The organism is Prevotella sp. P2-180 (assembly GCF_002251435.1).
In the GTDB taxonomy this organism is placed as follows: Bacteria; Bacteroidota; Bacteroidia; order Bacteroidales; family Bacteroidaceae; genus Prevotella.
In genome coordinates, this window is sequence record NZ_NPJI01000099.1 from 1 (window position 1) to 57342 (window position 57342).

The 57342-nt window shown below is 46.8% G+C and carries 45 protein-coding genes, 1 tRNA gene and 1 pseudogene; 25 read left to right on the forward strand and 22 right to left on the reverse strand.

Annotated elements, in window-relative coordinates:
* Nucleotides 1–90: 90 nt before the first annotated feature.
* Together CIK98_RS14040 and CIK98_RS14045 are read left to right on the forward strand one after the other, a co-directional pair.
* Nucleotides 91–420, forward strand: a complete 330-nt coding sequence (locus CIK98_RS14040) for a hypothetical protein (protein WP_094385301.1) — start codon at nucleotides 91–93, stop codon at nucleotides 418–420.
* Nucleotides 421–648: 228 nt separating this feature from the next.
* Nucleotides 649–1575 carry a hypothetical protein gene (locus CIK98_RS14045; protein WP_094385303.1) on the forward strand — a complete coding sequence of 309 codons (927 nt, stop codon included), beginning with the start codon at nucleotides 649–651 and terminating at the stop codon, nucleotides 1573–1575.
* A 170-nt stretch (nucleotides 1576–1745) separates the two neighbouring features.
* Here the strand turns inward: CIK98_RS14045 and CIK98_RS14050 are convergent.
* Nucleotides 1746–1830 (reverse strand) — tRNA-Ser (locus CIK98_RS14050).
* 184 nt (nucleotides 1831–2014) lie between these two features.
* On the opposite strand from CIK98_RS14050, the gene CIK98_RS14055 reads away from it, so the two are divergent.
* From CIK98_RS14055 to CIK98_RS14080, 6 genes are all read left to right on the forward strand, one after another.
* Nucleotides 2015–4570 carry an endonuclease MutS2 gene (locus CIK98_RS14055; RefSeq protein ID WP_094385305.1) on the forward strand — a complete coding sequence of 852 codons (2556 nt, stop codon included), beginning with the start codon at nucleotides 2015–2017 and terminating at the stop codon, nucleotides 4568–4570.
* 103 nt (nucleotides 4571–4673) lie between these two features.
* Nucleotides 4674–5765 carry a TlpA disulfide reductase family protein gene (locus CIK98_RS14060; RefSeq protein ID WP_094385307.1) on the forward strand — a complete coding sequence of 364 codons (1092 nt, stop codon included), beginning with the start codon at nucleotides 4674–4676 and terminating at the stop codon, nucleotides 5763–5765.
* 164 nt (nucleotides 5766–5929) lie between these two features.
* Entirely contained in the window at nucleotides 5930–7927 is a 1998-nt protein-coding gene (locus CIK98_RS14065; RefSeq protein ID WP_141210557.1) for a hypothetical protein, read from the forward strand.
* A 31-nt stretch (nucleotides 7928–7958) separates the two neighbouring features.
* The gene (locus tag CIK98_RS14070) at nucleotides 7959–9095 is read left to right on the forward strand and encodes a hypothetical protein (protein WP_094385310.1); all 1137 of its coding nucleotides are present in this window, start codon (nucleotides 7959–7961) and stop codon (nucleotides 9093–9095) included.
* Between the two features lie 137 nt (nucleotides 9096–9232).
* Nucleotides 9233–11215 carry a hypothetical protein gene (locus CIK98_RS14075; RefSeq protein ID WP_094385312.1) on the forward strand — a complete coding sequence of 661 codons (1983 nt, stop codon included), beginning with the start codon at nucleotides 9233–9235 and terminating at the stop codon, nucleotides 11213–11215.
* Nucleotides 11216–11226: 11 nt separating this feature from the next.
* Nucleotides 11227–13188, forward strand: a complete 1962-nt coding sequence (locus CIK98_RS14080) for a hypothetical protein (RefSeq protein ID WP_141210558.1) — start codon at nucleotides 11227–11229, stop codon at nucleotides 13186–13188.
* A 121-nt stretch (nucleotides 13189–13309) separates the two neighbouring features.
* On the opposite strand, the gene tilS is transcribed toward CIK98_RS14080, so the two are convergent.
* Genes tilS through CIK98_RS14095 form a run of 3 tightly spaced genes read right to left on the reverse strand, consistent with a single transcriptional unit; the run spans nucleotide 13310 to nucleotide 16440 of the window.
* Nucleotides 13310–14617 carry a tRNA lysidine(34) synthetase TilS gene (gene tilS, locus CIK98_RS14085; protein ID WP_094385316.1) on the reverse strand — a complete coding sequence of 436 codons (1308 nt, stop codon included), beginning with the start codon at nucleotides 14615–14617 and terminating at the stop codon, nucleotides 13310–13312.
* A 22-nt stretch (nucleotides 14618–14639) separates the two neighbouring features.
* The gene (locus CIK98_RS14090) at nucleotides 14640–15821 is read right to left on the reverse strand and encodes a class I SAM-dependent rRNA methyltransferase (RefSeq protein WP_094385318.1); all 1182 of its coding nucleotides are present in this window, start codon (nucleotides 15819–15821) and stop codon (nucleotides 14640–14642) included.
* Nucleotides 15790–16440, reverse strand: a complete 651-nt coding sequence (locus CIK98_RS14095; RefSeq protein WP_094385382.1) for a 3'-5' exonuclease — start codon at nucleotides 16438–16440, stop codon at nucleotides 15790–15792. Before CIK98_RS14095 ends, CIK98_RS14090 begins: the two co-directional genes overlap by 32 nt.
* Nucleotides 16441–16548: 108 nt before the next feature.
* Between CIK98_RS14095 and CIK98_RS14100 the strand changes: the two genes are divergently transcribed.
* From CIK98_RS14100 to rlmH, 5 genes are read left to right on the forward strand one after another with little or no spacing between them, the layout of a single operon-like run.
* Nucleotides 16549–18999 (forward strand): DNA translocase FtsK, encoded by a 2451-nt coding sequence (locus CIK98_RS14100; protein WP_094385320.1) that lies wholly within the window; start codon nucleotides 16549–16551, stop codon nucleotides 18997–18999.
* A gap of 9 nt (nucleotides 19000–19008) precedes the next feature.
* Nucleotides 19009–19596 carry a LolA-like putative outer membrane lipoprotein chaperone gene (locus tag CIK98_RS14105; protein WP_094385322.1) on the forward strand — a complete coding sequence of 196 codons (588 nt, stop codon included), beginning with the start codon at nucleotides 19009–19011 and terminating at the stop codon, nucleotides 19594–19596.
* Complete coding sequence (locus CIK98_RS14110) at nucleotides 19593–21074, forward strand: DUF5687 family protein (RefSeq protein WP_094385324.1); 1482 nt, start codon at nucleotides 19593–19595, stop codon at nucleotides 21072–21074. The genes CIK98_RS14105 and CIK98_RS14110 overlap by 4 nt, the downstream gene beginning before the upstream one ends.
* 52 nt (nucleotides 21075–21126) lie before the next feature.
* Nucleotides 21127–21426, forward strand: a complete 300-nt coding sequence (locus tag CIK98_RS14115; protein ID WP_094385326.1) for a DUF4491 family protein — start codon at nucleotides 21127–21129, stop codon at nucleotides 21424–21426.
* Nucleotides 21423–21893 (forward strand): 23S rRNA (pseudouridine(1915)-N(3))-methyltransferase RlmH, encoded by a 471-nt coding sequence (rlmH, locus tag CIK98_RS14120; RefSeq protein WP_094385328.1) that lies wholly within the window; start codon nucleotides 21423–21425, stop codon nucleotides 21891–21893. Before CIK98_RS14115 ends, rlmH begins: the two co-directional genes overlap by 4 nt.
* A gap of 6 nt (nucleotides 21894–21899) precedes the next feature.
* Here the strand turns inward: rlmH and CIK98_RS14125 are convergent.
* Nucleotides 21900–23531 (reverse strand): annotated as a pseudogene (locus CIK98_RS14125) (C69 family dipeptidase).
* Between the two features lie 329 nt (nucleotides 23532–23860).
* Here CIK98_RS14125 and CIK98_RS14130 point away from each other — a divergent pair.
* Nucleotides 23861–24040: an entericidin gene (locus CIK98_RS14130; RefSeq protein WP_094385330.1), complete on the forward strand. Its 180-nt coding sequence runs from the start codon at nucleotides 23861–23863 to the stop codon at nucleotides 24038–24040.
* Between the two features lie 61 nt (nucleotides 24041–24101).
* Here CIK98_RS14130 and ald read toward each other — a convergent pair whose 3' ends face one another.
* The 5 genes from ald to CIK98_RS14155 form a co-directional block, all read right to left on the reverse strand.
* Complete coding sequence (ald, locus tag CIK98_RS14135) at nucleotides 24102–25187, reverse strand: alanine dehydrogenase (RefSeq protein ID WP_094385332.1); 1086 nt, start codon at nucleotides 25185–25187, stop codon at nucleotides 24102–24104.
* A gap of 233 nt (nucleotides 25188–25420) precedes the next feature.
* A complete protein-coding gene (locus CIK98_RS14140) occupies nucleotides 25421–26119 on the reverse strand; it encodes an ATP-binding cassette domain-containing protein (protein WP_094385334.1) in 699 nt (232 codons plus the stop codon).
* Between the two features lie 12 nt (nucleotides 26120–26131).
* Complete coding sequence (gene secA / locus CIK98_RS14145; protein ID WP_094385336.1) at nucleotides 26132–29479, reverse strand: preprotein translocase subunit SecA; 3348 nt, start codon at nucleotides 29477–29479, stop codon at nucleotides 26132–26134.
* A gap of 103 nt (nucleotides 29480–29582) precedes the next feature.
* On the reverse strand, nucleotides 29583–31163 hold the full coding sequence (locus CIK98_RS14150) for an alkaline phosphatase family protein (protein WP_094385338.1): 1581 nt from the start codon (nucleotides 31161–31163) through the stop codon (nucleotides 29583–29585).
* Nucleotides 31164–31172: 9 nt separating this feature from the next.
* Nucleotides 31173–32339, reverse strand: coding sequence for a DUF4105 domain-containing protein (locus CIK98_RS14155; RefSeq protein ID WP_172409967.1), 1167 nt, complete (start codon nucleotides 32337–32339; stop codon nucleotides 31173–31175).
* Nucleotides 32340–32482: 143 nt separating this feature from the next.
* Here CIK98_RS14155 and CIK98_RS14160 point away from each other — a divergent pair, with 143 nt between their 5' ends.
* From CIK98_RS14160 to CIK98_RS14180, 5 genes are all read left to right on the forward strand, one after another.
* Nucleotides 32483–33223 carry a type III pantothenate kinase gene (locus CIK98_RS14160; RefSeq protein ID WP_172409968.1) on the forward strand — a complete coding sequence of 247 codons (741 nt, stop codon included), beginning with the start codon at nucleotides 32483–32485 and terminating at the stop codon, nucleotides 33221–33223.
* Nucleotides 33220–34506, forward strand: coding sequence for a hypothetical protein (locus CIK98_RS14165; protein ID WP_094385344.1), 1287 nt, complete (start codon nucleotides 33220–33222; stop codon nucleotides 34504–34506). The genes CIK98_RS14160 and CIK98_RS14165 overlap by 4 nt, the downstream gene beginning before the upstream one ends.
* 110 nt (nucleotides 34507–34616) lie before the next feature.
* On the forward strand, nucleotides 34617–35261 hold the full coding sequence (lptC, locus tag CIK98_RS14170; RefSeq protein ID WP_172409970.1) for an LPS export ABC transporter periplasmic protein LptC: 645 nt from the start codon (nucleotides 34617–34619) through the stop codon (nucleotides 35259–35261).
* The gene (locus CIK98_RS14175) at nucleotides 35258–36517 is read left to right on the forward strand and encodes a hemolysin family protein (RefSeq protein WP_253249753.1); all 1260 of its coding nucleotides are present in this window, start codon (nucleotides 35258–35260) and stop codon (nucleotides 36515–36517) included. The genes lptC and CIK98_RS14175 overlap by 4 nt, the downstream gene beginning before the upstream one ends.
* A gap of 111 nt (nucleotides 36518–36628) precedes the next feature.
* On the forward strand, nucleotides 36629–38761 hold the full coding sequence (locus CIK98_RS14180; RefSeq protein ID WP_094385350.1) for a peptidylprolyl isomerase: 2133 nt from the start codon (nucleotides 36629–36631) through the stop codon (nucleotides 38759–38761).
* 76 nt (nucleotides 38762–38837) lie between these two features.
* On the opposite strand, the gene CIK98_RS14185 is transcribed toward CIK98_RS14180, so the two are convergent.
* The 4 genes from CIK98_RS14185 to CIK98_RS14200 all read right to left on the reverse strand — a co-directional run bounded on the left by CIK98_RS14185 (nucleotide 38838) and on the right by CIK98_RS14200 (nucleotide 44844).
* Nucleotides 38838–40499 (reverse strand): AMP-binding protein, encoded by a 1662-nt coding sequence (locus CIK98_RS14185; RefSeq protein ID WP_094385352.1) that lies wholly within the window; start codon nucleotides 40497–40499, stop codon nucleotides 38838–38840.
* A 48-nt stretch (nucleotides 40500–40547) separates the two neighbouring features.
* On the reverse strand, nucleotides 40548–42215 hold the full coding sequence (locus CIK98_RS14190) for an AMP-binding protein (protein ID WP_094385354.1): 1668 nt from the start codon (nucleotides 42213–42215) through the stop codon (nucleotides 40548–40550).
* A 161-nt stretch (nucleotides 42216–42376) separates the two neighbouring features.
* Nucleotides 42377–43624, reverse strand: coding sequence for an ABC transporter permease (locus CIK98_RS14195; RefSeq protein ID WP_094385384.1), 1248 nt, complete (start codon nucleotides 43622–43624; stop codon nucleotides 42377–42379).
* A 20-nt stretch (nucleotides 43625–43644) separates the two neighbouring features.
* A complete protein-coding gene (locus CIK98_RS14200) occupies nucleotides 43645–44844 on the reverse strand; it encodes a pyridoxal phosphate-dependent aminotransferase (RefSeq protein WP_094385356.1) in 1200 nt (399 codons plus the stop codon).
* Nucleotides 44845–45046: 202 nt separating this feature from the next.
* Here CIK98_RS14200 and CIK98_RS14205 point away from each other — a divergent pair, with 202 nt between their 5' ends.
* From CIK98_RS14205 to CIK98_RS14215, 3 genes are all read left to right on the forward strand, one after another.
* The gene (locus CIK98_RS14205; protein WP_094385357.1) at nucleotides 45047–46279 is read left to right on the forward strand and encodes a protein kinase; all 1233 of its coding nucleotides are present in this window, start codon (nucleotides 45047–45049) and stop codon (nucleotides 46277–46279) included.
* A gap of 66 nt (nucleotides 46280–46345) precedes the next feature.
* Nucleotides 46346–46828, forward strand: coding sequence for a DUF4494 domain-containing protein (locus CIK98_RS14210; RefSeq protein WP_094385359.1), 483 nt, complete (start codon nucleotides 46346–46348; stop codon nucleotides 46826–46828).
* A 28-nt stretch (nucleotides 46829–46856) separates the two neighbouring features.
* Entirely contained in the window at nucleotides 46857–47534 is a 678-nt protein-coding gene (locus tag CIK98_RS14215; RefSeq protein WP_094385361.1) for a YggS family pyridoxal phosphate-dependent enzyme, read from the forward strand.
* 57 nt (nucleotides 47535–47591) lie between these two features.
* On the opposite strand, the gene CIK98_RS14220 is transcribed toward CIK98_RS14215, so the two are convergent.
* The 3 genes from CIK98_RS14220 to CIK98_RS14230 are packed head-to-tail and all read right to left on the reverse strand — an operon-like array spanning nucleotide 47592 to nucleotide 50696.
* On the reverse strand, nucleotides 47592–49427 hold the full coding sequence (locus tag CIK98_RS14220; RefSeq protein WP_094385363.1) for a M6 family metalloprotease domain-containing protein: 1836 nt from the start codon (nucleotides 49425–49427) through the stop codon (nucleotides 47592–47594).
* A gap of 18 nt (nucleotides 49428–49445) precedes the next feature.
* Nucleotides 49446–50237, reverse strand: coding sequence for an EFR1 family ferrodoxin (locus CIK98_RS14225; RefSeq protein WP_094385365.1), 792 nt, complete (start codon nucleotides 50235–50237; stop codon nucleotides 49446–49448).
* A gap of 3 nt (nucleotides 50238–50240) precedes the next feature.
* Nucleotides 50241–50696, reverse strand: a complete 456-nt coding sequence (locus CIK98_RS14230) for a LexA family transcriptional regulator (protein WP_094385367.1) — start codon at nucleotides 50694–50696, stop codon at nucleotides 50241–50243.
* A gap of 286 nt (nucleotides 50697–50982) precedes the next feature.
* On the opposite strand from CIK98_RS14230, the gene CIK98_RS14235 reads away from it, so the two are divergent.
* The 3 genes from CIK98_RS14235 (at nucleotide 50983) to CIK98_RS14245 (ending at nucleotide 52714) form a co-directional block, all read left to right on the forward strand.
* Nucleotides 50983–51360, forward strand: a complete 378-nt coding sequence (locus CIK98_RS14235; RefSeq protein WP_094385369.1) for a CidA/LrgA family protein — start codon at nucleotides 50983–50985, stop codon at nucleotides 51358–51360.
* A gap of 6 nt (nucleotides 51361–51366) precedes the next feature.
* Nucleotides 51367–52065 carry an LrgB family protein gene (locus tag CIK98_RS14240; RefSeq protein ID WP_094385371.1) on the forward strand — a complete coding sequence of 233 codons (699 nt, stop codon included), beginning with the start codon at nucleotides 51367–51369 and terminating at the stop codon, nucleotides 52063–52065.
* Nucleotides 52066–52297: 232 nt separating this feature from the next.
* On the forward strand, nucleotides 52298–52714 hold the full coding sequence (locus CIK98_RS14245) for an Hsp20/alpha crystallin family protein (protein WP_253249754.1): 417 nt from the start codon (nucleotides 52298–52300) through the stop codon (nucleotides 52712–52714).
* Between the two features lie 100 nt (nucleotides 52715–52814).
* On the opposite strand, the gene CIK98_RS14250 is transcribed toward CIK98_RS14245, so the two are convergent.
* The 5 genes from CIK98_RS14250 to CIK98_RS14270 all read right to left on the reverse strand — a co-directional run bounded on the left by CIK98_RS14250 (nucleotide 52815) and on the right by CIK98_RS14270 (nucleotide 57159).
* Nucleotides 52815–53201 carry a nucleotidyltransferase domain-containing protein gene (locus CIK98_RS14250; RefSeq protein WP_253249755.1) on the reverse strand — a complete coding sequence of 129 codons (387 nt, stop codon included), beginning with the start codon at nucleotides 53199–53201 and terminating at the stop codon, nucleotides 52815–52817.
* Nucleotides 53194–53625 carry a nucleotidyltransferase substrate binding protein gene (locus tag CIK98_RS14255; RefSeq protein ID WP_094385375.1) on the reverse strand — a complete coding sequence of 144 codons (432 nt, stop codon included), beginning with the start codon at nucleotides 53623–53625 and terminating at the stop codon, nucleotides 53194–53196. Before CIK98_RS14255 ends, CIK98_RS14250 begins: the two co-directional genes overlap by 8 nt.
* 450 nt (nucleotides 53626–54075) lie before the next feature.
* Nucleotides 54076–55020: a CHC2 zinc finger domain-containing protein gene (locus CIK98_RS14260; protein WP_094385377.1), complete on the reverse strand. Its 945-nt coding sequence runs from the start codon at nucleotides 55018–55020 to the stop codon at nucleotides 54076–54078.
* A gap of 64 nt (nucleotides 55021–55084) precedes the next feature.
* Complete coding sequence (locus tag CIK98_RS14265; protein WP_094385379.1) at nucleotides 55085–56833, reverse strand: hypothetical protein; 1749 nt, start codon at nucleotides 56831–56833, stop codon at nucleotides 55085–55087.
* Between the two features lie 5 nt (nucleotides 56834–56838).
* Entirely contained in the window at nucleotides 56839–57159 is a 321-nt protein-coding gene (locus CIK98_RS14270) for a hypothetical protein (protein ID WP_094385381.1), read from the reverse strand.
* Nucleotides 57160–57342 lie beyond the last annotated feature (183 nt).

Sequence of the window (57342 nt, forward strand, 5' to 3'; positions counted from 1 at the left end):
TTTCAAGGAGGTTTCAAATTATAAGTATAATATATATAATAATAAATAATATATTTATATATATTTATTATTAACTACGAAAACATATACATGCAAAATGAATTTGCTCAATTTGCTTTTGCTCAATTTGCTCACTTTTGCTCGTTTTTACAAGGCAAAAATATTATAACTACCTATGTCTCAATACCTTACAAGACACACCCTTGTTTTGCGAGCAAATTGAGCAAAAGCAAATTGAGCAAAATTGAGCAAATTGAGCAAAAAAGCGTGTTTGTTCCGGGTGAAAATGAGGTGACGGAAATGGGTAAACGGCTTGTTTACTGCAAGGCAGTGAATCCGATGCAGGCGGCATATCCGGATGCTGTTGTAGCGAAGTCACTGCGTGCCTGTTGCGGAAGAAGAACGGAGAAAAAGCAGTAACAGGACGAAGGAATGGCAGACGGAAATGTTAACGCCGAGCGGAGAGAATGTTAAATCTTTAATTTGAGACGAAAATAATTGAGAAAATATTTGGAATAACGAAAAATATTTCGTAACTTTGCATCGTCAAAACAAATCAAGGTATAGCGCAATAAACCATGGATACCAAGAGGAAATATGACAAGGAGAGAAGTAAAATAAATTATCAACCCTAAATCACTATTTTTTATGGCAATTTTGAATGGAATACTAAAGAAACTGAACGGTTCGGCTGGTAGCCTCACGTTCAAGCAAGTGAACGGACAGACGGTTGTTTCAGAGAAGCCGTCGACTGTAAGGAACTCTCGAACGCCAAGTCAGCAGCGACAGCGCACAAAGTGGGGAAACGTGGTGCAGATGTACAAGGGCATCTGTCCGCTCATCAACTACGGATTCGAGTCGAAACCCGTGGGATGCAGCGACTACAACATGTTCATGAAGACGAACATGAAGCTCACCGACATCTATCTCACCCGCGAAGAGGTGGCAGGAGGCGGATGCATAGCGGCTCCATACCAGCTCACCCAGGGCTCGCTCCCGGCCATCGTGGTGACCGGCTCGGCAGACAACGCCCGCACCGACATCAAGCTCGGCAGCCTCAAAATCGACGCAAGCACCACCGTGAAGGACTTCTCGGCGGCTGTGGTGACCAACAACCCTGACTACGACTATGGCGACCAAATCTCGTTCTTTGACGTGCTGCAACGTGTGAATGCGGTGACGCAGATACCTTACTGCCAGTTCCTCGCCACCAACGTGGTGCTCGACAAGACGAGCGAGGTGAAGCTGCTCGACCTCGTGAGCAAGTACGGCTTCGCCACCGTGGACGGCTATCTCGGTCATATCGAGGGTGAGGGCAACGGAGTGTATGCGTGGGTTCACAGCCGCAAGGACAGCGGAAAGACTCTTGTGAGCACGCAGATGTTTGTGGACAACAACGCGGAGATGATAGCCGAGTACAGCGGCGACCAGGCTTACAAGCGCTCTGTGAAGACCTACGGCGGCGAGAGCTCTTCATTCCTCACCCCGGGCACTGCCACCACAACCGCCAACAACGGCTCTGCAGGAGAGACTGAAACTCCACCAAGCTCGAGCGATAGCGACCTTGGGAGCTAACGAAATATCTACATTTTCGGAATTAAAGATGTATCTTTGCAAAGGTTTTTTAGACAAAACCAATTTGGAAGAAACTTTAAACAACATGATACCCTATTTATTCAAAAAAAAAGGGTGGTGTACAACGCTTTGTACCCTACCCTTTTTAATAAATTAATAAGACTATGGAGCGGAGAGAGAGGGATTCGAACCCCCGGTGCCTCTCAGCACGACGGTTTTCAAGACCGTTGTAATCGACCACTCTACCATCTCTCCTTTGAGGGAGCAACAGTGTTGCGTCTCAATTGCGGGTGCAAAGGTACACACTTTTTTCTTATTCTCCAAATTTTTTGGACGTTTTTTTTATATTTACCTTAAATTTTTCTGTTTTTACCCCATTTTTGACCCTATTTCACTCCTTAATCTTGGTTTTTTCATACTTTATATGTAATTTTGCACCATGATTTATCCAAAGAATTTTGAAAGCAAAATAGGCTTCGACGAGGTTCGGGCCATAATGAAATCACATTGTCTTAGCACAATGGGAAAGGAGACGGTGGACAACATGACACCGTCGGACCAAGCAATGGAAGTGAACGAACGACTCACGCAAACAAGGGAATTCAGACTGCTCATGGAACAGCACGACGACTTCCCCATGAACTTCTTCTTCGACGTGAGGGAGGCCGTGGCAAGAATAAGACTCGAGGGAACACACCTTGAAACGGAGGAACTCTTCGACCTCAGACGATCGCTGGAAACCATACACAGAATGACGTCTTTCCTCAGAAGAAGTGACAATGCGGACAACTCTTCTGAGGAGGAATCCACATTCGCCTACCCCGCCTTAGCACGCATGACCGACGAGGTGAAGACCTTTCCCGACATCATACGCCAGACAGACAGAATTCTCGACAAGTTCGGACGCATAAAAGACAACGCCTCCGACCACCTCTTTACTATCAGACAGGAATTGGCTCGTACTGAGGGTAGCATATCAAAAACCCTCAACAGCATACTCAGAGCGGCACAAAGCGACGGACTGGTTGAAAAGGACGTGGCTCCCACCATGCGCGACGGACGTCTCGTGATACCTATAGCTCCGGCTATGAAAAAAAAGATAAAGGGCATCGTGCACGACGAGTCGGCTACGGGAAAGACCGTGTTTGTGGAACCGGCGGAAGTGGTAGAGGCAAACAACAAAGTGAGGGAACTCGAAGCCGAAGAGCGGAGGGAGATAATAAGGATTCTGACTGACATCACTGCCATCGTCAGGCCTCACGTGAAAGAAATACTACGCTCTTACGTGTTTATGGGACAAATAGATAATGTACACGCACGAGCGGAAATGGCAAAACAGATGAAAGCCATTGAACCTGCGGTTGACAACAAGCCTCTGATAGACTGGATAGAGGCCCGACACCCGCTGCTGCAGAGTTCACTCGAAAAACAGGGAAAAAAAATAGTGCCGTTGGAAATCACGCTCACAGCAGACAAGCGCATACTTATTATCTCAGGACCTAACGCCGGTGGAAAATCGGTGTGCCTTAAGACCGTGGGACTAATGCAGTATATGCTGCAATGCGGCCTGTCGATACCCGTGAGCGAAAGGTCGAAGACGGGCGTGTTCCAAAATATCATGATAGACATTGGCGACGAACAAAGCATTGCCGACGATCTCAGCACCTACTCAAGCCACCTGCTGAACATGAAAAACATGATGCGACACGCCAACAACGCCACACTGCTGCTCATCGATGAGTTCGGTGGAGGAACGGAACCCACCATCGGTGGAGCCATAGCCGAAAGTGTACTGAAACAGTTCTGTAAGAAAAAGGCTTACGGAGTGATAACCACACACTACCAGAACCTCAAGCACTTTGCCGACAGCCACGAAGGCGTGGTGAACGGTGCCATGCTCTACGACCGCCACGAGATGCGCGCCCTCTTCCAACTTGCCATCGGACAGCCAGGCTCTTCATTTGCCATAGAGATTGCTAGAAAGACGGGAATACCCGAGGAGGTGATTGCCGACGCGTCGGAAATAGTGGGCAGCGACTACATCCAAAGCGACAAATACCTACAGGACATTGTGCGCGACAAACGATACTGGGAAGCAAAAAGACAGACCATACACCAGCACGAGAAATCTCTCGAACAGAAAATCGCCAACTACGAGAAGGAGCTGCAGGAACTGGAACGCAGCCGAAAGGAGATAATCCGAAAGGCTAAGGAACAGGCGGAGGAAATATACCGCGAAGGCAATAAACGCATAGAAAACGCCATTCGGGAGATAAAGGAGAAACAGGCGGAAAAAGAGGCAACAAAACGCATAAGGGAAGAACTCAAGGCCTTTGAGGAGGGCATGATGGAGGCTGGAGGAAAGAACGAGACCGACGAGATGATAGAGCGCAAGATGAAGCAGATACAGCAGAGGCGGGAGAGAAAGGCTAAACGAAAGGAGGAAAAGATGAAAAACCAGCCCGCCGCCAACACTGAGACACCTGCACAGCAACCTGCCAAGGACCAGACAGAGATAGTGAAGGGCGACACCGTAAGGATAAAAGGACTTACAACGGTGGGACGCGTGGAACTAATAGACGGAAAGATGGCTACCGTGGTGTTTGGAGACATGAAGACGAAAATGAGGGTAGAAAGGCTCGAACACGCAAAGCCTGTGGTGACATCCACAAAAACCGACGACCGCAAGCAGTTGCTCGGCTACGACGTGAGCCAGCAGACCCGCTCGGCCATCGACTCCCGCAAGCTGAACTTCAAGCAAGACATAGACATACGTGGCATGAGGGCCGATGAGGCTCTCAACGCCGTAATGTATTTCATCGACGACGCCATACTCGTGGGCATGAGCCGCATACGCATTCTTCACGGTACCGGTACTGGAGCCCTGCGGCAGGCCGTAAGGCAGTATCTGAACACGGTGCCCAACGTCAAGGCATTCCGCGACGAACATGTGCAATTTGGCGGAGCGGGTATCACGGTGGTGGACATAGACTGAGGACTTACAGTTAAATTGTCATAAAATTATTGGAAAGTTCACGCCGTGTTGGAATATTTTTATAACTTTGCCGCATTATTAACCAAAATAAATAAGAGAAGAAATGAAAAAGACTATCCTTATGAACCTTCTGATGGCTACTGCCATCACCGCCACGGCTCAAGACGTGACATTCAAGGTTAAGGGCACAGTGCCTGACACGGTAAAGACCGTTGTGGTGTTTGTTAACGGCAACCAAAGAAACCCCATAGCCACCGCCAGCGTCTCCGGAGGAAAATTCACCATTGAGGGACAGGCTCCAAAGGACGCCATCCTCGGCATCGGATACCCGCAACAGCGAGGCATAAGAAACATGCCGGCCGTGAACGACGGGGAACCTATTGAAATAATGCTCACCGACGAGTCGTGGGTGAAGGGCTCAAAACTAAACAATGAGTTCAGCAACATGAACAACCAGAGCAACATCATGATATTGGCTGCCTCACAAATCAAGGAATGGCAGGAACTGAGAAACGACAAGACGGCTGAGGGAAAAGCCAAGTTAGAGAAAATAACAAAGGAAATAACAGCCATGGAAGAGAAGTGTGACAGCATAAAGATTGAATATGTAAAGGCTCACAGCAACGACGTCACACCGGCTTATTTAATGAGTCAGATGTACTACCAGTTTGACTACAAGGAACTCACAGACTTCATCAACTCAGGTGCAGTATGGGTTAACCATCCGATGTGCGCCCCAATGAAAAAACAGGTGCAGGCACTTGCCAAGAGACAGCCGGGAGTGATGTTCACCGACCTGGAGATGAACGACATCGACGGAAAGCCGGCAAAACTCAGCGACTGGGTGGGCAAGGGCAACTATGTGCTCGTGGACTTCTGGGCAAGCTGGTGCGGACCGTGCCGTCGCGAGATGCCACACGTGGTAGAGGCTTACAACACTTACAAGGAAAAGGGTTTCGACGTGGTTGGAGTGAGCTTCGACAGCAAGGCCGACGCATGGAAGGGTGCCGTAAAGTCTCTCGGACTAAACTGGCACAACATATCCGACCTGAAATACTGGCAGTGCGCAGCTGCTGAAGCCTACGGCATCAACAGCATTCCATCGAACATACTCGTTGGCCCCGACGGCAAGATAGTAGCTTCCGACCTGCGCGGACAAGCCCTGCTCGACAAGCTGGCGGAGATTTATAAGTGAGGAGAGAGGAGTGAGGAATGTTTTAGAAGGTAGAGGGTAGAGATATGAACTGAGCCGCCCTTCTGCATGGCCGAAAATCCAGGCTTGGACATATCTATACCCTCTTCCCTCCAAAACTCTCCTCGCTAACCACACTTATTGTTTAAAATAAAAAACATAGCATTATGCATAAGATTCTTCTACCAATAATGATGATCGCCATGCTGCTCACCACGGCATGCACAGTGAGCGACAACCCAAGCAGCGGCGACAACAACACCGGAGCCGGTGACCACAACGTGAGACGTTACAGCCCCATAACAGCCAATACCGAGAGTAATAATTGGATAAACTGCGGATGCTATGCCGCTGATGCCGAAAACATTTTCTTCTCAAACGTGGAGAACAACATACAGAGGCTATACTGCAGAAACATAAAAAGCGGGAAACTTACCATTGTAGACGAAGAAAGTATTAATGACTTAGGAGACAAGTTCAAATACGCTTTCATAGAAGACGGATACCTATATTACTCCCAATACATTGACGGCGTAAACATATACAACAGGGTAAAGACAGACCTCAGCCAAAAACCCGAAAGGAGATATCGGGAAAACAAGGAAATGCTTTATGCCTACGCATTCGCCCGGGTTGGGAAAAAAGTATATTTCAACACCGACGACAATATGGAAAACATGGCATACTGCATCAAAACATGGGACCTGGACACAAATGAAACTGAGACTGTGAACATTGCAGGGGACATTGACCAATACTACGGATTCAAAGTACAGGACAACAAACTCTTCGCCTCCATGCCGATAAATAAAGGAAACAGCCATGGAGCAAACATTGTATGCTTCGACCTCACGACAGGCAAGAAAACAGAACTTGTCGATTTTTGCCGTGCCAACAACAGGGCAACCATCATGGACGGGAGACTCTACTACTATGACAACAAGCTTTGCAGCGTGGACCTTGAAGGCAAAAACCCACAAACACACATAACTCTTGAGAACATAATATCCACCAACTCGCACGACGGTCTGATATATATCATGACCCGCAACAGTACTACTTCTACAAAATCTGTCTACACCTACAAACCCGGCGAGGGCGAGGCGAGACTGTTGGCCGACAACATTTCCACCGGCTACGCCATACCCCAAGTCAATGCCTACGGCGACATAATTTTCGGACAATCACACAAAACCGACTTAAACAACTTGTCGGAAACTTACTACAGGATTGAGAAAGGAAATGGAGCCTTTGAGCCTCTCATCACACCGGGCGAGGCCGCCGAACGTCTTGACAGAGGCATTTACCTGCAAGGCAATACTGCTGACGCATATGCAAAACTGCTCAATATGATTACGCTGAACTGTATTCTCGAGGACAACGCAACAGACGTGACCGTGACATGGAACATCGAAGGCAAAACCATACAAGGCAAATACGACTACAACGGAAAAACCTCTTTGGCATACTCTTTTGGCCAACAGGGAACAAAAGACATAAGCTGCAGTGTGGACTACTTCGTAAACGGAGACAAGAGACATCTGGAAAAGTCATTCAAAATCGCGGTTTTCAAGCCATACAACAAAGAAGGAGTGACACCTCGCACCACCATTGAAGAACTTCATTCCATTTACCCGAACATTGAACAATACGACAAGGATGAAGTCATTGCATTAAGGACAAAGGAGGATAATGTCACAAACAAGATATTTGTATTCAACAAAAACAGCAACATCATCTACTTCTACTCTTCAACGTACAAGACAACAGAGGCCAACCCGCTCGCCAATCTCGAAAAAAACATCAACGACGGGTTCCCGGAGACGGAAGGAGAATATCAAAGGGGAATATTCCTCACAAGTGAAGACAGTGGTTCTCTTTACGAGCCATCTGACCTCGAAGGCATTGAAGGTATCACAGCGGAGGACATAGCCTTGATAAAGAAATGGCAAAACAACGAGGCTACAGAAACCGACCACCCACTGCTACTCGAAGCGGCAAAACGTCTTCGAATAATGCTTTATGCGGATTATGAGACCATGGTGACCATAGCAGCACTGCCATTCAACAACCTTTCCAGGTCTTACTCCATCACATACTCTGAAACACACAACACTTTTGTTGTAAAGGAAGTAGGTTCATTCTTGAAGGTATCGCAAGAATAGATTTTTCAAGAAATAATAAACGCAGTCAATTATGAAAAAGACTACATTACTGATAATGGCACTCGCCACACTGCTCACCACGGCATGCACAGTGAGCGACAACCCAAGCTTCGGCGGCGACAACAACACCGGAGCCGGTGACCACAACGTGAGGAGGTACATGCCTATTACAGCCAACACCGAGAGCAACAACTGGTGGGCGGCCGGATGTATGGCAGGCGACGCCAACAACCTTTTCTTCATGAACATTGAAGACGGGACAAGGCGTCTCTACTGCCGAAATGAAGCCACGGGCAAGCTGACCATATTGCTTGAGGAGGAAAACCCTGAAAACGTATTCTGGTCAAGATACGCTTTCATTGAAGACGGATACTTCTACTATTGCCAACTGTACAATGACAGCGTGACATTCAACAGGGTGAAAACCGACCTCAGCCAACTTCCGGAAAAAGACTACAGGAAGGAAAAGGGCATAAGACTATTAAGCGCATTTGCACGTCAAGGAAAAACAATTTACTTTAACTCCTATGACAACGCCCATGAGAGGTGTATCAAAACATGGAATCTTCACACCGGAGAAATAAAAATAATTGACATGCCGGAGGATATAAAAAATCATGTCGCATTAGCCATTGAAGGCCGCAACCTGATTGCATACAAGTTTATAGTGGTTGACAATACGATAAAATACAGGATTGCAAAATTCGACATGACTACAGGCAACAAAACAATCCTCGTGGAAGAATGTAACAAAAACAACAAGGGCACAATCATGGGAGGAAGGCTGTACTACTTCGACAACAACTCGCTTTACAGCATCGACCTCGATGGAAACAATCTTAAAACTCATCTCACCGACATAAATATCATCTTGATAAACTCTCATGACGGACTCATCTACATTTACGCCAAAGACCCGGACACAAACCAAAAAAGCCTTTATACATACAAGCCGGGGGACATCTCACCGCAAATGGTTGCAAATGACAGCAACACAATGAAACTGGAAATTTCGCCATACGGGGACGTGGCTTTCTTCAGGTCTTTTGGGAATTACTACAATTCCATATACTACCGAGGGGAAAAGACAAGCGGAACCATTGAACAACTCGTACCTCCCGGAAGTACTCCCCAAAGACTTGAAACCACTATAACAGACAGAGAGTAACACGTCAAAATGACATGATGACAGACTGATTTTCTCACCTTTCGCAGCAGGAAAACGCATTGACAACATGATGTGGAATGCTCAATAAAATTTGGAATTATATAGTATAAACAATTAAAAGCACCAACAATTTGATTATGAAAAAAACAACAACATTACTGACCTTTACGCTCGCTATCGCCATGCTGCTCACCACGGCATGCACAGTGAGCGACAACCCAAGCGGCGGCGGCGACAACACCGGAGCCGGCGACCACAACGTAAGGAGATACAAGCAAATATCTCCAAGCACGGAAAGCGTGAACTGGAAAAACTACGGCTGCACCGCAAGTGACACGGAAAACACCTTCTTCGCCAACATAGAGGACGACATACAACGACTGTACCACAGAAACCTGACAACAGGGAAACTTACCATAGTACAAGAAATCGACCTCTCGGAATGGGACAACAGGTTCAAGTATGTGTTTATTGAGGACGGATACTTCTACTACTTCAACAAACAGGAAGACCACTACATATACAACAGGGTGAAGACCGACCTCAGCCAGCTGCCAGAGACCGGATACAGGGAATACAACGAGCCGGACTTTTCCAACATCTTTGCGAGGACAGGAAAGACACTGTACCTCAACACATACGCTAACGAGAAATACGCCATAAAGACATGGAACCTGGACAACGGGGAAGTGAAAGACGTGGCATTGGCTGAATACAACGGGAAGTATACAGGCACAATGGTGGTGGACAACAAACTGTACGCCTACAAATACAAGGTGGTGGACAAAAGGACAAAGGCTGAGATTGTATGCTTCGACATCAACACCGGAGAGAAAAAATTGATTGTAGAACAATGCAACATCAACAGTAATCTGGGAGCTGTAATGGACGGAAGACTCTTCTACTTCCAGGACTCTGAGCTTTGCAGCGTAGACCTCAACGGCAACGACCCGCAGACACACCTAACCGACATATACATCAAAAAGATAAACTCACACGACGGACTCCTGTACCTGTACGCCGACAACGCAGAAGACAACAGGTACGACATTTACACCTACAAGCCTGGCGAGGCGGCACCTACGCCACTTAACTCCATTGAAAAAAACACTTACTTCGAAATAAACCCATGGGGCGACTTGTTGTTTACGCAAAATGACCAAAGCTACACCCACGAGAGCTATTACTGCATAAAAAAGACAAGCCGAAACATAGAGCCACTGCTCTATCCCAACGAGGAAGCCGAAAGACTGCAAGCTGGATTGATAGTGAAAAGCCAGGATGCGGACACATACGTCAACATCCCGAAAACCATCACCGCATATACATTCCTCGAGAATGACGCAACAGACGTGACTGTGACATGGAACATAGAAGGCACAACAGTAAGCGGGACATACAACCACGAAGGCAAGGCATGCGCCACTGCAACATTCAACTCCACAGGCTTGAAAAACCTCTCCTGCACCATAGATTACATTTCGGCCGGAAAGAAGAAATGCATTACCACTGATTGCCAAATAATTGTGCTCTACCCGTACAACGACAAGGGAGTGACACCGCGCACCACCAAGAAGGAATTAGAGCAGATGTATCCCACGATTGAAGTAACCGACGAATGGTATGACATGGCGCGATATGTATTGAAAAACCCCGTCGACACACTCTACTATGAGTCATTCAGCTATGTAAACGGAAGGATTACCAACGTGACAAAAAACGAAAGGGCAGACGAAGAAGACCCAATGAAGTCGCTTAATGAGTTTATCGAAAACGGTGACTTGTCGGAATCGCCAAAGGACATGCGAAAACTCTTCAAATATGCCGACGGAGAGATTACAGTCGTATATGACAGCCCCGACAAACTGGAAGACGCTACGGATGAAGACAAGGCCTTGCTCAACAAATGGCTCGGAGGCAAGGAAACCGAAGCCGACCACAAGCAACTGATCGAGACTGCGAAGCGTCTCAACGTGGGATTCTATGCCGGAAGATTCTTCTCCATAGGACTCAGCGGACTTCCGTTTTCCGCATACATGAAATCATTCATGCTGAGACATTCGGAGAAAGACGGAACGTTCATAAAACAGGAAATCAAGATGTACGACAACATTTTTTAAAATACACAGCAATGAGAAAATTTTCTATACTGACAACACTCGCGCTCGCCATGCTGCTAACCGCGGCATGCACAGTGAGCGACAACCCAAGCGGCGGCGACAACACCGGAGCAGGAGACCACAACGTGAGACGGTACACACAAATATCACCAAGCACGGAAAGCGTGAACTGGGACAACTGCGGTTTCACTGCCAGTGACGCCGACCACACCTTCTTCATGGAAATTGAGGACAATATACAGCGGCTGTATGCCAAAAACATGAAGACGGGAAAACTCACCATCATACATGAGATGGAAGAAGAAAATTTCGTGTCAAGATTCATGTTCCCATTTGTGGAGGACGGTTACCTGTACTACTATCAGGAAACAGGCAACCCCACATACCACAGGGTGAAGACCGACCTCAGCAAAATGCCTGAAACAAACTACTGCACCATGGAAACAAATGTGTCGCAGGTGTTGTTTGCAAGACAAGGAAAGAAAATATACCTCTACGCCTACGAGGGCGGATATTTAGTGACAAAGGTTTGGGACATTGGAAACAACACCGTTGAGCCGCTCGCAATAAGCCCACTGCTCGAGGAATACACCCCTTCACTAGTGACGGGCGAGAAACTTATAGCATACAAGCTAAAACGCGTCAACAAACGGACAAGGGAGGAAATAGCCTGCTTCGACATGAACACAGGGGAAAAAACCACGCTCGTGGACTCATGCAACTACGACACAAAAAAGGGGGCAATACTTGACGGAAGGCTATACTACGCGACCGACAACGAACTGTGCAGCGTTGAACTCAACGGCAACAACCGCCAGACACACCTCTCAAACATAGAAATCGGGAGCATCAACTCACATGACGGACTCATATACTTCTATACCAGATATGACGAGGGAAATCCCGACCTTTACACCTACAAGCCAGGCGACGACAAGCCGCAGCTGCTGAAAAATGATTTCGACGTGACATTCTTCGAAATGGAAATATCACCCTACGGCGACGTGATGTACAGAAAGGACAACGAGTCTGGCGACATCAAATACTACTGCGTGGAAAAGGCGACGGGAAAGACAGAGCCACTCATCGCGCCGGGCGAGACTGCCGAACGCATCACCACTTCAATCATACTAACTCCAGGACAGGGAGACGCATACACCAACCACCCGAAGACCCTCGAAGCCCAGTGCCTTTTGGAAAATAATGCAACTGACTTAAAGGTGACATGGACCGTGGACGGGAAAAAGACCGAAGGAACACTCGACACTGACGGAAAGACAAGAGTAACCACCACATTCACCACCTCAGGACTGAAGGACGCAAGCCTCAGGATAGACTACTCTTGCAACGGGGTAGTCAAGAGTGCGGAGAGGAAATTCCAGCTTATAGTGCTCTTCCCTTACTCTTTCGACGAAAGGCTGACGCCACACTCCACACTGGAAGACCTGAAAGAGATTTATCCAGACATCAAGAGGAACAACAGCCAGACATACATACTGCAAGACCCCGAGGACACGCTGCACTACACTCAGTTTAACGTCAACAACACTATCCTCGTCGTAATGGAGAACGCGGTGGCAAAGGAAAAAGACCCGCTGACAAACCTTAACAAGTTTATTGACAATGTCCCTGACGACCTCAAAAAGCGATCCGTCCGTTACGCCATAGGCCACATTATCGGAAACGACATGTTTGAAGTAATCTCATCACCCAAGGACATTGAGGGAATAACAACAGAAGAAATCCTGGCGCTGAAGAAATGGAAAGACGGGAAGGCCACCGAGGAAGACCACCCGACACTGCTTGCTGCCGTTAAGCGTCTCGGCATCGACCTCATGGCAGCGAGGTATTATGAAATGCCCATTGCCACATCTTCTTTCTCTGCATACGCCACAGGCTTCTTCTTAAGCTACTCTCAGATTCTGGGAAATTACCGATACATGAGAATGCAGAATTACCCGACATTAATGTAATGAGAGGGTAAAAGGTAGAGGGAAGAGGGTAGAGATATGAACTGAGCCGCCCTCCAGCGTGGCCGTAAATCCTGGCTTGGACATATCTCTTCCCTCTACCCTCTTCCCTCCAAAACACTCCTCACTCCTCTTTAACCACAATAATAGCTGACGTTTTCTCCCCTACCCTGCATTTTTCGCTTGTACGCTCGCCTACAAGCCAAATGATCTCGCCACGGGCATCCTCCACAACAAGTTGACCGCGACGCTGGAAATAGTTTTTCTTGCGGTCGGTAAGATAGTCGCTGACGAGCTTGGAGCCTTTCATGCCGAAAGGCGAGAAACGGTCGCCTTCGCACCATGGACGCATGGTGAGCGGAAAATCCAACTTCGAGGCGTCGAGCATGGCTACGGCAGCCGACTTCACAATTGTGAAGCCCTCAGATCCCCTTTCTTGCCTCTCCACCCTCACTCGCCTTTCACCATATACATAAACGCCCTCCATAGGCATGCTCAACGGCTTGGGGCGTTCGGCTATACGGCCTACAAGCAGACGATGGGGCTCGCAGGCTATCTCATGGGTAGGAGACTGCACCGCCTTTCCCTTCATTCCCCCCTTCATCATGCGCATCACCACCACAGCCTGCTGAGGGGTGAAACCATAACGTCCAATGATTTCCACAAGGAGATATTCCGGCGACGGCGAGGAAAGGAGTTTGTCTACGGAAATAACGTCTATACCGTCGTTGCCTACGGTTACTGTTTCATGCGACAGTTGGTCCACAGCCCACCTGACCATCTTTTCTGCCTCCTGCAGGTGACGGGCGGTAGTGTCGATGCCACGCGGGGCATTCGGATTGATGGAACAAAGCTGCGGCATGACCTCAAGGCGGAACTTGTTGCGTGTGGCGTCGGTCTCAAGGTTGGTACTGTCGGTCACATAAGTTTGGCCCTTGCGCCTGAGATATGTTTCGATGTCACTGCGCGAAACGCCGAGAAGCGGACGGAGGACATGTCCGTTGACTGCCCTTATGCCCGCCATTCCGTTAAGTCCTGTACCGCGCACAAGATTCATCAGCACGGTTTCCACATTATCGTCGCGATGGTGAGCAACGACAATGGCTTCAGCCCCGATGTCTTGCCGTAGCCGTTCGAAATAGCCATATCTGAGGTTGCGTGCAGCAGTCTCTATGCTTTGTTTGTGCAGTTCGGCATACCCACGCGTATCGAAATGCACACGATGTAGTTTTACGCCATTTCGCTCGCAAAGGTCAATCACAAACGCCTCGTCGCGGTCAGCTTCCTCGCCACGCAGGTGGAAATTACAATGCACCGCCTCCACACTGTAGCCTTTGTCTAACATCATCAGCAGCAATGCCACGCTGTCGGCACCGCCACTGAGTGCCACGAGATAAAGTTTCTCCTTATATAATATATCACAGTTTAACATATCCCTACCCTCAAAACATTCCTCACTCAACATACACCACCAACCCCTTCAGGTATTCCCCTTCGGGATGGAAGATGTTTACTGGATGGTCGGCAGGCTGGTGTAGCTGATGGAGTATTCTCACCTTACGGCCTGCTAAAGCGGCTGCGGTGAAGACGGCATTGCGGAAATTATCTTTCGTCACTACCTGGGAGCAGGAGAATGTAAACAAGATTCCTCCGGGCTGAATCTTCTCAAAAGCCTTCTGGTTGAGACGGGTATAACCCTTCAAGGCGTTGTGAAGTGCTCCGCGGTGCTTGGCAAAAGCCGGTGGGTCGAGAATGATGAGGTCGTAGCGGTCGCCCATTCGGTCGAGATACTTAAAGGCATCCTCACAGAAAGCCTCATGGCGTGTGTCGCCGGGGAAATTCATTTCGACATTGCGTGTGGTGAGTTCTATTGCCTTAGCGCTACTATCGACAGAATGCACCAGTTCGGCACCTCCGCGCATGGCATAGAAAGAGAAGCCGCCGGTGTAGCAGAACATGTTAAGCACCTTCTTGCCATGGGAGAAACGCTCAAGCAACGAACGGTTTTCACGCTGGTCGACGAAGAAACCTGTCTTCTGACCCTTTAGCCAGTCAACATGGAACTTCAGCCCGTTCTCCATTGCCACATTGTCATCGCTGCCCCCCACTATAAAACCGTCCTCCTGTCCGAGGTCGGCCTTATATGGCAATGTTGTCTCACTTTTATAATACACATTTTTCACACGGTCGCCCGCCACCTCGACAAGGCAGCGCGCTATGGCCAAGCGCTGCTGGTGTATGCCTACGCTGTGAGCCTGCATCACGGCAGTGTCGCCATAGACGTCGATCACGAGTCCCGGAATGTTGTCGCCTTCACCATGTACGAGGCGGTAGGTGTTGTTGTGCGGGTTGTCGACAATGCCTATCGACTGTCGCATCCTGAACGCAGACCTAAGACGCGACGACCAGAACTCGTCGTCGATGGTAACGTCGCTGAACGACAACACCCTTACGGCAATAGACCCTATCTGATAGTGACCTACTGCTATAAACTCACCACCGGCAGTGATGACTCTCACCACTTCGCCTTCTTCCAACTCACCCTCGGTGCTCTGTATGGCACCGGAGAAAATCCATGGGTGGAAGCGTTTCAGACTTTCTTCCTTACCCTTCTTGAGATATACTTTCCTGTACATTGTCTTCTTGTCTTATAAGTTCAAAATCACCCGTGGCCTCCAGTCGTTGCAGCTCTTCGTAAATCTTGATGCAGCTCCAGGCGTCAGTGGCGGCATACACTTTCTGGCCATCGGAAAGGATGTCGGCTTCCCAGTTTGTCAGCCGCTGGCTCTTGCTTATCTTACCTCCAAAGAGGTTGGCATAAATCTTTTGTAGACTGAGATCTTCAATGCCAATCTCGCTCACATGGTCCTGAATGTCGAAAAAATTGCCAGGAGTGAACTTCTCCAACTTGTTCAGTGCAGTCACATCATCATGTAGAGAAAGTCCTACCTTCAGCACCGTGGTATCCTCAAGCAGCCGCTTCACAGGAGCGCACATCTTGATATGGTTTAGCCGGAAGAGGAAGCACACATCGCGAGAGGAAACCTGTAGCAGCGCTACCTTATACAAGGTACCTCTGCGAAAGGATGGCCGCGTCTCGGTATCGATGCCAATGATGTCCTGCGACAACAGATAGTCGACAGCCCTCTCAGCTTCAGATTCCGACACCACTACCACAATCTTCCCTTCGAAGTATGCACGTGGCAAATCGGCTATTTTTTTCTTGTCAAACTTGTCGTATAATAGTTTTTTCATCACTTTTTTGTTTTCAAGATGCAAAAATACAAAAATATTTGGAAGTTTTTGGCATTTTCTGACTTTTTTCATTTACTTTTGCAGAAGATTTCTCATAACAAGACAAAAATGGCAAAGAAAAAGAAAGCAAACAACAATAATTCATTAAAAAATGTACTCGGATTCAGTTTTCTGCAAAACGAGAAAGTAAACTTCATTTTAGGACTCATCTTGTTCGCCACGGCAGCCTGTATGGCCACATCTTTCGTTTCGTTTCTGACTACGGGAAACATCGACCAAAGCATGATTGAATCGGCAAGGGAAGGAGAAATTATGAACCAAAACGGAGAGTTTGTTAACAGTGGAGGGTCGATAGGCGCATACATGTCGTACTTCTTCATAAAGCAGTGTTTCGGACTCGCCTCGTTTTTAATACCAATATACATACTCATCGTGTCGCTGAATCTCATGAGGGTGTATAACATTAGTCTGTTAAAATGGTTCCTGTGCATGTCGGTCATCATGGTATGGTCGAGCATAACAATGGCGAAATTCCTGTCGCCACTGTTCATCGACAGCTTCTATAACCCCGGAGGCGACCATGGCCTCTACGTATGCCAATGGACCGAAAACCTCATAGGAACACCGGGAATAACAGCATTGCTCGCAATAACGGCAATAGCATTCCTCACATATATTAGCGCAGAAACCATCTATCTCATAAGAAAAATGCTCAATCCGGTGAAATTCTTTACCGACAGGGTAAAATTTGACGTTAGCGTGGGAGGAAAACATGACGAAAACGAAAACTATAACGATAAGATAAAGACTCTCGAAGACCCTGAGGTGTTTGACAATCCAGAGACGCAAACTGTGGAATTTGCTGTAAACAGCGACGTACATATTATAAATAATGTGGAAAACGACAACCCTAAGACTGAAAAACGACCTCTGGAAACAGACGGAAACGACAAAAAACAGATAGACATGGAAGTGGAGGCTGCCAAGGACGAGGAAAAGGCGCAAAGCAAGCAACTCGTAACAGTGGGCGACAAGCAATTAGAAGCATACGACCCAAAACTTGACCTCGAAAACTACCACTACCCCACCCTCGACCTGCTGAAAAAATACGATAACGACGGAAAGCCGTATATAGACATGGCGGAACAAAACGCCAACAAAAACCGTATCATTGAGGTGCTGCGCAACTTCGGCATCGAGATAAGCAGTATAAAGGCCACCGTAGGACCTACCATCACTCTCTACGAGATAACACCGGCACAGGGAGTGAGAATAGCTAAGATAAGAAACCTTGAAGACGACATCGCCCTCTCACTCAAGGCTCTCGGAATACGTATCATAGCCCCTATTCCTGGCAAGGGAACAATAGGTATAGAGGTGCCGAACGCCAAACCCAACATCGTGTCGATGGAGTCGATACTTAACTCCAAGAAATTTCAAGAGTCGGCCATGGAACTGCCTTGTGCCATAGGAAAGACCATCACCAACGAGGTGTTCATGTTCGACCTCGCCAAGATTCCCCACCTGCTCGTGGCCGGTGCCACAGGACAGGGAAAGTCGGTAGGACTCAACGCCATTCTAACATCGCTTCTATATAAGAAACACCCAGCAGAACTCAAGATAGTACTCATCGACCCGAAGAAGGTGGAGTTCAGCATCTATGGTCCTATAGCCAACCACTTCTTAGCTAAAGTGCCAGACGAAGACGCAGAGCCCATCATCACCGACGTTACAAAAGTGGTGCGCACGCTCAACAGCCTCTGTAAGGAAATGGACACACGATACGACTTGCTGAAGACAGCCGGGGCAAGAAACATAAAAGAGTATAACAAGAAATTCACATCAAGACAACTCAACCCCGAAAACGGACACCGCTACATGCCTTACATCGTGGTGGTGATAGACGAGTTTGGTGACCTTATCATGACAGCAGGAAAGGAAATAGAACTGCCTATAGCACGTATAGCACAGCTAGCACGTGCCGTGGGAATACACATGATAATTGCGACACAACGTCCTACCACTACCATCATCACTGGTAACATTAAGGCAAACTTCCCGGGACGCATAGCCTTCAAGGTGAGCGCCATGATAGACTCAAAGACCATTCTCGACAGACCTGGCGCCAACCAGCTCATCGGACGAGGCGACATGCTCTTCCTCAACGGTGCGGAACCTGTCAGAGTGCAGTGCGCGTTTGTTGACACTCCGGAGGTGGAACGCATCAACCAGTTTATCGCCCAGCAGCAGGGATATGTCACACCATTCGAACTGCCAGAACCCGACATGGGCGACGGCGAGATAGGCTCAAGCAACGACGTGGACATGCAACACCTTGACCCACTGTTTGAAGACACAGCACGCCTCATTGTGGCAAGCCAGTCGGGTTCTACCAGCCTCATACAGAGAAAGTTCTCTATCGGATACAACAGAGCCGGACGCATCATGGACCAAATGGAAAAGGCCGGAGTGGTGGGAGCGGCAAGCGGAAGCAAACCACGCGAAGTGCTCATTCAAGACGAAAACACGCTAAACAACCTTTTAAGCAACTTCAGATAATAAACAACAATGAAAAAGATAATCAACACCATCGCATTACTGCTCATCGCAGTGGCAGTAAGCGCCCAGACGGCACGTGAAGTACTCGACAAGACAGCCAAGACTTTAAGCAACAAGGGAGGCATGTCGGCTTCGTTCAGCATCAAGGACGGAGCTACAGGCACCATAAGCGTGAAAGGAAAGAAGTTCCAGGCTACAACTCCAGACGGCATAGTATGGTTTAACGGAAAAACTCAATGGACATATGTGAAACAAAACTCTGAAGTGAACGTCAATAACCCTACTGACGCAGAACTGCAGGCCATCAACCCCTACAACTTTGTATATATCTACCGAAATGGATATAAGGCAGAACTAAAGGACGCCGGCAACCTGCACCAGATACACCTCACAGCCACGGGAAAAAACAAGAGTATACAGGAGATGTACATACGCGTGGACAAGAAGACATACGTGCCAACGGCCATATCCATGAGAAGGGGCAAACGATGGACATCCATCACCATCTCAAATTTCAGGAAGGCCAACCTCTCCGATGCCATCTTCTCTTTTAACGCCAAAGATTATCCACAAGCAGAAATAGTTGACTTAAGATGAACAAACTGACACTTTTCTTCATGCTGAGACGCAACATGAAACTCAGCAACAAGCGACACCCAATGTTTGAACAAAACAAGATAGCCATCATTTTCACCATCTTCGGTGTAGCGTTCATGTCTATCTATTTCATCTTTCTAGGCACCATGCTCGGATGGGGAGCAAGGGGCGGCGACGAGGAACTTATCTTTGCCGTACTGCCAATATTCCTGCTCCTTGACTTCTTCATGCGCTTTGGCGGACAACAACTGCCATCGCTGCTCATCAAACCATACCTGCTCATGCCAATCAGACGGTCGGACATCACCGACTGCTTCATAGTCATGTCCATGCTCAGCTCGTTCAACCTTCTGTGGCTCCTGCTTCTCGTGCCGTTCTTCTTCATAGTGTGCTGCGGCGGACTGCCATTCTCCACCACCATGGGCATGCTCATAGTGTGTGAGTGGCTCATAGTGATAAACGCGCTGTGGTACATGCTCGTAAGGACGCTCATCAACCAGTCGCTTTGGTGGGTGGCACTGCCCATAGCCATATATGCACTGCCTCTCTCGCCAATGCTCTTCCTCGGAGCCGAGAAGGGATTTGAGGTCATTATTGAGTTCTGCTACGACTACGCATACACTGGCATTGCCGTTGCAATATATGCAGTGGTGACCATCGTTCTCTTCGTGATAAACAGCCGCCTGCAGAAACATCTCGCGGCTTCGGAAGTGGCGGCTGAAGAGAAGAAAGACTTCCAGAACACCGCACAGATGAGCTTCCTCGACCGCTACGGTCTCACTGGCGAATACCTGAAACTCGAGGTAAAAAGCGCAATACGCAACAAGGCGATACGCCAACGCTATATCAAAGGTCTGTGGATCATAGTCATGCTTTCCGCCATACTTGCCTTCACCGATATATACGAAGGGAGGTTTGCCATAAACATGTGGTGCCTTTACTGTTTCGTGTTCTTCGGTGCCGTCAACCTCGTTAAGATTATGGGACCGGAGGGCAACTACATCGACCTCATGCTCACCCACAAGGAAAACATTCTTGAGATACTGAAGGCCAAATACTATTTCTTCTGCTCGGTGCTCATCATCCCCACCGTGCTTCTGCTGCCTCCCGTATTCTCAGGACGCTTCTCCATACTCATGGTTCTCGCCTACCTCTTCATCACCATGGGTCTTGAACACTTCCTGCTCTTCCAGCTTGCCGTATATAACAAAGCATCACTTCCGCTGAATGAAAAGGTAACATCGAAAGGCAACTTCGAGAACTCGCTGCAGTTGGTGATAGAACTCGTGGTGTTCTTCGTACCCGTGGCACTGTCGTTGCTGTTTACCAATATTTTCGACGAGGCCATCGGCTACTACATACTAATAGCCATAGGACTCGCCTTCACCCTCACCCATAACATCTGGCTTCGCAACATCTACCAGCGATTTATGGAGCGACGCTATGAAAACCTTGAGGGATTCAGGGCCACGAGGTAACTCCTTGAACACAAATAATATAGTAAAAGAAACTTGAATATATAAAGACATTATGTTTTTCACAGGCATTTTTATAGCAATAGGTACATTCATCATCATAGGGGTGTTCCACCCCATAGTCATAAAGTGTGAATATTATTTCGGAACAAGCCAGTGGTGGCTCTTCCTTGTTGTAGGACTTGCCACCCTGCTGATAGCACTCTTTGTGGAAGACGTGCTCACATCGTCGCTGCTCGGAGTGTTCGGAGCATCATGCCTATGGTCAATAGGCGAACTGTTCGAACAAAAGAAGCGTGTAGAAAAAGGATGGTTTCCGATGAACCCGAGAAGGAAAAACGAATACAAGAAATGAAAACCATACTTATACTGGTGGGGAAAACCGCCGACAAGCACTTTCAGGCAGGCATCAGCGACTATGCCGAACGCATCAGCCACTACATGCCGTTTGAAATTGTAACCATACCTGAACTGCGCAACACCAAAAACCTCAGCGAGGAACAACAGAAGACAGCCGAGGGCGAACTCATCATGCGGCAGATTCAGACATCAGACACAGTTGTGCTGCTCGACGAGCATGGAAAAGAGATGACCAGCGTTCAGTATGCCAAATGGCTACAACAACGCACGATGAACTCACGCCGCCTTGTATTCGTAATCGGTGGTCCCTACGGTTTCTCTCCTGCAGTATACTCACGTGCCGACGAAAAAATATCCCTGTCGCTCATGACCTTCTCACACCAAATGGTCCGCCTCATATTTACCGAACAGCTCTATCGGGCATGCACGATAATAAAAGGCGAACCATATCATCATGAGTAAGGCTTTTTATTTAGCCACCTCAAACTTTGTTCCAGTCTGCTTTATCAACTCCTTAGCATATTTCTCCGGATAACCCGGACGAACGGGACGCTCGCCTATTCCATGCTTTGAAAGCATGAAACTGCCGTCGGCATTCTCCTTCTTCACCACCATATCGTTGTATTTAACAATAAGATAAGTGGCTAACTGACGCCAGCGGGATATCATCTCGTCACACTTCTGACAAGAATAGTCGTTAAGATACTTGGCAGCCGCGGCACCATCCAGCTGCTTTGCCTTCTCCTCCACCAAAGCCTGTTGCGAGAGATATGAATTGTCGAGAGAATCGCGCACCAGCTCAAGGCTAGGGAACATCTGCGAATAACGGGGATAAACCATGTTGCTCACCCAGTTACATACCCAGAAGGCATTTTCCATACTGAAAGTCACAGCATCGGCACCAGGGGTGTTGTAGCATTTTGGAATTCGGGTGGCAGAGCAATATACAGGAGTGTAGGCCACCATGTTAGCATCGTCGTTGCCAAACCACAGAACACCGCCAATCTCACGCGGCAACCACGAACGCATCTGGCTTACATATACGAACCCTGACTGCTGCGTGCTCACCGGACGCTCGTTGAAATACTTCTTGCCGTCGCATTCAAACTGAAGAGGAGTAGGACGATAAGGCATCTCCCATATACCACCGCCTATGTCGCTGTCGAGGGCAAACGGAGTGCCTTCATAATGGTCGCGCATGGCCATCTCCAAGTCCTTAACGCTGAGCTTGCGGTTGGGCACAATCCATAATGGCATTGGCTCGGCATCCTTCACCTTACCTGCAGCATAGTCAACATACTTGTCCATATAGTCACAATACTTGTTGAAGAACGTCCACACACGGGCCTCGCAGAAACGACGTCCACCAAAGTCAGCAGCAGCATAAACGTCGCAGAAGCTGAAATCAGAGTCCTTGCCGGTAAACCAGCCTTGCTCACGCGCATACTTCACCACATTTTTCGAAGCCATGCAGTTTTCCTTGTCCTTTACGTTGAAAGTGCGGATGCGACTTTGATTGGCATGGGCAGATATGGCATCGTCGGGAATGCGGACGGCAACCCAAACTACCTTTTTGCTGCCTGGTCCACAACCCATCATCTCCATTATCCACGCCTCGTCAGGGTCGCAGATGGTAAAGCTCTCGCCACCACTATTATAACCATAGGTCTCGGCCAATGTGGTCATCACCTTAATAGCCTCACGCGCCGATTTTGAACGCTGCAGGGTTACATAGATAAGCGAACCATAGTCAAGAATACCGGTAGAATCCACCATCTCCTCACGGCCGCCAAAGGTAGTCTCACCTATTGTCACCTGCCACTCGTTGATGTTTCCAACAACATTGTAAGTTTCCTCAACCTCCGGGATATCCCCATGATACTCGTTGGTGTCCCAATCTACTATGCGTCTCATCTCTCCCTTGGCATGCTTTCCTGCCGGAAAATGACACAATGACTGAAACATTCCATAGTCATCGGCACTGTAAGTGCACATTACCCCCCCGTCGCCCCCCCCTTTCTACCAAAAAATATAGTTGGTACATGCCATGACGTAGGTTCCCGCCATAAGCAACAATAATGCTAAAATTTTTCTTTTCATGTCTATTTATATATAATAATGTGGCACAAAAGTAATATAAAAAAACGAGCAAGCAAAATAATCTTCTACCTTATTTGATTTCGGAAGACATGAGATCTGATGCCTAAAAGGGTAAAATTAATGCACAAAATCAACAAAATGTGCAAAGTGGTAATATGTATAGATTTTTTAACATTTAGAAAGTCGTTGATATTCAGGATTTTACAAAAAGGTTACAAAAATGCCCTAAAAAAAAACATAAAAAAATGAACGACATATCAAAAAAATAGCTACCTTTGCACCGTTTTAATAAACAAATGATTGTTTTACAGATTTAAAAAAGCAAAGAAATGAAGAAATTAGTATTTATGTTCGTAGCTGTTGCAGCTATCTCTTTCGCATCATGTGGTGGTAACAAGGCAAATCAGGCTGCTCCTGCAGAGGATTCTGTAGAGGCTGTTGATAGCGTAGTTGATTCAACTGCTGTTGATAGCACTGCCGCTCCTGCTGATTCTACAGCTGCCGAGTAATTTCGTGCAACAACGAACCTAAAGAGAGAAAATTCCGCCGGGCCAAGCCTGGCGGTTTTTTTTATAACCCGAAAACATCTGCCACTGCCTTGAACACTATCTTTCCATCTACGATGTTCAAACCGCGGGCAAGAGCCTCATCCTCTTCGCAAGCCTTCTGCCAACCTTTGTCGGCCAGAGCCACGGCATAACGTAGGGTAGCATTGGTAAGAGCCATTGTTGATGTATTGGGCACAGCTCCGGGAATGTTAGCCACTGCATAGTGAACAATACCATCTACTTCATAAACAGGTTCACTATGGGTTGTAGGATGGGAAGTCTCAAAGCATCCTCCCTGGTCTATTGCCACGTCGACGAGCACTGTTCCCGGTTCCATCAGCTTAAGCATGTCTCGAGTGATAAGATGAGGAGCCTTGTCACCAGGTATTAGCACAGAACCAACAACAATGTCTACATCATGAAGCTCACGTTTGATATTATGACGTGAAGAATAAATGGTATTTACATTTGGTGGCATCTCTATAGAGAGTTTGCGCAGTTGGGGCAATGAAATGTCGGCTATCACCACATCGGCTCCCATACCGGCAGCCACACGTGCAGCCGCCTGTCCCACAATACCACCTCCAAGAACGAGCACTTTCGCAGGTTTGACTCCAGGCACTCCGCAAATCAGTTTCCCTTTACCGCCCTTTGTCTTCTGAAGATAATACGCTCCATTAATGGTAGCCATTCGTCCTGCTACCTCACTCATAGGAATGAGCAGTGGCAACGACCCGTCGGAGAGTTGTACTGTTTCATAGGCAATACACACACCTCCACTCTTCATCATGGCTTCGGTGAGTTCACGGTCGCATGCGAAATGGAAGTAGGTGAAAAGCACTTGTCCTTTTCTTACTAACGGATATTCCGGTTCAATAGGTTCTTTCACCTTCACTATCATGTCGGCTATACCGTAAACATCTTCAATTGCAGGAAGAATTTCCGCTCCAGCTTCAATATAGTGTTGGTCAGGAAAACCGCTGTTCTCTCCGGCAGTATGCTGTACATACACGGCATGTCCGTGTTTTACTAACTCGGCAACTCCAGCAGGTGTCATTCCGACCCTGTTTTCGTTGTTCTTGATTTCTTTTGGAATACCGATTTTCATAAGCTAAAATAGTTTAGTTAAACAAATAATTTGCAATTATTCTTATGCAAATATACGGCAAGAATCGGCACTTGTCAATATTTTAGCCCGAATTTTTTATGGATTTTTATACAAATTAACAGAGAGGAGGTAGTAAAGAGAAGATAGGAGTGAGGAGTGTAGATAGAGAAATGAACAGAGTCGCCCTCCTACTAAGCGGCTCTGTTCATTTCTCTTCCCTCTTCCTTCTTCCTTCACTCCTGAAAATACTCATTCAGTTCCTTTATCGACTCCTGGTCTATATTAACAATGTCCCGCTTTAGTTCTCCATGCTCCATGAGGAGGATGCGAGTACTGATGTCGACAGTGTGTGTGAGATTATGGGAACTGATAATAACCGTGGCACCTGTCTCGCGGTTATAGCTCTCAATCATTTTCTTCAGAAGGTTCTGACTTGTTGGGTCAAGGAAGTTGAAAGGTTCGTCAAGTATGAGAATCTCGGGAGAGGTGATGAGTGTAGATATGATACCCACCTTCTGTTTGTTTCCGGCAGAGAGGTTGCGTATAAGTATTTTTCTACCAAACACCTCACCTCCTGTAAAATGTTCAAACTTCTGGGCAATGTCATCAATATTGCAGTCCTTTATCCCCGAAACACGGTTGATGAACGTGAAATACTCCTCTGGAGTGAGAAAGTCTATGAGGAAGCCATTGTCGATGAACGCACTTGTGAAGTGTTTCCATTCTTCACTATCGTTCACTTTCACTCCTTTTAGTTCCACACAGCCATCATCAGCTTCCAAAAGGTCGAGAATCAGGCGGAAAAGAGTGGTCTTGCCGGCACCGTTATTGCCGACAAGACCAATTATTTCACCTTTGTTTATTGTCAGTTCGGGAATGTTGCATGCCAAAGTTTCTCCGAACAACTTTTTCAAATTTTTTATTGTAATCATAATCGCCAAAGCTTAAACAAGTCCTCTACCATGACAATTCTTAAACTTCTTGCCACTGCCACATGGACAAGGATCGTTACGTCCAGGCATCTTGCTCTTCACGATAGGTTCGCGACGTTGAGCCTCTCGTGCCCTTGTGTCTTGTGCGGCAGCAGCAGCCTGGTTGGGGTCAGTAAGCTGTTCTTCCTGAATGTCGCGTTTTGTCTCTACATACTTAGGTTGTTCCCTTCGCGGCTCTTCTGCTGGAGCCTGTTGTGGTGCCTGCTGCATTTCAGGAATACCGCTACGCATAAGAATGCTCACGATGCGGTTATTCATATTGTTGACCATGGAGTCAAAGAGTTTCACACTCTCGAGTTTGAAGATGAGCAGAGGGTCTTTCTGTTCATAAGAGGCATTCTGCACACTGTGTTTCAGTTCGTCGAGTTCGCGTAGGTTCTCCTTCCAGCACTCGTCGATAATGTGTAGCAGTATCATCTTCTCAAACTCTTTCACAATGGTCTTGCACTCTGAGTCGTATGCTTCCTTAAGGTTGCAAGGTATTTTATACATGCGGCGTCCGTCAGTCAATGGCACCATAATGCGCTCGTAGATGGCGCCCTGGTTTTCGTACACCTGTTTAATGATAGGCCAAGCCACTGTCTGTATGCGTTCTGTCTTGCGGTTGAAGTTCTCCATCACCTGCTGGAAGGTACGCTCTTCGAGCTGGTCGCGTTTTTCGTTTATGAACTGTTCTTGTGTGAAAGGCACTTCCATGGCGAAAATGTGTATGAACTCTTCCTTGCAACCCTCGTAATCATTGTTTTCAATAATACTTACGACACGGTCCCATAGAGTGTTAGAAATGTCCATTCCTATTCGCTCTCCCATCAGTGCATGACGTCGTTTGCCATATACTACAGTACGTTGTTTGTTCATCACGTCGTCATATTCTAGCAGGCGCTTACGCACACCGAAGTGGTTTTCCTCCACCTTTTTCTGTGCACGCTCTATACTCTTGGATATCATCGGGCTTTCTATTCTCTCTCCCTCCTTGAATCCGAATCGGTCCATGACGCTGGCAATTCTCTCTGACGCGAACAGACGCATTAGTTTGTCTTCAAGCGACACGTAGAACACAGATGAGCCTGGGTCACCCTGACGTCCGGCACGACCGCGCAACTGCCTGTCGACACGTCGGCTTTCATGACGTTCCGTACCGATGATGGCAAGACCGCCTGCGGCTTTCACCTCTGGCGAGAGCTTGATGTCGGTACCACGACCAGCCATGTTGGTTGCTATGGTCACTGCACCAAGTCCATTGTTGCTTTGTCCGGCGAGAGCCACGATGTCTGCCTCCTTCTGGTGCAGTTTTGCGTTGAGCACCTGATGAGGAATTTTTCTCATGCTGAGCATCTTTGAAAGCAACTCAGATATTTCCACCGAAGTGGTACCCACGAGTGTTGGTCTTCCACTCTCTCTCATTGCCACGATTTCCTCTATCACGGCGTTGTATTTTTCTCTTGCGGTTTTGTAAACCCTGTCGTCGAGGTCTTTTCGTGCAATAGGCCTGTTGGTCGGAATCTCCACTACGTCGAGTTTGTAGATATCCCAGAACTCGCCCGACTCTGTAGAAGCCGTACCTGTCATACCTGCGAGTTTGTGATACATACGGAAATAGTTCTGAAGGGTGATGGTGGCAAAGGTTTGTGTTGCGGCTTCCACCCTAACATGTTCCTTAGCCTCCACAGCCTGATGTAGTCCGTCGCTCCATCGGCGTCCTTCCATGATACGTCCGGTCTGCTCATCCACAATCTTCACCTCACCGTCAATGACTACATATTCGTCATCTTTGTTGAACATCGTGTATGCTTTCAGCAGCTGTTGCAGGGTATGCACTCGTTCGCTCTGTACGGCATAGTGGTTAAGCAGTTCATCTTTCTTAGCCAGTCGTTCCTCGTCGGAAAGCTGCTCGTTTTCAAGTGCAGAGAGTTGCGATGCTATATCCGGCAGCACAAAGAGGTCTTTGTCGTTCACCTGCTTTGCGAGCCAGTCTGTACCCTTGTCGGTAAGGTCGCAGGAGTTCAGTTTTTCGTCAACCACAAAATACAGCGGCTCAACAGCCTCCGGCATCTTACGGTTGTTGTTTTCCATATATATCTCCTCTGTCTTGAGCATACCTGCCTTTATACCTTCTTCTGATAGGTACTTGATGAGTGGCTTGTTCTTTGGCAGCGACTTATGGCTTCTGTACAGTGACAGGAATCCCTCGTCGAGAAGTTTCTGGTCGTTTTTGGCACGTCCTTCCGTTATTTTCTGCTTAGCGTCTGCGAGAAACTGTGTGGCCAGCTTTCGCTGTACGTCAACAAGTTTCTCTACCAGTGGCTGGTATTCCTCAAACATCTGGTCGTCACCTTTTGGAACTGGTCCGGAAATAATAAGAGGTGTACGTGCATCGTCGATGAGCACTGAGTCCACCTCGTCGACGATGGCATAGTTGTGAGCTCTCTGCACGAGATCGTCGGGCGATGTAGCCATATTGTCGCGCAAATAGTCAAAGCCGAACTCGTTGTTTGTACCGAAAGTGATGTCGGCCTGGTAAGCCTGTCGGCGGCGTTCAGAGTTTGGCTGATGCTTGTCGATACAGTCAACAGAAAGTCCATGGAACATATAAAGAGGCCCCATCCATTCCGAGTCACGCTTAGCGAGGTAATCATTCACAGTCACCACATGCACTCCATTACCTGTAAGAGCGTTGAGGAACACGGGCAAGGTAGCCACGAGGGTCTTTCCTTCACCTGTAGCCATCTCAGCAATTTTTCCCTGATGAAGCACGCATCCACCGAAGAGTTGCACGTCGTAGTGTACCATTTCCCATTTCAGGTCGTTGCCTCCTGCAGTCCAATGGTTATGGTATATAGCCTTTTCTCCGTCGATGGTGATGAAGTCGTTGGCTGGATTTGCGGCGAGGTTGCGGTCGAAGTCGTTGGCCGTCACAATGGTTTCCTCGTTGTTGGCGAATCGGCGTGCCGTTTCCTTCACTATTGCATACACCTGCGGCAGGGCTTCATTGAGTTTTTCCTCATAGATGTCAAGAATTTCCTTCTCGAGTTTGTCTATCTGCTCAAAGAGTTCTGCTCGCTCATCGATGGGTGTGTTCTCGATGGTTTGTTTGATAGCTTCAATCTGATTTTTTTGTTCTTGTCCCGACGACTGTATAGCGTTCTGTATCTCCTTGGTTTTTGCACGCAAGGCATCGTTGTCGAGTTTTTCTATCTCAGGCGAAGCAGCCTTAATTTTTTCAACGAGCGGTTGAATAAGCTTCATGTCCCTCGTTGACTTGTCACCGAATAGTGACTTCAAAATTTTTGTGAAATTCATCTTTATATTGTATTTTTTTTGTCTAATAATGGAAAATCTTTGCAAAATTACGATTTTTTTTCCGTAATCGTGCATAATAAGCTGATTTTTTTATGTTAGAGCCTTAAAACAGTGGCTCAGACGAGCATGCGTTGGGTGCCCTGATGCGAATAGACTTTGCAATGGTGGGTGCGATGCGTTCTATTGAGACTGGCGAAGTGACCTTCTCCGGCTTAATGTCTGCACCATAAAAGATGATAGGGAATGGTATAAATGACGCACGCGACATCTGACTTTGCATATTGTCTTCATTATACAATCTCCACCCTGGCGACACCTCTATCAGAATATCTCCGCAACGTTCTGGATTGAATCCATTGCGCACTTTCACAAAGTCGGGGTTGGAGTTTGACAATAGCTGCAACGAAGTGAACACATTTCGCACACCCGACACCATCGACAGGAATTCCTGTGCACGCTGACATGCTTCAGTAAGGCTGACGCGCTTGTTTTCAAGTTGCTTGTGGTTTAGGTATATCTGAGAGCCATGGTATGACTCCACGTATTTTCCCTGGCCCCAAAGTGCGCCAAAATACATGTTCAGAAGACTTGCAGTACGGTTGATATAGAACGTACCCGAAGGTATCCGATACTTTCCGTAGTCCACTTCTTCCTCGTCGGAATATCCAGTGCTTGTCACGATAAAAAGCACGTTCTTCGCTCCAAGACGTAGTTCGAGGCTGGATATCAGTGAAGCCAATTGCCTGTCTAGACGCACGTAAGTATCTTGAAGTTCTATCTGGCTATCGCTACTTGCATTGTGACGATAGTTGCCGGCATAATACACTATATTCAGCATGTCGGTTATTCCGTCGATGCCCATATTGTTGCTGCTCACACAATGCAACGCAGCTTTTGTGACAGTTTCGTTTACGAGTCCACTGGTCTTAAAATCAATATATTGGCTTTCTCCACTAAACTTATGCTTAAATGGTTTTGGTGCCGACTCACGCAGAAAATAATTATATCTTCCCACATACTGGTTCTCTGGTTCCCATTGGTTTTCAGACACAGTACGGTAAGTAGGATTTATGGTGTTAAAGTTCTTAATCCATTGCTGTAATTCCTTTCCGTAATAGTCGGTAGTACACCAGTCGCCTGTTTTATCATCTATCCACACGGCTCCGTCAGCGGCATGTCCGGCAGCCATAATGGCCGCATTACGAAATGGAGCAATGGCAAACACTTTGGCTTTTCCTTGTGTAGTGGACTTTAATTCGTCGCCCAGTGTCGACGTACTTACGTTTTTGGGCGATCCACCCACGTCAGTCAGCAATCCTTGGGTATTTTTGTCGTCCACACAATATACCGGGCGCAGTGTTTCCCGGTCAAGCCACATACTTCCCACCACACTATTATAATAAGGTGTCGTACCTGTTTGCACTGATGCAATGGCCGACGTGCAGTCAATAGGTGAGAAAGGGTATGAGGCATTTGTGAAGACAAGTCCCTTGGCAGCGAGCTTTTTAAACCCGTCAAGGGAGTAAAGTGGCGAAAAAGCCTCCATATAGTCTGTACGCAACTGGTCGATGGTGATGTTGACAACAAGCCTCGGTGCTTGCTGCATCACCTGAGCCTCGATATTCAATATCGACACGATAGTAGCTATAAGCGTAAGTGTGTGTTTACGGCTATTTCTTTTCATGTCTTGACTTTATTGTTTTCTAATATTTGGATATTGAAAGTGTAAATTCATATATGCCCTTATAAGCAAACACAATGCCAAGAAGGCCATTCCCTCAGCATACGACTGTATAAAAAAGCCTAAAAAGAACAAAACTATCAAAACCAGCGATATTTTCCAATAGACAACAGCCTTTCGCTGTATTACTTTTATCAAGAAAAACAACGGCAGTGGGTTTAACAGTAAAATCTGCAGATTCGTACTAGTGGTAGGATGCTGCGAACAGAAGAACAGGGTAACAAACACTCCCGCTAAGCCTGTCAGCGACATAAGTATAGCGTCGAATGCCACAAAAGTCTTCTTTCTCCTGTACTCTTTTATTGAAACCAACACCGTAACAATCAGTAGAATGGCAAAACAAGCCCATGGTGATAGAGGGAATCCGCTTTTGACGAAACGAACGCCAGGGTCAACAACTATGCGTGTAGTTTTCACCATCCTTCTTACTCCAGTCTTTCCACCTACGATGCTAGTATTGGCAAAGTCATCCATAAGCATTTCCGGCAAAAATTGCCTCTCGCGCCAAGTCATATTTCGGTCGGCAGCAAATCCAAGGCAAATGTCATTGCCGAATCGGGCCCATGGGGAACCTTCAGTATACCAGTGGATATAGTCACGCAAAGTGTTCAATCCCTCGTCATTTACAAATCCTATTCTTTCAGCCGGATATTGAACCTTACTACCTATTATGGCACGCTCTATCATATCCCTTGCCCTGGTTGTACAATTATCCCTGAAGAAATTATATCGGTATTCACGATTCTCATCCTTATAATTCTCGTCAAGTGCAAGCTTAAGTGTTTTCTTCTCCTCTGAAGTAAGCTCAAGAACCTGTTCTGTCACTGCCCTTCCACTTCTGTAATACTCCCTTGCAAACATCATAAACGGCACGACGCCCAATTGGTAGTCTGTCAAGCCAAGCATGAATCTTAACGAGAAAAACGGCTTGCGAAAGTCAAACACACCATAGTTGAAAGTCCAGTCGGCACCAGTGCGCAAGTCGTGGTAGCGCAAAGCCGTGTGACCATATAGGCTATACACCTCACTTCCAGGTGCACATGTGAGCAACGACACCTCAACAGAGTCGTCGCCAATTTCCACTTCATCTTTTGATGCGTGGCAAAAACAACAGGACATCAGTGCAAAAACCACGACAAAAAACCTCATATATGCATAATTTAAATATTTCACGGTGCAAAATTAGTTTCTTTTTTTGACTTTTCATGCTATTATCTCAATTTTTTTCAATAATTTTGCACCCTGAATCGAAATTTACTTATATGAAGCTTACAATTGACATAGGAAACACATGCATAAAGCTGGTAGCATTCGACGGCGACACTCCCATAGAGTCATGCCACGCCGAACACGACGAACCTTACAAAATTGTCGAGTTCTGCTCAAGACACGACTTTACAAAAGGCATCTGGTCGACAGTAAAGAAACTGTCTACCGATTTCACCTCAGTCATCGAAAACCTGCCTTTCCCTACCATGCAATTGGTATCAGGCAAGACTCCGGTACCAGTGAGCATTGGCTATGAGCCCCCTACTTCTCTCGGTAGCGACCGACTGGCCGCTATTGTAGGAGCATGGACCCAACAGCCTTTCCACGACATACTCGTGATAGATGTCGGAACTTGCATCACCTTCGACATGATATCGAGCAAAGGCATCTATATGGGCGGCAACATCTCTCCCGGACCGAAAATGAGATTCCGGGCCCTCAACACTTTCACCTCCGCCCTCCCCATGGTAGAGCGAAAAGGCCTGTCCCCTCGCCTTGGCACAACCACCGAAACAGCCATACGAAGTGGTGTGATAAACGGCATCAGACTTGAAATAGAGGGCTATATTAAGGAATTTAGGTCAAAATATCCACATCTTTTGGTTTATTTAACTGGAGGAATCCATATCGATTTGCACAACTCAGAAAAAATGTGCATCTTTGCAGACGAATATTTGGTTCCAAAAGGACTAAACGGCATTCTTCAATATAATGAAGCATCATTCGCAAAATGAAAAATAACATATTAACACTCATCATGGCATTGGCTGCCACAACTACTGTGAACGCACAGAGTGGCACAAATTCCCCCTACAGCCAATATGGTCTCGGCATACTCGCCGACCAGTCACAGGGATTCAACAGAGGCATGAATGGTCTCGCAATAGGATTGCGACAGTCAAACCAGGTCAACATGCTAAACCCTGCATCTTACTCGTCAGTTGACTCTTTGACAATGATTTTTGACGTGGGACTAAGCGGTCAAGTAACAAACTTCAAGGAAGGCAACAGGAAAATCAACGCTAATAATGCCGATTTTGAATATGCCGTCGCAGCATTCAGGGTAATGCCTAAAATGGGTGTCAGCCTCGGTATCGTCCCCTTTTCCAACGTAGGTTACAACTACTCATCCACCACAAAGGTTGGCAACTCTACCACCACATCCACCGAAAACCACTCTGGCTCCGGTGGTGTTCATCAGGTATACCTTGGAGTGGGATGGAACATCCTCGGCGGGCTCTCGCTCGGTGTCAATGGTTCATACCTCTGGGGCTCATACGACCGAACACTCACCATAAGCAGCAGTGACACTTACGTGAACACCGTGACTAAGACATACGATGTCTCTATACATAGCTACAAGGTAGACTTAGGTATGCAATACTCACTCGACCTAAACAAGAAAGACAATATCACAATTGGAGCCACTTACTCCCTTGGCCATAACCTCAATGCCGATCCCAGCCTTACCACTACCAACACCAACTCACAGACTGGAGTGTCGACCACAAATACCCAAACCGTTTACGACGCATTGAGCATACCTGACATCATTGCCGTGGGAGCCGTATGGAACCATGATCGGAAATATACATTTGGTATCGACTATTCCTTGCAGAAATGGGGAAAGCTTGACTATCCGCAACTCAACCTCACAACTGGCAACTATGAACAGGTTAGCGGACTGCTCTCCGACAAGCACAAAATAACCGCCGGAGGAGAATGGGTTCCCAATTGGCAAAGCCGCAAGATTTACAACCGCATACACTACCGCCTTGGCGCCTCATATTCCACGCCATATTTCAAGGTAAACGGCCAAGACGGACCTAAGGAAATAAGTATCAGCGCCGGTTTCGGCATTCCAATCACCAATAGTTGGAACCACGGTTCAGTGCTCAATATAAGCGGACAGTGGGTGAAGGCTTCAGCCAAAGACCTCATAACAGAAAACACCTTCAGGATAAATATCGGACTAACATTCAACGAACGCTGGTTCAACAAATGGAAGGTGAAATAACGCTGACAACACCGGCGTATAGAGAATAAAAGAAAACGAGAGAAATAATGATCGAAGAGCAATCAGAGAATAAAGACTCTTATATATATAATAAGGTGGTAAGGACAGGCATGGCGCTTGCCCTTCCGCTGTTTTTTGCCATGGCTTCATGTTCTGAGGAAAAAGAACATACAGCACCGGCCATCCACGACCGCGACTCCGTGTCGATGATGACAAGCTATGGCGTCAACACCCTCATATCTGACTCAGGAGTGATAAAATACAAGATCGTAACCGAGCGTTGGGATGTAAATACAATTAAAAAACCTTCAAGATGGACATTCATCTGCGGCATCTTCCTTGAACAATTTGACGAGAAATTCAACATACAAGCCCACATACAAGCCGACACGGCATGGTATTACGACCAACTGAAACTATGGGAGCTTCGAGGCCGTGTCAGGGTAAAAAACGTAAACGGACTAAGGTTCAGCAGCGAGGAGCTCTATTGGGACGGAATAAAACACGAGTTCTACTCCAACATGCTCTCACGAGTGGTGACTCCAGAGCGCACCCTTCAGGGCACATACTTCCGCAGCGATGAACGAATGACCCACTATACCGTCTCAAACTCAAAAGGCTCGTTTGTGAAACAGGATGAAAAAGCCGCAGGCACCGATGGCTCTAAGAGTCCGACCGACACCACGACCATAGAACCCGTACTGCGTCCAGCAGCCACAAAGCATGCAGCCACCCAAAAAAATCCAGCGCCATGACAGATACTATCATAGGACTATTTGCGACGATGATATTCTCAGCCTTCTTTTCAGGCATGGAGATAGCATTCGTGTCAAGCAACAGGATGCTTGCCGAAATGGAACGAGGCAAAAACGGAATGGCACAAAAGGCCATAGCCTTCTTCTACCGCCATCCCAACAACTTCGTGAGCACCATGTTAGTGGGCAATAATATTGCATTGGTAATATACGGAATTCTCTTCGCACAGATATTCGACGCCACACTCTTTTCGTCACTCGGCGACGGAGAAAGGGTGACAGCCGACACCTTGGCATCCACCATCGTCGTACTCTTCACCGGAGAGTTCATACCCAAACTCATCTTCAAGAGCAATCCCAACAAAATGTTATCGCTCTTTGCCCTTCCGGCTATGATATGTTACATACTGCTATATCCAATCTCGCGTTTCGCCACATTCCTCTCCAAGGGCATGCTGAGGATAGTAGGAATTAGAATGGTAACGGCAAAAGACGAAACAGAGTTCAGTAAGGTAGACCTCGACTATCTTGTACAAAGCAGCATAGACAACGCCAAAAACGAAGACGACATAGAAGACGAGGTGAAAATATTCCACAACGCGCTCGACTTCTCAGAAACAAAGGTGAGAGACTGTATGGTGCCACGCACGGAAATAGAAGCAGTCGACATCGACGACTGCACTACGGAAGACCTAAAAAACAAATTCATCGAAACCGGCTTCTCAAAGATTGTGGTTTACAAAAACGATATCGACCATGTGGTGGGATATATCCATTCGTCGGAAATGTTTCACGACACCACACAATGGAAAGAACACATCCGCACCCTTCCTTTCGTACCCGAGACCATGACCGCCCAAAAACTCATGCACATCTTCCTTCAGCAGAAACGCTCCTTGGCCATCGTCGTCGACGAGTTTGGAGGCACCAGCGGTCTCGTCTCCCTTGAAGATATTGTAGAAGAAATTTTCGGCGACATCGAAGACGAACACGACAGCAACAACTACGTGGCAAAGAAAACCGACAGTGGTGAATACATACTCTCGGCAAGACTCGAAATAGAGAAGGTGAACGAAATGTTCGCCCTCGACCTTCCCGAAAGCGACGATTACATGACCGTCGGCGGACTCATTCTCCACGAGTACCAAAGTTTCCCGAAACTCAACGAAATAGTGGTCATAGACAAATTCGAATTCAAGATAATTAAAAGCACAATGACAAAAATTGAGCTTGTAAGGCTAAAAATAACCGAATAAATCCATTTTTTTTGGATTTTCTTCCGTTATTTGATATAATTTTTGTAATTTTGTGCGCTAAAAGCGATTAAAAGCATTGAAACAAAAAATAAAAACAATAAAAACAAAGTAATGGCAGCATTAGGAACAATCAGAAAAAGAGGCGTGACCTTGATTGTAATTATCGGTCTGGGCCTCTTCGCATTCATTGCCGAAGAAGCATTCCGCTCGTGCGAAGCTACCAGCAACGAGCAACGCCAGCAAGTAGGCAAAGTGTTGGGAGAAAAAATCTCTGTACAGGATTTTCAAGCTCTCGTAGACGAGTATCAAGAGGTAATCAAGATGACCCAAGGTCGCGACAACCTCTCAGAAGAAGAACTCAATCAGGTCAAAGACCAGGTGTGGAACAGCTATGTCAACAGCATCATCATGAAGAAAGAGGCTGAAAAGCTCGGACTCACCGTCACCGACACTGAGTTGCAGAACATTCTAAAGGAAGGCACAAGCCCAATCTTGATGCAGACTCCTTTCGTCAACCAGCAGACAGGACGTTTCGACGCGTCCCAGCTCACAAAATTCCTTGCAGACTACAAGAAGACAACAGCGGCCAACCCGCAATTGGCAGAACAATACCAGAAGGTATACAACTACTGGAAGTTTATCGAGAAGACACTGCGCCAGCAGACACTCGCACAGAAGTACCAGCAGCTCCTTGCCAGCTGTCTCATCTCCAATCCAGTTTCGGCCAAGGCTGCTTTCAAAGACCAAAATGAGGAAAGCGACATTCAACTTGCTTCAATAGCCTACTCTACCATCAACGACAGCAAGGTTACTGTAACCGACGCTGACATAAAGGCTAAGTATGAGGAAAACAAGGAGATGTATCGTCAGTATATGGAAACACGCGACATCAAATACGTCGACTTCCAGGTAAAGGCTTCCGCAGCCGACCGCAAGGCTCTCATGGCCACTATGGTAGAAGCTCAGAAAAACCTTCAGGCCAACGAAGACCCAGCACAGGTAGTGCGCAAGGCACAATCACAGGTGTCGTTCACAGGCGTTCCTGTTTCTTCAAAGGTAATGCCACGAGACATCGCAGCCAAGATAGACTCCATGTCTGTTGGACAGACCACAGCTCCGTTTGAGACAGTTTACGACAACACTCTCAACGTAGTGAAGCTCATCAGCAGCGTACAGATACCTGACTCTGTAGAGTACTGCCAGATTCAGGTTGGCGCCGAGACTATCGAAAAGACCCGCCAGCGTGCTGACAGCATCTACAAGGCTCTGGCAGCAGGTGCCGATTTTGAGGCCATCGCCAAGAAATATGGCCAGGAAGGCAAGCCACAGTGGTTTACTTCTAATATGTATGAGGCAGCACCCACCATCGACGCCGACACCAAGAAGTATATCGAGGCTCTTACACAGTCAGAAGGTCTGAAAAACGTTGAGTTCACACAGGGCAACGTAATAGTGAAGGTAACGACACGCAAGTCCATGTCTACAAAATATGTAGCAGCTATAGTAAAGCACACCATCGACTTCTCAAAGGCCACCTACTCTGCAGCATACAACAAGTTCAGCCAGTATGTAAGCGAAAGCCAAAACGCTGAAGCCCTTGTCAACAACGCAAAGAAGTATGGTTACACCGTTCTCGAACGTGCAGACATCCTCAACTCTGAGCACAACGTGGCTGGCGTACGCAGCACTCACGAAGCCATGAAGTGGATATTCGACGCAGAGAAGAGCGAGGTATCTCCACTTTACGAGTGTGGCAACAACGACCATCTGCTTGTAGTGGCTCTGACAGGCATTCATAAGGAAGGCTACCGCGACATAGCTTCTGTAAAAGACATGGTCAAGCAGGAAGTTATCCGCGACAAGAAGTATGACATGCTCAAGGAGAAACTTGCCGGCGTAACTAGCGTTGAGGCTGCAAAGGGAAAGGGTGCACAAGTGGCACTGGTTCCACAGGTAACATTTGCCGCTCCAGCCTTCATTCAAGCTACTGGTGCCAGCGAGCCAGCTCTCAGCGGAGCAATAGCAGCCACCAAGCAAGGTCAGTTCTGTCCTCGTGTCATCAAGGGCAATGCCGGTGCCTATATGTTCAAGGTAGTGAAGAAGGCACAGCGCAGCGGTGTCAAGTTCGACACCAAGGCCACAGAGGCACAGCTCAAGCAGCAGGCACTCCAGGCAGCAAGCCGTTTCATGAACGAGCTCTACCTGAAGGCAGATGTTGAGGACAACCGCTACCTCTTCTTCTAATCAAGAAACTTTAGTATAAACACAAATAAAAAAGGTGTATCGATTTTCGATACACCTTTATTTTTGTTTTCTATCCTCATTTATACAGATATCTCTTTATACTCTTCTTTGGAGTCTTTTCAAATTCCTGTTTGTGAATTTCCACTTCGGCTATCTTGCAATATGCCGGTAGCTGCTCATTAACCAATATTCTGTTTTGCTCCATCATTTGGGCAATATCATTGTCGTGCAGTCCAAGATCATGCAGTGCATCCATATCGGGATGGACGAGAGCCACAAGTTTGGTGTCGCGTTGCACAACAATGGTTTCAACCACCATCTGCATTGAGTTCATCTTGTCTTCTATTTCCTCCGGATAAATGTTTTGTCCACTTGGCCCGAGTAACATGTTTTTGGAGCGTCCACGGATGAATACATTTCCGGCAGAGTCCATAGTGCCCAAGTCGCCAGTATGATACCAGCCGTCGGAATCTATGGTTTGTGCCGTGGCCTCTGGATTTTTGTAGTACCCGAGCATGACGTTTGTTCCTCTTGCGAGTATTTCACCAGCGATGTTCTCAGGGTCAGGACTGTCTATCTTCACCTCCATGTGGATGACGGCTCGTCCGCAACTGCCTGGCACAAAGCTCTGATAGTCGGAATAACAGATTATCGGGGCACACTCAGTGGCTCCATATCCTACGGTGAACGGGAAGTTGATGCTCTTCAGAAACATTTCCACCTCGTGGTTAAAGGCAGCACCTCCGATAATGATTTCATAGAACTGGTCGCCAAAGGCTTTTTTCACCTGTTCGCATACGCGTTGTTGTATTTTCTTGTTTATCATAGGAATGTTCCACAGCAGTTTCATCTTATTGTTCTGCAGTTTTGGGAACACCTTCTTCCTGATAATCTTCTCGATGATGAGAGGCACGGCTATGATAATGGAAGGCTTTACGTCGGTAAAGGCCTGTGCGATAATAGCTGGCGAGGGTATGCGGGTGAGATAGTAGATGTGGCAACCATGCAGGAATTCGAATATGAACTCGAAGGCCATACCATACATGTGTGCCATTGGCAGTATGCTGATTACGCTGTCGCCTCGATTCACCACCTTGCCCAACACGTGTTCTGCAAAGTCGTAGTTGCCCCAAAGGGCACGATATGGAATCATAACTCCCTTGGAAAAACCGGTGGTGCCCGATGTATAGTTGATGAGGGCGAGCTCGTTTGGGTCTGTTTCCTTAAAGTACGATACGTGTTGTTTTCTGAAATACTTTGGATATTTCTTTCCGAACATTTCATTCAGATGCTCACGGGCATAGGTGAGTTTGTCGGTGCGTGATAGTGCAAGCGAATAGTCGGGAATGTTGATGATGCCTTCAAGTCCTGGCATCTTTGTTCCGTCTATCTGCGATGCCACCACGTCTCCCACGAAAAGTAACTTTGCCTCACTATGGTTTACGATATTGTATATCTGTTCGGGTGTGAACTCGTGAAGCACCGGCACTGCTATTGCACCATAGGTGAGTGTGGCAAGGAAAGCCACGGCCCAGTTGGCGCAGTTTCTTCCACAGAGGGCAATTTTGTCTCCACGTTTCACACCACTGTTTTCAAACAGAATGTGTAGTTTTTCAATCTTTCTCGCTACATCATGAAACTGATATGTAGCTCCCTTATAGTCGGTGAGCGCATCGTAGTCCCAGTTGTCCACTATGCTACGCTCAATAATTTCATTAAAGCAAGGCACTTGTTTCATAAACCAAATTGTTTGTTATTATAATGTCTCTCCTTTCTTAAAGTAACTTTATAATACATCCTTATACAGGTATCTTTTTATGCTCTTCTTTGGTGTTTTCGCAAACTCCTCATTGTGTATTTTCACAGCAGAGATAGAGCAGAATGGCGGAAGCTGTGCATTGAGTTCCTTTCTGTTTTGCTCCATCACCTCCATTATGTCAGTTTCGTTGAATCCCATGGTCTTGGCTTCCTCAAAGTCTGGATATACCAACGCCACGAGTTTATCTCCCTTTTGTAGTATCAGGCTCTCATTGACCATAGCCATGGAGTTTAGCTTGTCTTCTATCTCCTCTGGGTAAACGTTTTGTCCGTTTGCCCCGAGCAGCATGTTTTTGATTCGTCCCCGAATAAACACATGACCGTCTGCCGACATTGTGGCAAGGTCGCCTGAATGATACCATCCATCCTTGTCGAGCACCTCTGCCGTTGCTTCCGGGTTTTTGTAATATCCCAGCATGACGTTAACTCCCCTTGCCACTATTTCTCCTGGAATATTTTCTGGGTCAGGGCTAAGAATCTTCACCTCCATATGTTTCACGGGAGTGCCACAGCTTCCTGGAATAAAGTCTTTCCAGTCGCTATATGTGATGAGTGGGGCACACTCGGTGGCTCCATATCCTGATGTGATTGGGAAATCAATGCTTTTCAGGAATTTTTCTATCTCTTGGTTGAGGGCTGCTCCTCCTGTCATCACCTCATATGCGTTTCCTCCAAACACTTCCATCACAATCTGGCAAATACGTTCTTTCACCTTTTTGTTTATTACGGGCATGTTCCACAATAGTTTCACCTTATTATTCTGTATGCGCGGGAAGATATACTTTCTAATGATTTTGTCTACCACCAGTGGTACAGATATCACCACTGCCGGCTTCACTTCAGAAAAGGCTTGGGCGATGATGGCTGGCGACGGCAGGCGAGTAAGGAAGAAGAGGTGGCAGCCATGAACAAACGGGAAGATGAACTCCACCATCATGCCATACATGTGTGCCATGGGCAGTATGCTGAGTATGTTGCTGCCGGCCGGAAACTTGTCTCCTAACACATCGATACAAAAGTCGAGGTTTCCCCAAATGGCCCTATAAGGCAGCATCACTCCCTTTGAAAAGCCCGTAGTGCCGCTGGTATAGTTGATGATGGCAAGTTCTTCAGCTTCTGCCTCATGATAGTGAACATCCTCTGCACGGAAACAACGCGGGAAGCGTCTGCCGAATATCTCATTGAGATGCTCGCGTGCATAAGTTAAATCATCAGTCCTCGATAGCATGAGCGAATAGTCGGGAATGTTTATTATACCTTCAAGTCCGGGCATTTGGGCCGGATCTATCTCCTTAGCCACAAAGTCGCCCACAAAGAGCAACTTTGCTTCGCTATGGTTTACAATATTATAGATCTGCTCCGGTTTGAACTCGTTTTGTATAGGTACAGCCACTGCACCATAGGTAAGTGTGGCGAAGAAAGCCACTGCCCAATGTGCGGAATTTCTTCCGCATAGGCCTATTTTGTCTCCCTTCTTCAATCCCGAATTTTCAAACAGGATATGAAGTTTCTCTATCTTACGAGCCACATCGTGATACTGAAGCGTGATGCCCTTGTAGTCGGTAAGGGCATCGAGATGCCAGTTGCTTATAATGCTGCTTTCAATATATGAATTGAAATTGCGATATGTATTCATTGCACAAAGTTTGAATTTTTGTGCAAAGATAATTGTTTTTCTGCACATTCGCAAACTTTTTGTGCATAAACTTGACTTTATGGCATAGTTTTTTTTAATTTATATTGATAAAGTGAAAAAAAAGCCATAAAATGAGACAAAAAAGCTACTATGACTATAAATTATTCGTATCTCATAGACTTGGCCGGACTGATATGCGACACAAGATAACTTGGTGCGACAAGCACAAGTATGCTTACCACAAGAGTCACAACATTGAGCACCGCGAAGGCAATCAGATTTATTTCTACCGGAGCCTCACTGACGTAGTATGTAGCCGGGTCAAGGCTTATAATGCCCGTAAATTTCTGAAGACAGATGACGAGCATGGCAAACAAGTCGCCAAACAGGATGCCACGGCCTATGACGAAAACGGCAAACCAGAGAAACGTATGGCGTATGGAAGAGTTGCGCGCTCCAAGGGCTTTGAGTGTGCCTATCATCTGTGTACGCTCAAGAATGATGATAAGAAGACCGGATATCATGGTGAAACCCGCTACACATATCATCAACACAAGAATGATCCACACGTTGATGTCGAGCAACGACAGCCAAGAGAAAATCTGCGGATAAGCCTCATAGATAGTTTGCGAAGTAAAGACGTCGCCATATTTGTCGGTATTGCGGTTCACCTTTTCCACCACGTTTTGTGCCGTGGTTTCCAGTGTATTGAAGTCCTTGACTGTGAGTTCTGCACCAGAACATTGTCCAGGCTCCCAGTTGTTTACTTTTGAAGAGGTATACATGTCGGTGAAGCAGAGTGAATTGTCAAACTGGCTCATGTTTGTCTCGAATATGCCGGCCACCGTAAACTTTCTTGCCCTCACCCCCTTGTCGTTGATAAAATATCCGAAAATGGCGTCGCCGACCTTTATCTTCAGTGTAGATGCCGTATTGGTAGAAACGAGCAGTTTGTTTGTCGACTTCTTCGAACTGAATTGCGGTATTTCGCCATCCACCATGTTTTCCTTAATGAAAGTCCAGTCGTACTCCTCGCCCACTCCCTTGAAGGCTATGCCGAGGAAGTCGTTGTCGGTTTTCAGGATGCCTTGCGCCGTGGAATAGCGTTGTGCATGGCTGATGCCAGGAATATGGGCATAGGCATTCAGCAGGCTGTCGTCGATACACACGGGATAGGAGTCGGTACTTTGCATGGCAAGGAAGTTTGCAACTTGAATATGGCTGCCAAAGCCTATCACCTTGTCGCGTATGGTATGTTTGAATCCGAGCACCACTGCCACTGTGATAATCATCACAGCCAGTCCGATAGCCACACCTAATGTGGCAATATGTATTGCAGGGCGACTGACTGTCCGCCTGTCGCCCTTGTCATTGTATATTCTCTTGGCTAAAAAATAAGAAAAGTTCATTCTTAGTTTGTTTATCTGACTCACTCCACTCTTCCGGGATAAGCCTCCAAGGCTTTCTTCAAAACCACCAAGGCCCTGTTAAGGTCGTCTTTCTTCAGTACGTATGCTATTCTGACTTGGTCGCGTCCTGCCCCTGGTGTGGTGTAGAATCCTGAGGCTGGCGCCATCATCACAGTCTCTCCTTCATACTCAAAGTCTGAAAGACACCAACGGCAGAATTTCTCACTGTCGTCTACTGGCAACTTCGCCACGGTATAGAACGCTCCCATTGGTATGGGCGAGTATACTCCCGGTATACGGTTCAGTCCGTCGATAAGACATTTTCTTCGCTCCACATATTCATCATATACCTCACGCAAGTATTCCTCCGGAGTGTCGAGCGAGGCCTCTGCCACAAGTTGTCCGATGAGTGGTGGCGAGAGGCGTGCCTGGCAGAATTTCATCACAGCCTTTCTCACTTCCTTGTTTTTTGTGATAAGAGCCCCTATGCGTATTCCACACTCAGAGTATCGCTTCGATACAGAGTCGATGAGTATCACGTTTTGTTGTATACCTTCAAGATGACAAGCACTGATATATGGCGAACCAGTATATATATACTCGCGGTAAACCTCGTCGGAGAAGAGATACAGGTCGTATTTCTTCACGAGGTCGCGTATCTGGTTCATCTCACGTCTGGTGTATAGATAACCAGTGGGGTTGTTTGGGTTGCAAATCATGATGGCGCGTGTGCGGTCGTTGATGAGCTCCTCAAACTTTTCCACTTTTGGCAACGAGAATCCCTCGTCGATAGTAGTGGCTATGGTACGGATACGTGCACCCGCCGATATGGCAAAGGCCATATAGTTGGCGTATGCAGGCTCTGGCACGATAATCTCGTCGCCAGGATTGAGACACGACATAAAGGCGAAAAGCACAGCCTCACTACCACCAGAAGTGATGATAATGTCGTCGGCTTCCACCTGGATATCATATCGCCTGTAATAGTCGACAAGTTTCTCTCGATAGCTCTTGATGCCCTGTGAAGGTGAATATTCAAGAATTTTGCGGTCGATGTGCTTTAATGCGTCAAGACCGACTTGCGGAGTTGGAAGGTCTGGCTGACCGATATTGAGGTGGTAAACCTTCGTTCCGCGTTGTTTGGCGGCAGCTGCGAGAGGTGCGAGTTTCCTGATTGGTGACTCTGGCATCTCAAGTCCGCGTACAGATATTTCCGGCATGCTAATTAATAATATTTTTTTTCGGGTGCAAAGTTAATATTATTAATTGACAATCGGCAATGAGTAAAGAAAAAATAATCAAAATAATGGCATTTTATGTGGCAAAACATACAAATTAACATATTTTTTGGCAATCCTTTCGCTCATTTCACTAAAAAGTCTTACTTTTGCGGCACTTTAAAAATATTAGGAGATACAGACGATGAATTATGAAGAACTTCTGTCGGCACGCGACAGTGAAAAGAACAATTTCAACCAACTGATGTTGGGAAAGATTTCAAAACGTGAGGTCGACGGCAAATATATTAATGTGGTCGACATAAAAAAGGAGCTTACCGACAACATTCTCTTCAGCGAGTACCTCAACAATGAATTGAAGGCAGTTAGCAGCATCAAGTCGTCACACCAGTTAAAATATATAATAGGTGGAAGCGATGTAAACCAGCCTACAGGCATGGCGCTGGTGGTGGAACGTGGTGTGTTCAACAGTCTTGAACAGATTCTTTTTGAGAATCCGTCGCTCGTGGCTCGTCGACATTTTGTGGATGATCTTGTCTCAAAAGCCTTCGCAGCCGCAAAAGACTTGCACCAACAGGGTATTTACCATGTTTGTTTCGCTCCTAAAAACATTCTCCTGCGCAAGGGCGACTCACAACTATTGCTTCTCAATCATGGCTCGTTCTACAAGGACTTGACAGACCTGAGCGTACTATATCCTGACGACATGGCAAACTTCATAGCTCCCGAAGTGTTAGCCCATGGTACAATAGACGAGAGGACTGACGTTTATTCGCTCGGAAAACTCATAGAACATCTGTACTCCAAATCATCTATGCCATTCTTCGTGAAACGTGTGGTGAAAAAGGCCACAAAGGAAGATCCTTACGACAGATACGCCACTGTGGAAGACATGGAGAAGGCTCTGTCGCGACTCCGCTCCACAAGGTCGTCACTCTCCATGCTGGCAGTGGCTTCCGTGGCTGCACTGTGCATTGTGGGTGCATATTTCTCCTATGTGCCAGAACAGAACGAGATGGAATATGTAAAGCCAGCACCGGCTGCTCCGGAAGAAGACATCATCGAGGAGGGCATTAACCCATTGACCGAACTGGGCATAAGAGCCGGCGACTCCTCAATAGTGCTCACCGAGGAGCAGAAGAAGAAGATGGCCGAGTATGAAAAAAAATCTGAGGAGATATTCAGACGCAGGTTTGAAAGAGAGGCCGACCGCATAATATCTAAGGTTTACAACAAAAACACAATGGCGGCAAGCGAGTCTAAATTCATGGCGGCAAGCCAAAAGGCGATGGAGGAACTCAACAGCGCCCAAGAGGAAATTGCAAGCCAGACAGCTATGCCTTCGGCAAAAAGCCGACTCATAGCGTCGCAGATTATTGACAAGATAACAAATGCGAAAAAGAAGGAGATAAAATAACTCCTTTCGATTATCCCGTAATAAAATATAAGTAAACATTATAACACAAAGAAAAAAAACACAATTATGAGAAGTAGAACTGCTATTTGGTTTGAATGTAGAATTCGTTATGAGAAAACCATGGAAGACGGAATGCAAAAGAAAGTGACAGAAAACTATGTCGTTGACGCACTTTCATTCAGCGAGGCTGAAGAACGCATCACAGAAGAAATGTCTTCTTACGTAAGCGGAGAATTCGATGTGGCAGACATAAAAATCGCACCATACGCCGAGGTGTTCTTTGCCGACAACGACATCGCCGACAAGTGGTACAGGGCCAAGCTCGCTTTCATCACCATTGACGAAAAGACACAAAAGGAAAAACGGTCTACCGTCAACTACCTGATAAATGCCGGTTCACTAAACGGAGCCGTGAAAAACATCGACGAGGTGATGTCGCAGTCAATGGTCGACTACCTTATAGTGTCGGTAAACGAAACCACGATCATGGACGTTTTTGAATATAAGAAAAAGGAAAAGAACGACAAACCTGAATACGAGCAACAGTAAAAAAAATAACTAAAAGAGAAAAATGCGTATGTTGGACTACGACGTAAAGGCAAATCTCAAAGAAGTGACAGCCAAGCTTCCACAACATGTGAAGCTCGTGGCTGTCAGTAAGTTTCATCCCTCTGAATACCTAATGGAAGCCTACAGCGAAGGACAACGCATCTTCGGCGAAAGCCAAGTACAGGAACTGCAGAGGAAGGTAACGGAACTGCCTGACGATATACAGTGGCATTTCATTGGACATCTACAGACCAACAAGGTGAAGTATATCGCCCCTTACATCAGCATGATAGAAGCCGTGGACTCTATGAAGCTAATGGTGGAGATACAAAAACAGGCCGCTAAACACAACAGGACCATTGACGTGCTGCTCGAACTACACATTGCCGAGGAGGAAACGAAATATGGTCTCACGCTCGACACTTGCCGCGATTTCCTTGAGTCGGGCGAGTGGCGCAAAATGAACAATGTGCGTATTTGCGGACTGATGATGATGGCATCGTATACCGACGACACTCGTCAGATAAAGTCTGAATTCACGCTTGCCGCCAACTTCTTCGACGAGATAAAAAACAAATACTTCGCCGACGCCGACTACTTCTGCGAACGTTCCTGGGGCATGTCCCACGACTACCCATTGGCCATTGAGTGCGGCAGCACCATGGTAAGAGTTGGAACAAAGATTTTCGGACCGAGGGTTTATTGAGGAGTTAAGGAGTTAACTCCTTAACTCCCAACAATTTCCTTTCTTGCGAAAGTTGAGTTATTTAACTCTTTTCTTTCCCTTCGAAACATACACTCCCTTCTTACCCTTCACGTCTCCCACCTTCTTTCCGTCGAGAGAATAATAGGTTTCATTATGGCAGTCATCTGTCTTGGGCTGTTCCACGGCGGTTTCGCCACCAGAGAATTTGAATGTCACGTTGTTGTCAGAGTTGCGGGATATGTCGGTCAAAGGCTTCCCTACCCCACCGCCAGTATACCAGAAAGCAGGCATCATGGAGTCGTCGGTAAACGATGTGACATTATTCAGGCCTGGGAATGGGTCACCTTTTGCTTCTGTCAAATACAAAGAATCATCGATATACTGACCCTCGTATCGGTTGAGCATTTCCTTGTTCACTTCGTTCACTGAGGAAGAACTCGACAGCTTTACGGTGCGTTGTAAATAATAGTCACTCAGCATCAGTCCGTCGGCGGCTACAAGATAAAAACGCGGATGCCCCACCTCGTTGTTCACTACATTATTAAACGACAATCCAAATGCCGATGGGTCATAATCAATATGATACACCAACATTCCATCGGCAAACACATAGTAGTTCCACAGTTCGTCGCTTCTCTCCACCTGCTCAATCAGATAGCTCTCGTCCGGGTTTACGGGATTTACTATCTTGTATGCCTTTCCTCCACGTTCAGCAGTTTTCAAGGTTACATCACACGGCTCGGTAAGCTCCTCTATCTCAGTCCAACCAAGAGTGGCACGCTCCCAGCACGTCAATGCCGTGGGACGGAAGCCGTTATAGGTGTACTCGCCCATGTCCATAAGTCCGTAATAGCCCAATCCCACATTACAACACTCAATGGCGTTGGAAAAAAATCCTGTGGGATACATATCGGGAAGTCCGAGACAGTGGCAGAACTCATGACAGAACAATCCGATGCCATTCAGCCTTGGCCCATATTGCGTTTCTTTGCTCTCTTCTCCAAACAACTCGTTGTTCACTCCATATCTCTCGATTCTCTTTCCGTCAAAAGTCTCCGTCAGACTCACCTTTCCCGACTGCGGCCAGATATAATTGCTGTTGTTCGAACTATAGTTTTCACCATATCCGGCATAGATGATGTATACCAAGTCCACCTTTCCGTCGCCGTCGGCATCATACTGCGAGAAGTCTATGTCTTCGTCGGCAGCACTGCAGGCATCCGTAAACAGCAATGCCATGTTGTCGTTTTTTCCGTAGGTAGCAAACGAGCCGCTCACCTTATACGGTCCATAGAGGTCAAACTGTGGTGTGAACTTTCCAAAGCTCATGTCGGTGAAATACTGTTTCACGCTACTGAAGTTATTGTTTGCCGTCTGAGAGCCTCCGGTCAATTTCTCGCTCGAGTTGAGATATTTCTCAAACTGCTCCTTCGGATTGTCAACTTTAAAGCCAAGGTCGCTGAACTCCACCAAAAGCACAATTGCCTTTGGCGACCCGGTACTTGGAAACAGGCTGTTACTGCTCGACGCCCTGGTAGTCTGACGGCCCACGTTCTGCATCTCCATCATCTTCAGCATCATGCTTTTGCGGTCCTGCCGGTCCACGGCCAGGCATTCCACCAGTCCCCTTTCTCCGGGTTCGTGTGCCAGCACTCCCGACGCCACCACATTTCCTGAGGCGTCCTGCTGCGCCACATACAGCTTGTTTTCCACCATCGTCAGTATCGCCCCGTCGGCGGCAGTATAGTAATGAGCATATTCGTCACCATGTAGTTGAGCCACTATCTTTGTTCCGTCGCCCTGCTTCACAATAGTCTTACCGGGAAAAGCTTTTGCCGCCCATCCTGCCACTACGAAGGCCATCATCGTCGCAGCCATTAAGTATCGTTTCATTTTCTGTAATAAGTTTTATTAATGTCCAAAGAAATACTGTCCTCGCTTTTTCGTGATGTTGCCATAGTTGATGGCGTGATGCGGACAATGATGATAGCACGACAAACAGCAAGTGCATCTCCCGTCGTGCAGCCATTCAGGATTTCCATTGTCCATCCTTATGTCGCCCACCGGACAGCTCTTCTCACACAGTCCGCACCCCACACAGCGTTGCTCGTCAACAGTGAATTTTCTGTCGCTTATCATCCTTGCGTTAAAATATCCTCCTACCACGTAAGTTAGCATCCAAGGCATTGTGCCTTTCACAAGATGTCTCTCTCCGGTTTTCCTTTCAGCTATCGACTTTTCAAACGACCTCAAGTCGTCGAGAGCCTTTGCCAGTTTCTCACGCTCCCGTTCGGGGGTATCGGTATACATGAAAGGCAGGGCTACGTATGTCTCCGGCATCAGCAGCGAGAAGGCAGCATCAAGACTCAGCCCGCAGCCCCTCAGTTCCCGCTCGGCTATGTCCAAGGCGTTGCCTGTATTGTCGCCACATGTACATACTATATAGCAATACGGTTTCTTCTCTGCCACTATGTCGAGCATTTGCCAGAATTGTCTCACTATGTGTGGCGGTTGCCATCCGTGAATTGGGAAACAGAATCCTATTCGCTCGTTGTCTTTTAGCTTGCAGACAAATCTTGCTTGTCTCACGCCTTCTACGCCATACATCAATGTCGCCAAGTCAACGGCCTCTTCACCAATGGCTTCCGCAAGATGTTGTGCCGCCCAACGGCTGTTTCCCGTACCTGAAAAAAAGAATATCATTGCTTAATTTGGTCGTTTATGTTTCCAGTTTTTTATTGTCCACACCACAACTCCCCACACCTCAAACCTGTCGCTGTCGTCTATTCTTATTGGCTGGAAGTCGCGGTTAGCAGGCCTTAGTTCAATATAGCCCTCCTCTTTGTGTGAGAGGTCGAGATACTTTATGGTGAACTCGTTGTTGACAAAAGCCACAACCACGTCGCCGTCCTGTGCCTCCACCGAACGGTCAATCACGGCAATGTCGCCATCGCAAATACCCGCATCTATCATCGAGTCGCCGTCCACTCTTCCGTAGAACGTTGCATCAGGATTACGTATTAGGTCGCGGTTGAAGTCGATGCTGTCGTGTGTATAGTCATCGGCAGGACTTGGAAATCCCGCCTTTATCGTAGGGGCGAACTGCAGTTCCAATTGTTTTTTGAATTCGCCTTCTATTATCTTTACGTTACCAAATGTCATTATTTATGCTTTTTGCCTCTTCTGTCTGCACCTTATTCTTTCATATCGGTTGCAAAGATACGTCTTTTTTTTCATATAAGAGCATTTCACGGCGTATTTTTTATACGACTTAATCACTGAATGCTCTTTTACGATGATCTTCTCCGGATGAAGTTATTGTTTCATTACTTCACATAAATCAATTAAATCGTTATAAAGAGATTAAAATATTTTGTAAAAATACAAAGTCTGCGAAAGAATCTATACCTTTGCACCCTGAAAAAGAGACATAGTATTCTGGATTATTATGGTAAGACAATGTTTTATTCTGTTCGGTTGCCTGGCTTTGGGCGAACTGATAGTAAGGTTAACGGGCGTGAAGCTGCCGGCAAGTATCATAGGCATGCTTATACTTACGCTGTTGTTGAAATTGAAGGTCATCAAACTGGAGTGGGTGCGTGGCCTTACGGATTTTCTCATAGCCAATCTTGGTTTTTTCTTCGTGCCGCCCGGTGTGGCGTTAATGCTTTATTTCGACTTGATTAAGGCTGAGATATTGCCGATATCCTTGGCTACACTGTTGAGCACCATCATCGTTCTTCTGATTACGGGTCAAACCCATCAAGCTGTGAGCAAGGGAGAGAATAAGGTGCGCGAGAAAATACATACTAAGAAACATGAATAAGACATTATGAAAGAGATTATCAGCAACGAATATTTCATGCTCGCCCTTACCTTCGGCGTGTTTTTCATTGCCAAGGCCATACAACGTCGCCTTGGTTGGGTATTGTTTAATCCCATTCTCATTGCCATAGCCATCATCATAGCCTTTCTTCTTGTGATGGATATTCCCTATGAGACATATCATGAGGGAGCCAAGTTGATAGAGTTCTGGCTTAAGCCCGCCGTAGTGGCTCTTGGAGTGCCGCTCTATCTTCAATTATCGTCTATCAAGCGACAGTTTGTGCCCATCTTGGCTTCGCAGATGATGGGATGCATAGCTGGTATTGTGAGTGTGGTGATAATAGCCAAGTTGTTGGGTGCATCCGACACGGTCATCATGTCGCTCGCAAGCAAGTCGGTCACCACTCCTATTGCCATGGAAGTCACCCAGGTGTTGGGCGGAATACCTTCGCTCACAGCTGCCATTGTGGTAATCACAGGTCTCATCGGGGCAATAATCGGTTTCAAAATGCTTTCCGTAGGTCATGTTCATAATCCCATGGCTCTCGGATTGTCAATGGGAGCCGCATCTCATGCCCTCGGCACATCTGCCGCCATGGACCGCGACGAGTTTGTTGGTGCATACGCCAGTCTTGGTCTCACCCTCAACGGCATCCTTACCGCCCTTCTCACTCCTACGGTAATCGACGTAATCAATACGTTTTAATCTTGCACAGATAACTACAGAACCAATAAAGCATGACAAACAGTCAGTAAAGATTAAAAAAATTATACTTTGCCGACATTATGGCATTTTTGCGATTATTGGCACACGGATTGCGATGTCTATTAGTGAAAGCGGAAGGCTACAAAGAGCTACAAAAGCTTGGAGGAAGCCGGAAGCAAAGAACATTAATAGTATAACAATATTAAAATAGGAGGTTATTATGTTACCAGTTATGAATTCAAACAGTTGGTTCCCAACAGTGTTCGACGACTTTTTCAACAGTGATTGGATGCCAAAGATGAAGGCCACAGCGCCGGCAGTCAACGTTAAGGAAGATGCAAAGGCTTACACCATGGAAGTGGCAGTGCCAGGTATCAAGAAGGAATTCTGCAGGGTAAACATCAATGCCGACGGCAATCTCGACATTGCCATCGAGAACAAGATGGAACACAAGGAGGAGGACAAGAAGCAGCACTACCTGCGTCGCGAGTTCAGCTACTCCAACTACCAGCAGACCTACGTGCTGCCTGACGACATCGTCAAGGACAACATCGCAGCCAAGGTGGACGACGGCGTACTGACTATCACAATGCCGAAGGTCACCAAGGATGATGTAAAGAAGATTCAGCGTCAGATTGACATAGCATAACGCTATGTATCACACCATTACAGGCGAGGATTACACAGGTTAATCCCCGCCTGTTTTTTTATCGCAAGTACTCAATCTGATAATATGACTGCAAAGAATGCTACAAACATGTCTTGCGTGACATTATGGAGATGGATGAAGAAGTTTGAGTGGATAGAGGAGCTTGGACGATTCCTTTGTTACGACTTTCATATATCACACGACCACACCTTAGAATGTGCTCCTTAAGGTTTTCGTTCTGAATCAAGTCAAATATGTTCAAGTCTATCTCGTATGGCAGCAGTAAGTCATCTATAATGGAATTAAGCCGCAGAAGGTCAGAGTATGACAACGACTTGCCTACGAGGGATATGTCAACATCAGAAAAAGGCTTGTAATTGCCTTTTGCCCGCGAGCCATATATCACAGCCTTGTCAACACCGTCAATTGAAGCTATGGACATTATTATCTTGTCCATCTCCATTGTTTCCAATCCAAATTCATTCATTTGACTCTCTCTTTTCTATCATTACATTGTAAAAATCCTTAAATAAGGGATAGTACACATCCATTATCTTACTATATACCGCATTAAACGCAGTTTCATCATAGCAATGCGATGTAATATTGCGGGATGCTATCGTGTCCATCCATGCACTGTCTGACACCAATCCCATTGCCAAAGCCTTACGGATGGCATCTCGTGAACCTTGAATCTCAGTATAACCCTGGTATTCCTCATAGTCTTTCATCAGCTTCCACGCCAACTCCTGGGTATATTCATATCTCTGTATGAGACCCTCCTTCAAGAGGTTGTCCATATCATCACCATAGAGCACATTCCTCTTTAATAGAGCGACTGCACTCTCCAACCTCTTTACCAACTTTTCATAATTATCAAGTCGCTGAATCCATCTTATGTCATTAGTCATACTCAATAATATATTAGTTTGATGAACATCACATAAATTGCGTGCAAATATACACAATTATTCCGTAACTGCCAAATATATCCTCATTTTTAGTATGGAGATGGATGAAGAAGAATGTGCTCCTTAAGGTTTTCGTTCTGAAGAATGTATATTATTCTATAAAAATGGAATATTCATGAATAATTAAAAAACAGCGGGGAAGCCGAATAAGGACATCCCCGCAATGAACGTGCCGTAGCACTATCTAACTTCTTTCGAAGTTTGCTGCAAAGATAATCAATTATTTCTTATCCCCAAACAAAACCCTCAAAAATATTATGAATATTAATGATTTTAAACGAAAAATACAAGAAAAGCAGGCTGAATTAGCCTGCAGGACTATTTGTTGCGGATTTTAGTTTAATCCTTCCTCAGAGGTCGCAGCGACAGGTTCATCGACCCGAAAGAGGTTCACTTCTGAACCAGTCCCTGTGATTCATTCATCCCTTTCCACATTTCCCCGAAATCCTTCACTCCCTCAGGCAGTTCATGCAGCACTGTTTGGGGCAGAAGTTCTTTTATCTTGGCAAACAGTTGTCGCCCGGGAGCGTCGTTGTCGGGCACCATGTGTATCTGGAACCCCCTCAGCAATTCCACTTCCCGCTCCATAAGCAGCGTGGCAGAAGGCACTGCTATCGCGGCGTGACCCGCCGAGAGCATCGCCCAGCAGTCAGAAGGCCCTTCGGCAATCCATAGCTCGTCGCCATCCTTCAACTGTCTCAACACCTGCATGTTATACATCCCGAGCTTAGAGCCAGGCGGGTAGCGGAACCGCGGCCTGCCTTCCGCCTCTTCCCTACTCCCAAGCCATCTCCCTTGCACCGACATAAGCCTTCCGTCTATGTCCCTGTAAGGGATGAGCAGCGAAGGCGCATCATAGAAGTTACATCCGTCTCGTCTGCATGGCAGAGGATTGTCGATTGATGTCAGTCCGAGACACTCCACCACCTTCGGGTCGATGTGTCTCTCCTCAAACAGAAAGCGAGTTGCCTTTTCGTTCAGCCGTGGCTTTTCCAATATCCATTCAAGGTAATCGCAGTCCATCTCACACGTGCTCGACCTCCTTTGCGTCTTCTCCGGTTTCTGTTCACAGCAGTCTATGCCTTCGTTAGTCACTATCCATTCACAAGCCGCGTTGAACGAGATGCCGAGATACTCCTTCACGAGCGTTATCTGGTCACCTTTCTTCGAGCAGGCATAACATTTCCAGTGCTGCTTGTCCTTGTTAAAATGCAGACTTGGCACAATGTCAGCATGGAAGGGACAAAGGGCGGTATGCCCCTTGTCCACTTTCATTCCAAGCTTTCTTGCCACGTCCTCTATCTCAATTTTCTTTATTTCCTCCAAGTCGTACATATTTATTTTTCTTTTTGCATAATGATTTTTTTCTTAATGGCATAATAGCTGGCATAATGGCATATTATTGGCATGTCGTAGCTATCTTCTTAAACAGTCCGCCCTCCATCACCACAAGTCCGCTACTCTTCCAGTTATAAAGCATTTTCGCAATAGAGTTATCCGACACGTTCTCGCCCTTCACCCTTGCCGCCATCTTCAGGGCGTCAGATTTTGAGAAGTTTTGTGGCAGCATGTCAAAAATGGTGTCGTTCTTTCCTCGTCGGCTTCTCTTCGAGTCGTCGCCTCCCCTTTCGTTTCGGTTCTGCTCGTAAGCCTTTGCGAGCTTGCTCCTGAAGAAGTAGATGTCGTTGTCCACCAGGTAGTCGGCTATCACATCGTAAGCTGCCAGCATGTCACCGGTCTGCTCCTTCAGCATCATCTGCTGTAGTAGGTCTTCGTTGTCCTTTATCAACTCTTCGGCCTTCTGCAGCCCATGTTTTTTCAGCAGTTTCTCCGCCACGCTGCACAACATCATCGTACACACTATTCTCTGAGCCGAGGTGTGGGTTCGCTTTCTGCAGTTGGCAAGCACCTCGTCATCACATTTCAGTGCCGTCAGCCTCAGTCTCTCCGTCCACTCGTCGTCCTTCTTCTGCAGCTTCGGCAGCGAAATGTCGCCCTTCATCAGTCCCAGCAGATGTGCCACGTCCCTTATGTTCTGCTTCTGTTTTTCGGAGAGCGGCACCTTATAAATCTTTTTCGCAAACGTATTGTCAAACATTCGGCTGAAGCACATGCGGCTCTGCAGTCCGTCGTTGTAGTTTCTCACAAATCTGTAGAGGGCGTCATCGGTTCCGAGCATCACCACGTTCCATTTCAGATGGTCCTTGTAGCATCTTGCCGCATCCACCGACTTTGCTTCCCTGAGCAGTCTTTCCGAGTCCCACGCCTTTCTCAGGTATACTGAAAACTCCACGAGTTCCTTTGCTGTCCATTTAGCCGAAATCTCGTCCGACTCCTCCGTCACCGAAACCGCATGTCTTTCGTCTAGATTATTCAGACGTAAAACGACATTCGCGAGTGTGTTGTTTAGCGGTATGTATCTCAGAGGCAGCTCAGGCTCAGGGGGTAGGTTTTTGTCGTTTCTTTTTTTCTTGAACAGCTTTCTCCATTCCTCCTCCTTTTCCAGTATCGCCTTGTCTTCCTCCAGCATTTCCGCGAGCCACAAGTCGCAGAGTTCCTTTATGTCCGACTTGTTCGAACCAGGAGCACCTGCACAGTAAGCCAGCAGGTTTAGCCAGTTGAATGTGCCGTCCACCTTCAGTCTCACGTTTGTAGCAACGCCTCCAATCACCGACGCCACACACACCACCATCGGCATGAGGTTTTTCTCACCCACCTTCAGAGCCGACTCCCTGTATCCCATGGCGAGAGCCTTTTGCGGCAGCAGTCGGTAGTATAGGCGGTCGTCATCCTCCATAATGTCGGAAATGGTCTTCTCCACCTTTTCGTTGTGAGCGAAGTCGGCTTTCAGTGCGTTGAGCACCATTCTCAGTCCCTGCGGCATCTGTGTCACCGGAGCGTTCACAGCCTTTGCTATCTGTGCCGCCTTCAGCGCGTCGGTCATACCATCGTACGTAGGTATGATTTTTTTCAACAGTTCGGAGTCGTTGTTACAGATGTTTCTGAGCGCTTTAGCGAGCTCATACGTCCTGGTCATTGCGTCCTGCGCCGTAGGCAGTGAAGAGTTGTAGAACATTTCGTTCCATTTCTTTATGATGACCTCATAATCGAGGTCACCATATTTCAGTTTATCTTTTTTCTCATCCATGCAGCTTATCTCCTTCCTTTAAGTTTCTCCACCAGAGCAGACGCTTCTGAAAACATTCTCTGAGGGAAGTCTTTTATTTTGAGTGGGTTGATATTTTTAGTGTGCAGTTGGTAGGATCCGTCAGGCTTTGCCACTGTTGTCAGCATTTCCCCCTCAAACACCCTTGTGTTTCGTGCCTTCGGTCTTTTAGGAGCCGATTCGGCGAAATCCACTTTTCTCCAGTCACTGCTAATTCTTAGCGACCCGTCGAAATTCACCCTTTCATCCGGTTCAGTCATATCGTTAGTCACGATACTGATTGTTACATTTTTTAATAATTTTTCCATATCAATATTCTTTAATTTTTTAATTTTTTAATTTTTTAATTCTCCTTCCCACCTCTTTAATTCTTTAATTTTTTAATTCTTTAATTCTCCCTCCCGCCTCTTTAATTCTTTAATTTTTTAATTCTTTAATTTTTAATTTTTTTTAAAAATTAAAACCCCTTCACTCCCCATCCAGGATGAATG

Bases quoted from the DNA above. Each gene is read 5' to 3' on its own strand.
- CIK98_RS14160 (WP_172409968.1), top strand. From the start codon at position 32,483: ATGAAGCTTACAATTGACATAGGAAACACATGCATAAAGCTGGTAGCA.
- CIK98_RS14155 (WP_172409967.1), bottom strand. From the start codon at position 32,339: ATGTCCTGTTGTTTTTGCCACGCATCAAAAGATGAAGTGGAAATTGGC.
- rlmH (WP_094385328.1), top strand. From the start codon at position 21,423: ATGAAAACCATACTTATACTGGTGGGGAAAACCGCCGACAAGCACTTT.
- lptC (WP_172409970.1), top strand. From the start codon at position 34,617: ATGGCGCTTGCCCTTCCGCTGTTTTTTGCCATGGCTTCATGTTCTGAG.
- CIK98_RS14185 (WP_094385352.1), bottom strand. From the start codon at position 40,499: ATGAAACAAGTGCCTTGCTTTAATGAAATTATTGAGCGTAGCATAGTG.
- CIK98_RS14235 (WP_094385369.1), top strand. From the start codon at position 50,983: ATGGTAAGACAATGTTTTATTCTGTTCGGTTGCCTGGCTTTGGGCGAA.
- CIK98_RS14080 (WP_141210558.1), top strand. From the start codon at position 11,227: ATGAGAAAATTTTCTATACTGACAACACTCGCGCTCGCCATGCTGCTA.
- CIK98_RS14220 (WP_094385363.1), bottom strand. From the start codon at position 49,427: ATGAAACGATACTTAATGGCTGCGACGATGATGGCCTTCGTAGTGGCA.
- CIK98_RS14175 (WP_253249753.1), top strand. From the start codon at position 35,258: ATGACAGATACTATCATAGGACTATTTGCGACGATGATATTCTCAGCC.
- CIK98_RS14110 (WP_094385324.1), top strand. From the start codon at position 19,593: ATGAACAAACTGACACTTTTCTTCATGCTGAGACGCAACATGAAACTC.
- CIK98_RS14095 (WP_094385382.1), bottom strand. From the start codon at position 16,440: ATGAAAAAACTATTATACGACAAGTTTGACAAGAAAAAAATAGCCGAT.
- CIK98_RS14115 (WP_094385326.1), top strand. From the start codon at position 21,127: ATGTTTTTCACAGGCATTTTTATAGCAATAGGTACATTCATCATCATA.
- CIK98_RS14130 (WP_094385330.1), top strand. From the start codon at position 23,861: ATGAAGAAATTAGTATTTATGTTCGTAGCTGTTGCAGCTATCTCTTTC.
- CIK98_RS14210 (WP_094385359.1), top strand. From the start codon at position 46,346: ATGAGAAGTAGAACTGCTATTTGGTTTGAATGTAGAATTCGTTATGAG.
- CIK98_RS14070 (WP_094385310.1), top strand. From the start codon at position 7,959: ATGAAAAAGACTACATTACTGATAATGGCACTCGCCACACTGCTCACC.
- CIK98_RS14190 (WP_094385354.1), bottom strand. From the start codon at position 42,215: ATGAATACATATCGCAATTTCAATTCATATATTGAAAGCAGCATTATA.
- CIK98_RS14270 (WP_094385381.1), bottom strand. From the start codon at position 57,159: ATGGAAAAATTATTAAAAAATGTAACAATCAGTATCGTGACTAACGAT.
- CIK98_RS14165 (WP_094385344.1), top strand. From the start codon at position 33,220: ATGAAAAATAACATATTAACACTCATCATGGCATTGGCTGCCACAACT.
- CIK98_RS14255 (WP_094385375.1), bottom strand. From the start codon at position 53,625: ATGACTAATGACATAAGATGGATTCAGCGACTTGATAATTATGAAAAG.
- CIK98_RS14225 (WP_094385365.1), bottom strand. From the start codon at position 50,237: ATGATATTCTTTTTTTCAGGTACGGGAAACAGCCGTTGGGCGGCACAA.
- CIK98_RS14205 (WP_094385357.1), top strand. From the start codon at position 45,047: ATGAATTATGAAGAACTTCTGTCGGCACGCGACAGTGAAAAGAACAAT.
- CIK98_RS14265 (WP_094385379.1), bottom strand. From the start codon at position 56,833: ATGGATGAGAAAAAAGATAAACTGAAATATGGTGACCTCGATTATGAG.
- CIK98_RS14180 (WP_094385350.1), top strand. From the start codon at position 36,629: ATGGCAGCATTAGGAACAATCAGAAAAAGAGGCGTGACCTTGATTGTA.
- CIK98_RS14240 (WP_094385371.1), top strand. From the start codon at position 51,367: ATGAAAGAGATTATCAGCAACGAATATTTCATGCTCGCCCTTACCTTC.
- CIK98_RS14250 (WP_253249755.1), bottom strand. From the start codon at position 53,201: ATGAATGAATTTGGATTGGAAACAATGGAGATGGACAAGATAATAATG.
- CIK98_RS14060 (WP_094385307.1), top strand. From the start codon at position 4,674: ATGAAAAAGACTATCCTTATGAACCTTCTGATGGCTACTGCCATCACC.
- secA (WP_094385336.1), bottom strand. From the start codon at position 29,479: ATGAATTTCACAAAAATTTTGAAGTCACTATTCGGTGACAAGTCAACG.
- CIK98_RS14230 (WP_094385367.1), bottom strand. From the start codon at position 50,696: ATGACATTTGGTAACGTAAAGATAATAGAAGGCGAATTCAAAAAACAA.
- CIK98_RS14260 (WP_094385377.1), bottom strand. From the start codon at position 55,020: ATGTACGACTTGGAGGAAATAAAGAAAATTGAGATAGAGGACGTGGCA.
- CIK98_RS14105 (WP_094385322.1), top strand. From the start codon at position 19,009: ATGAAAAAGATAATCAACACCATCGCATTACTGCTCATCGCAGTGGCA.
- CIK98_RS14040 (WP_094385301.1), top strand. From the start codon at position 91: ATGCAAAATGAATTTGCTCAATTTGCTTTTGCTCAATTTGCTCACTTT.
- CIK98_RS14150 (WP_094385338.1), bottom strand. From the start codon at position 31,163: ATGAAAAGAAATAGCCGTAAACACACACTTACGCTTATAGCTACTATC.
- CIK98_RS14100 (WP_094385320.1), top strand. From the start codon at position 16,549: ATGGCAAAGAAAAAGAAAGCAAACAACAATAATTCATTAAAAAATGTA.
- tilS (WP_094385316.1), bottom strand. From the start codon at position 14,617: ATGTTAAACTGTGATATATTATATAAGGAGAAACTTTATCTCGTGGCA.
- CIK98_RS14140 (WP_094385334.1), bottom strand. From the start codon at position 26,119: ATGATTACAATAAAAAATTTGAAAAAGTTGTTCGGAGAAACTTTGGCA.
- ald (WP_094385332.1), bottom strand. From the start codon at position 25,187: ATGAAAATCGGTATTCCAAAAGAAATCAAGAACAACGAAAACAGGGTC.
- CIK98_RS14075 (WP_094385312.1), top strand. From the start codon at position 9,233: ATGAAAAAAACAACAACATTACTGACCTTTACGCTCGCTATCGCCATG.
- CIK98_RS14065 (WP_141210557.1), top strand. From the start codon at position 5,930: ATGCATAAGATTCTTCTACCAATAATGATGATCGCCATGCTGCTCACC.
- CIK98_RS14200 (WP_094385356.1), bottom strand. From the start codon at position 44,844: ATGCCGGAAATATCTGTACGCGGACTTGAGATGCCAGAGTCACCAATC.
- CIK98_RS14055 (WP_094385305.1), top strand. From the start codon at position 2,015: ATGATTTATCCAAAGAATTTTGAAAGCAAAATAGGCTTCGACGAGGTT.
- CIK98_RS14245 (WP_253249754.1), top strand. From the start codon at position 52,298: ATGAATTCAAACAGTTGGTTCCCAACAGTGTTCGACGACTTTTTCAAC.
- CIK98_RS14045 (WP_094385303.1), top strand. From the start codon at position 649: ATGGCAATTTTGAATGGAATACTAAAGAAACTGAACGGTTCGGCTGGT.
- CIK98_RS14195 (WP_094385384.1), bottom strand. From the start codon at position 43,624: ATGAACTTTTCTTATTTTTTAGCCAAGAGAATATACAATGACAAGGGC.
- CIK98_RS14090 (WP_094385318.1), bottom strand. From the start codon at position 15,821: ATGTACAGGAAAGTATATCTCAAGAAGGGTAAGGAAGAAAGTCTGAAA.
- CIK98_RS14215 (WP_094385361.1), top strand. From the start codon at position 46,857: ATGTTGGACTACGACGTAAAGGCAAATCTCAAAGAAGTGACAGCCAAG.